We start from the raw sequence: 57671 nt of genomic DNA, 5'->3' as shown, positions 1-57671 counted from the left end.
AGATCCACTCCACGACGTGGGAGTGGGACATGGCCAGCCCGGCCGAGCAGTGGAAGCACTCGCACAACGAGCTGCACCACACGTACACGAACGTCGTCGGCAAGGACAACGACCTCGGCTACGGCATCATGCGCGTCGACGAGGACCAGCCCTGGACGCCGATGTACCTCGGCCAGCCGCTGTGGAGCTTCGTCAACGCGTGCTTCTTCGAGTACGGCATCGCGGCCTACGACCTCGAGCTCGGCGCGGTCATCGCCAAGAAGCAGACCGGCGACCCCGAGTTCCGCGCGCGGGCGAAGCAGGTGTTGGTCAAGATCGGCCGCCAGGTGCGCAAGGACTACCTGGTCCACCCGCTGCTGTCGGGCCCGAACTTCCTGGCCACGCTGGCCGCGAACTTCACCGCCAACACCGTGCGCAACCTGTGGACCAACTCCGTCATCCTGTGCGGCCACTTCCCCGAGGGCGTCGAGACCTTCGAGAAGAAGTCGATCGACGGCGAGACCCGCGGCGAGTGGTACCTGCGCCAGATGCTCGGCTCGGCCAACATCTCCGGCTCGAAGGCCATGCACGTCATGACCGGCAACCTGTCGCACCAGATCGAGCACCACCTGTTCCCCGACCTGCCGAGCAACCGGTACGCCGAGATCGCGCCGAAGATCCGCGACCTGTTCGACCGGTACGGCCTGAACTACCACACCGCGCCGCTGCCGAAGCAGGTCGGCTCGGCCTGGCACAAGATCATCCGGCTGTCGCTGCCCAACGGCTGGCTGCAGAACACGACGGCCCGCAACCTGCCCTCGCAGCTGGTCAAGCTGTGGAAGATGACCACCGGCAAGCCCAAGGTCCGCCGCCGGCTGCTCCGCGAGCAGGCCGCCCTGGCCGCCGCCTGAGCGGACCGACCGCCGAGGAGGGGGTCCCGGCCGTCGAGGCGTCGCTGGAGGCGCTGGTCGCCGCCGTGGGCACCGCGGAGGCCGCCGGGCACACCGTCCAGACGGTGGTCGTCGACAGCTCCGGCCGCCACGAGGTCGCCGCCTTCCTGCGCCTGGTCGAGGGCGCCGAGGTCGTGCGGGCGCCGGCCGCGCCACCGCCCTGCTGCTGGGACTCGACCGGGCCGACGGCGACGTCGTCTGGGCCGGCGGTACCGAGGGGTGTGCCGTCCCGACGGCGGTCACCGCCCTCGCCGAGGCCGCCGCCCGCGACGGCGGGGTCGCCGTCGCCGCACCCGGTGACCCGGCGCCGCACGTCGCCGCGCCCACCGGCCTGCTCCGGGAGCGGTGGGGCGGCCCGGAGGACGCCGAGGGGACCGACCCGGTGCCGGACCTCGTGCGCCGCGCGGTGGCCGACGGCGTGCCGGTCACCGGGTGCGCGGGCGCCGGCAGCCTCCGCGAGCGGGTGCGCCGGCCCTTCGGCGGCAGCCCCGTCGTCGTCGCCGGTCCGGGCACCTACGCCGGCCAGCGGACGCTGGTGCAGACCTTCACGCCGCTGGACCGGGTGGAGCTCGGCGGCTACTGCTCGATCGCCGACGACGTCCGCATCGTGCTGCCCGGCGGCCGGGTGTACGACGCGGCGGGGGAGCAGGTCCCGCTCGACCAGCGCGGCCTGCACCGTCCCGAGACCGCCTCCACCTTCCCGATCGGGATCCTCGTGCCCGACGAGCCCTACGAGGAGCCCCCGGCCGGCGTCACGGGCGAGCGTCTCGTGGTCGGCGATGACGTCTGGATCGGCTACGGCGCCACGCTGCTCGGCGACGTCACCGTGGGCACCGGCTCGATCGTGGGGGCCGGGCGCTGGTCAACGCCGACGTCCCGCCCTACTCCGTCGTCGGCGGGGTGCCCGCCCGGGTCATCCGCCGGCGCTTCCCCGACGACGTCGTCGACCGCCTCCTGCGGGTCGCCTGGTGGGACTGGCCGCAGGTGGCGGTGCAGGGCGCGCACCGCTGGTTCGGCCGCCCGGTCGCCGAGTTCCTCGACCACTTCGACCCCGGCTCGCTGGCCCCGTCGCAGGCCTGAGCGCCGCCCTGGCCTGGACGCACGAGGGGCCCGGGACGACGGATCGCGTCCCGGGCCCCTCTGCCGTCAGCGGCCGGTCAGGGCCGCAGCGCCGGCTGCGGGAAGTTCAGCCCGAGCAGCACCGATGGGTCCTCGACCGGCACCTCCCACACGGTGCCACCCCCGTCGGGGTCGACGACCTCGCCCCGGCCGAGGAAGGCGGCCACCTGCGCCTGCCCCTGCGGCGCCGACGGATGCGGCAGCACCAGCAGGAACGAGTGCGGGTTGGGCAGCGGCGGCGTCGCCCGGTCGTTGCGGTAGACGCTGGTCCGCGACCACAGGTCCCCGGCGTCGACGATCGTGTACGACGTCGGGTTGGGCACCGTCTGGTCCCCGAACGCCACCTGCACCAGCACCCGCTCCGGCTCGATGAGCGGGGCGAAGGTCTCCGGGCTGCCCGGGCGGGACAGCCAGGTCGACCGGGCCAGGTACTCCTGGATCTCCACCGCACCGGGCACGGTCACCGTGACCGGGCCCTCGCCGCGCAGCGGCATCTCCTCCTGGAAGAAGTTGCGGGTCGGGTCGGTGCTGTTGAGCAGCCCGGCCGCCTGCAGCGCCAGAGTGGTGAGCCCGCGGAAGGACGGCGAGAGCCGGGCGATCTCGGTGACCGGACCACCGGGCACGTTGAGCACCGAGCGGGTGACCGCCGGGTCGACACCGGTCAGCATCGTGCCGTAGATGCCGCCGAAGCTCTGGCCGAAGTAGGTCACGTCCTCGCCGGAGAGGTCCGGCGTCCCGTCGCCGTCGACGTCGGTGCCGCCCAGCGAGCGGATCAGCGTCATGTTGTCGGCGACGGTCTGCCGCAGCGCGTCGCGGGAGGACTGGGCCGCGGCCGCGCCGGTGGCCGAGGACCCCTCGGTGGACTCGATGGCACCGTTGCGGTCCTGGTCGATCCCGCGGCCGTACGCGTCGAACGTCCTCGTCGTGCCGCCGCTGGTCACGACCCAGTCGCTCTCGGGCCCGTAGCCGTGGCCGACCACGTTGGTGCCGATGGTGGCGATGCCGTTCTTCGCGTTCTCCACGGCCGCGAGGAAGACGGCGTTGGTCGAGCTGGTGAACCCGTGGCCGAACACCGCGACCGGCCAGCCGCCGGGCGGCGGGGTGCCCGGCGGCAGGACGGCGACGAAGGGCAGCTGCTCGGCCCCGACCGGGCGGGGACCGGCGTCCCCGGTCGGCGTCTGCGGGATCGTGACCTCGGGCGTGAGCCAGGACGGCGCCTGGAACGAGCCGAAGACGACGGTGCCGCCGAGGGCGGCCGTGGGGACCGGCGTGGGCGTCGGCGCGGGGTCGGTCGTGCCGCGGTCGGTGGCCCAGGCGACCGTGGTCCCCCGTGCCGGGAAGGCGCCCTGCACCTGCAGGGACGGGTCGTCGATCCCCGCGGCGGCGAACGCGCTGCCGTCGGCGATCTGCCGCTGGAGGTCGAGCAGGCCGTCGGTGGCGCTCATCGTCGTGAACGTCTCGTGCGTGGCCTTGTTGTCCGGACCGCCCTGGACGCGCAGCCGGTAGGTCGTCGACGGCGCCAGCTGCTCGGCCGGGTGGGCGTAGAGCGTGTTGGTCGCCGGGTCCCACACCACGCGGTCGACGCCGATGCGGGTGTCGGTGCCGGCCGGCTGCAGGGTGATGCGCGCGGCGGTCGCGGCCGGGTCCACCGGCCCGCTGAACCGCACGGCGATCCGCGGGTCGAGGTCGAACCCGTCGAGCCGGTTGAGCTGCTGCACCAGACCGCAGGCGATCGGGGCGCCGCACCCCTCCGCCGGCAGCGCGACCCGGCGTCCGGTGAGCTGCGCGGGGTCGCGGACGGTGAGGGAGTCGGAGGGGAAGACCGAGAGCGGCTCGGGCTTGTCCGGGGCGGCCAGGGCCGGGGTGGCCGTGACCGACAGGGCGGCCGTCAGGGTCAGTGCACCGAGGAGCGACGAGGTCGCCCGGTGCCAGCGTCGTTGCTGCACAGGCATCTCCAGGTGGGAGGGGAGGACGCCTCTTCCTAGTCGACGGAGACTCGGATCACAATCTCGCAGCCGTTCAGTCACACGAGGTGATGGCCGTCGGCCCGTCCCGCGCGTCCCGGCGGTGATCCACGTGGAACACGGCGCGGCGCCGGAATGCAGCGGGCGGCGCCGGGGACCAGCGGCCCGCCGGCCGGACACAGCAGGGCCGGGGACCGAGGCGGTCCCGGGCCCTGCTGTGTCGTGTGCGGGGCGGTCAGTTCGCCATGTCGACGAAGCGGCTGTAGTGCCCCTGGAACGCCACGGTGACGTTCGCCGTCGGGCCGTTGCGGTGCTTGACCAGCATGATGTCGGCCTCGCCGGCCCGCGGGCTCTCCTTCTCGTACATGTCCTCGCGGTGGATCATCATGACCATGTCGGCGTCCTGCTCGATGCTGTTGTGGACGGCGATCCCCTCGGCCACGAAGTTGTGGCCGCCCAGCACCGTGGCGTCGTAGACCTCCTCCTCGACACCCTGCTCGATGGAGACGATCTCGTCCCAGAGCAGGTCGTTGACCGCCTGGATCTCGAGCTCCGCGTCGTCGAGGACGGCCGCGATCCGCCCCAGGCGCTCCCGGCTGGGGGCGTGCTTCCACATGGCGCTGCCGCAGAACGCCGAGTCCATGGCGGCGGCGAAGGCGCGGTGGCTCATCCCCTTCTCCTCCAGGACCGCGCGCACGCGCTCCCAGACCTGCACCGGCACCGTGTCGACGTTGGGGTTGCCGGACAGCTCCCGGACGATGCCCAGCAGGCGCTCAGCGGCGACGCCGCGGGCTCCGTGGACGCCGATCTCCCCGAGGAAGCGCCGCTGGTCGTCGCAGCCGCTGATGTCCAGCGTCCAGCCGTCCCGGTAGCCGGCCTTGCGGACCCGGCGGATCCGGCTGGAGATGCCGAAGCGCAGGAGCAGGCGGGAGACGTCGTCGACGAGCCGGCGGCTGGTCGAGGCGTAGTACACGCGCCCGCCTCGGCCGTTCCTGTTCACCGTGACGGAACCGTCGGTCGCCCACAGGTGCCGCAGGAACGCGGCGATCTGCTTCTTCGGCAGCGAGAAGACCGGCTCGGGCAGGAACTTCTCGTGGCTGCGCAGGCCGAACAGGCCCAGCTCGTCCAGCCACTCGGCGATCGGGTTGCGCCGGCCGTGGGTGAGCGGGAAGGGGGACCGCAGCCGCAGCGTGGTGCAGCGGGCGGCGGCGTAGTCGTCCCGCACTGCCACGACGCCGAAGTGCAGCGCCGCCGTGGTGACCGCCCGCAGGTTCTCCTCGTCGATCGAGGCGTACCGGAGGGGCTGGCGCCGGACGAAGCTGCCGTCGCCGATGAGGTGGGCGAGCAGGACGACCTTCTCGTCCTCCCACACCGTCATCCGGTCGGGCGCGGGCACGTGCCGAGGGACGGCGATGCGGTCGCCCGGCGCGAGCTCACCGAGCGGGCGGAACCCGTCGTAGGTCAGGAAGGGGTGGTTGGCCGTGGCCCGCACCGTCTTGCCCGACGAGGTGGTGAGCTGCAGCACCGGCTTGCGACCGGTGGAGAACACGTGGGTGAGGTGCCGGCGGACGTAGCGGAGGTTGTCGTCGAGAGCCCACACCGGGACGTCGGTGGCACCGCTCGCGAAGAGCTCGCCCATCGTCGTCTCGGCGCCCGTGTCGGCCCGGAGGATCCGGGTCTCCGCGGGGAGGCACCCCGACTCGCGGAGGTCGGAGAGCATCGGCTTCTTGTCCTGGCGCTGCTCGGAACCGCGGTTGAGCTGCGACATCGCGATGACCGGGACCTCGAGCTCCTTCGCCAGCAGCTTGAGGGCACGGGAGAACTCCGACACCTCCTGCTGACGGCTCTCGACGCGCTTTCCCGACGTCATGAGCTGGAGGTAGTCGATGACGACGAGCTTGAGGTCGTTGCGCTGCTTGAGGCGCCGCGCCTTGGCCCGGATCTCCATCATCGTCATGTTCGGCGAGTCGTCGATGTAGAGCGGCGCGTCGGCCACCTCGCCCATGCGGCGGGCCAGCTTCGACCAGTCCTCGTCGGACAGCGTGCCGGCCCGCATGTGGTGCAGCGGCACCTTCGCCTCGGCCGAGAGCAGACGCATGGTGATCTCGTGCTTGCTCATCTCGAGCGAGAAGATGCAGGTGGCCAAGTGGTGCTTCACCGCCGCCGACCGGGCGATGTCGAGCCCGAGGGTCGAGTTGTGCGTCGGGATGAAGCTGCGGCCGGCGAGGAACAGCGAGTCGGCGGCGTCGACCTGGATGCACCGCACCGGCACACTGGCCACCGGCCGCACGTCGGTGACGAAACGGACGCCGCGGGCGGTGTAGGTGCGCGCACCGCGCTCCTTGTGCAGCAGCTTCTTGCGCTCGAGGCGGAACACCTCGTCGTCGGTGCTGAAGGTCAGCGTGTAGCAGGTGGACGACGCCTCGGTGCGACCGCGCACCCGCTTGGTGCTCAGCTTCACCCGGTGCCCGAGACCGGCGATCAGTTCGCGGGTGTCCTCGGCGAGCCGTCGGTCGGTGACGGCGAACTGCACCGCACCGCTCGGCGTGACGGTGCCGTCGGTGTCCAGCAGGCCCGCGAGCAGCGCGCGCCGCTGGGCCACCGACGCGCGGAGGTAGGCCGCCGGGATCTGTTTGCCGCCGAGCACGCCCAGGCCGCGCAGGAGGCCCTTCACGGTGCCGTGGTCGTCCCGGCAGGGCTGGCACTGCGCCATCCCGCTCGACGGGCCACCGCAGTCGGGGCAGGTGGCCTGACGTCCCACCCCGCCGCTGGCCCGCAGGGCGCCGCCGCAGGCCTTGCCGCACGTCTGCACCTGCGAGGTCCTCGGCACGAACGGCTCGCCGCACATCGGGCACGGCCGCTCGGCCGGCGCGGGACGGGCGGGCAGGCGGAGCGAGTAGCGCCGGTCGACCCCCGTGGGCGTGACGACCAGGCCCTCTGCCTCGATGTAGGCGGCGATCTCCGGGTCCGCGCTCGTGTACTGGGCGGCGGCGGAGGTGCCGTCGCCCAGCCAGACGCCGAGCGCGTACGGCGGGAGCGGCAGGTCGGCGGCGGGGAGGTCCAGCGGGGCGGCGTTCGCCACGGCGTGGTTGAGGCGCCGGTGGGCCGTGGCGCAGCGGAGAGTGCGCGCCAGCTCCTCCGTCGTGCGGACCCGGGCCTCGCCGCGCTCGCCGAGCCGCCGGGCGGCGCGGTCGGTGGTGACCCACTGGTGCTGGGCGTCGGCGACGACCACCGACCCGTCGGAGAAGTGCACCTCGTAGCAGGGCCGACCGGTCATGACGTCGGTGGCGGCCACGACCGTCGTCGGCCGCCCGTCGGCGCCCAGCACCCGGTCGCCGACGCAGACCTCACCCATCGTGGTCCAGCCGGTGGGGGTGGCGATGGGGGTGTCCAGGGCCAGCGCCTTACCCACACCCGGACGGGCGGCGATGACGACCATCTGGCCCGCCTGGAGACCGTTCGTCAGCTCGTCCAGGTCACGGATGCCGGTGGGGACTCCACGGGCGGTGCCGCCGCGGGAGGCGATGGCGTCGAGCTCGTCCATCGTCGGCTGCAGGATGTCCTCGAGGCGCGAGTAGTCCTCGCTCATGCGCTTCTCGGTGACGTCGTAGATCTCCTGCTGCGCGCGGTCGACGATGTCGTCGACGTCGCCGCGCCCGCCGGCCGCGCCGTAGCCCAGCTGCACCACCCGGGTGCCGGCCTCGACGAGCCGCCGCAGCACCGCCTGCTCGGCCACGATGGCGGCGTAGTAGCCCGCGTTGGCCGCGGTTGGCGTGGAGGCGATGAGCGTGTGCAGGTAGACCGCGCCGCCCATCTTCGACAGCTGGTCGGTGCGGTTGAGCTCCGCGGCGACGGTGATGGCGTCGGCCGGCTCGCCCCGCCCGTACAGGTCGAGGATGCAGTCGAAGATCACCTGGTGCGCCGGCCGGTAGAAGTCGTTGCCGTGCAGCACCTCGACGACGTCGGCGATCGCGTCCTTGCTCATCAGCATGCCGCCGAGGACGGACTGCTCGGCCGCGACGTCCTGCGGGGGCTGCCGGTCGTACTCCGGCGCCGTCGCCTGCGGCCGGCTGAACTCGTCGGCCACCGCCACCTGGGTACCTCCCTCTGCTCATGGGCACGCGCGGCAAGCCCCGGCCGACCGACCGGGGCCCGGTGGGGGAAGCACCAGGACGCGCGATGCCCGCACTCGAACGCGCGTTCGAGCCCTGTGCTACCGGGAGCCACCGACAGTTCTCGCAGTTCCCGGTGCCGCAGAGGACGGTAGGAAGCGACGGCGGACCCGTCCAACACCCCATGTGCACCGCGTTCTGCACAACTTGTGGACAAGTCGGTGGACAGCCCGAGTCGACATGTGGAGACGGGCGGGACACCGGCCGGACATGCCGTGGTCCTGCGCGCGTCACCTGCGCGGTGACCACCCACCGGCTGTGGACACGAGAAAGACCGGCGTGCCGGACGCCCGGGCGTGTCGTGTCGTCCCGCCCGGCGCAGCCGTCACAGCACCGGCCGTGACGGCACGGGCGGCGTGTCGACAGGACCGCACGTCGTCATCCCGCCGGCCGCCGTCCGGCCAGCCCGAGGGCGGCGAGCAGCGCCGGCCAGTCCAGCGCGCCGCCGCTGTCGGCGAGGACCGCGGCGAGCTCCCGGTCCACCGCCTCCACCACGGCCAGCCCGTCGGCCAGCAGCCGACGCCCCGGACCGGTGACCCGCAGCCCCGCTCGCCGGCCGCGGCCCGGGCCGGCGGACTCCACCGCGCCGAGCTCGACGAGCCGGCCGACGGTCGCGTGCATGCTCTGCGTGGTGACCCGCGCCCGGCGGGCCAGGTCGGAGTAGGACAGCCCCTCGTCGCGGGCCAGGTGGCCGAGCGCGCCGAGCAGCCGCAGCGAGAGCCCCAGCGGCGCGAGCCGGGCGGTGAGCAGGTCCTCCATGGCCCGACCGGTCACCACCAGGGCCATCGCGGTGCTGGTCGGTGGCGGGCCTCCCGTTCCCTCCGCTGCCGTCACGTCCGCATGATCGCAGGCCGGTTGTTTCAGTCTGGCTGATACTGTGGGTGGCACCGACCGAGGAGGTCCCGTGGCTGCAGTGCTGCTCAGCGTCCACGTCGTCGTGGCCGTCGTCTTCGTCGGCGCCGTGACGATCGCGGTGAGCCTGTTCCCCCGCTACGCCCGGCAGGCGCTGGAGGGGCGCGACCCGGCCGCGGTGCCCGCGCTGCGCCTGCTGCACCGGGTCACCCGCGTCTACGCCGTCCTGTCGCTGGCCGTGCCGGTGTTCGGGATCGCGACGGCGAGCTCGCTGGGGGTGCTCACCGACGCCTGGGTGCTGGCCTCGATGGCCTTGACGCTGCTCGCGGCGGGCGTGCTGGTCGGCGTCGTCCTGCCGGGCCAGCAGGAGGTCCTCGCGGCCGCCGCGGGGGAGGGGACGGACGGTGGCGAGGGAGGCCCGGGCGTCGGGACCGTCGCCGGCACCCTCACCGGCAGCACGACCCGCGTGCGGCGGCTGGCGATGGCCTCGGGGACGTTCAACCTGGTCTGGGTGGTCGTGGTGGTGCTCATGGTCGTCCGGCCGGGCTCGACGACCGGTGTCTGAGTCACCGACCCGCTGGCTGGCGCTGGCCACCGCGGCCGAGCTGGTCACCCTCACCGTGCTGCTGGTCAACCTGGTGACCGTGCACTGGGCGCCGCTGGCCTCGGCCGTCGGGCCGCTGCACGGCACCGCCTACCTGGTCACCGCGGTCCTCGCCTGGCAGCTCCCGCTGCCCCGGGCCGTGCGGCTGCGGGGCCTCGTGCCCGCCGTCGGCGGACTGCTGGTGCTGCACGCGGCCGGCCGCGCCGATCCCGACCCCGCACCGGGGAGCTGACGGGGCCGGAGACGGCAGGAGGGGCGCCGGACGACGTCCGGCGCCCCTCCTGGGCGGTGCTCCACGCCTCCCCGCAGGGAGGCGGCGTCAACCGGCGACGACCTCGATCGCCAGCTGGGTGGTGACCTCCGGGTGCACCCGCACGGTGACGGTGTGCTGACCGGTGGTCTTGATGCTGCTGGGCAGCTCGATGCGGCGGCGGTCGAGCTCCGGGCCACCGGCGGCCGTGACGGCCGCGGCGACGTCGGCGGTGGTGACGCGGCCGAAGAGGCGGCCACCGTCGCCGGCGCGGGCCGGCACCCGGACGGTCAGGCCGGAGAGGCGCCCGGCCACGGCCTGGGCCTCCTCGAGCGACCGCACGTCGCGGGCGGCACGCGCCCGGCGCAGCGACTCGACCTGCTTCTCGGCACCGCGGGTGGCGACGATGGCCAGGCCGCGGGGCAGGAGGTAGTTGCGGGCGTAGCCGCCCTTGACCTCCACGGTGTCACCGGAGGACCCGAGACCGGTGACCTCCTGCGTCAGGATCAGCTTCTGGGTGCTCATGGTCAGCGCGCCGTCGAGGTGTAGGGCAGCAGGGCCATCTCACGGCTGTTCTTCACGGCCGTGGCGACGTCCCGCTGGTGCTGGCTGCAGTTGCCGCTGACGCGGCGGGCACGGATCTTGCCGCGGTCGGAGATGAACTTCCGCAGCAGGGTCGTGTCCTTGTAGTCGATGTAGGTCGCCTTGTCCTTGCAGAACTGGCAGACCTTCTTCTTGGGCTTGCGCACGGGGGGCTTGGGCACTGGGTTCTCCAGGTACGACTAGTGGTGGGGAGATGGAACGGCCCTCTCGCAGGGGCCCCCGCCGCGCGGAGCGTGGCGCGGGGAGCGAGGGGGTCCTTTCTCAGAAGGGGGGCTCGTCGGACGGGCCGGCGGGCGTCGACCACGGGTCGCTCGCCCCGCCACCGCCACCGCCGCCGCCGCCACCGAAGCCGCCACCGCCGCCGCCGCCGAAGCCGCCGCCACCCTCACCGCGGGAGGCACGGGTGACCTTCGCGGTGGCGTAGCGCAGCGAGGGGCCGATCTCGTCGACCTCGAGCTCGACGACGGTGCGCTTCTCGCCCTCCTTGGTCTCGAACGAGCGCTGCTTGAGGCGCCCCGAGACGATGACCCGCGAGCCGCGGGTGAGGGACTCGGCCACGTTCTCGGCCGCCTGCCGCCAGACGTTGCAGCGGAGGAACAGCGCCTCGCCGTCCTTCCACTCCTGCGACTGCCGGTCGAAGGTGCGCGGCGTCGAGGCGACGGTGAAGTTGGCGACCGCGGCCCCCGACGGCGTGAAGCGCAGCTCCGGGTCGGAGGTCAGGTTGCCGATGACGGTGATGACGGTCTCGCCGGCCACGGTCAGTGGACCTCGGGCCGCATCAGCTTGGTCCGCAGGACCGACTCGTTGAGGTTGAGCTGGCGGTCGAGCTCGGCGACCGCGGCGGGCTCGGCCTGGATGTCGATGACCGCGTAGATGCCCTCGATGTTCTTCTTGATCTCGTAGGCCAGGCGGCGCCGGCCCCAGATGTCGGTCTTGACGGTGCCACCGGAGTTGGTGACGACGGTCAGGAACCGGTCGAGGGAGGGAGCGATGGTGCGCTCCTCCAGGTCGGGGTCGAGGATGACCATCAGTTCGTAGTGACGCACGGAGAACCCCACCTCCTCTGGTCTGTGGCGGCTGCAGGACGTCTGCAGCAGGAGGGTCGTACACGCGTCGCGCGCCCGGTCCCGCCGGGACGGCGGACGGACGCGCCCCTCCAGGCTACCAGCGCGGCCGGGAGCCCCGGTCACCGTCACCGGGCCTGACTACCGTCGCCGGGGTGAGCACGCAGCCGATCGGCGTCCACGTCGGACCCGGACTGACCGAGGACAACGAGCTCGACGCCGGCGGTCCGCTGGCCCGGGCGGCGGAGGTGGACGCCGACGCGGTGCAGGTGTTCCTCGGCGACCCGCAGGGCTGGAAGCCGCCGCCGCCGCGTCCCGACGCCGAGGCCCTGCTCGCCGGCGACGTCGCGGTGTTCGTGCACGCGCCCTACGTGCTCAACGTGGCCTCGACCAACAACCGGATCCGCATCCCCAGCCGCAAGAACCTCGCCGTGCACGCGCGGGCGTCGTCGGCGATCGGTGCCCGCGGGATGGTCGTGCACGGCGGGCACGTGCTGGCCAAGGACGACCCGGCCGCCGGCTTCGACAACTGGCGCAAGACGTTCGCCCGGCAGGCCGACGACGGCGGCTTCCCGCTGCCGCTGCTGATCGAGAACACCGCCGGCGGCGAGAACGCGATGGCCCGCGAGCTGGGCGCGGTGGCCCGGCTGTGGGACGCCGTCGGCGAGTTCGGCGCGGGGTTCGTCCTCGACACCTGCCACGCCTGGGCCGCCGGCTGGGACCTCGCCACCGCCGTCGAGGACGTCCGCGCGATCACCGGCCGGGTCGACCTGGTGCACCTCAACAACAGCCGCGACCCGCAGGGCTCCGGCCGCGACCGGCACGCGCCGCTGACGTCGGGCGAGATCCCGCTGGAGCTGCTGCTCGGCGTGGCCCGCGCCGCCGGCTGCCCCGTCGTCCTCGAGACCCCCGGCGACCCCGCCTCGCACGCGGAGGAGGTCGCGCTGGTCCGCGAGGCGCTCGGGTAGTCGCCCGCCCGGACCGCCGTCCTCCCTCACCCTGCGACGTCCTCCCTCGTGGCCGGACGTGAGGGAGGACGCCCGACGATCAGGTCACCTGATCCCGGTGCCGGCGGCGCAGCACCACCCGGTCGGCGGCGCCGTCGAGGGGGCCGCCGGCCGGGTCGTCGACGGCCGGCCACGAGGTCCGGACGACGTCGCCGTCGGGACGCCACACGTCCCGCACGACCAGGCCGACCAGGACGCAGACGGCGAGGTCGCGGACGCCGACCGCGAGGAAGAACCACTCGACGCCGACGCCGCGCTCGCCGGTGCCCAGGTACCAGAGCATCCGCACCACCCACAGCACCACCTCGGTGGCCTGCCAGAGCAGCAGCGAGCGCCAGCGCGGCCGGGCGAGCACCGCCAGGGGCAGCAGCCACAGCGAGTACTGCGGGCTCCACACCTTCGTGACCAGCAGGAAGCCGGCCACCAGCAGGAAGGCCACCTGCGCCACCCGCGGGCGCACCGGTGCGGCCAGCGTCAGCCAGCCGACGGCGGCGACCACCAGCAGCACGCAGACCGCCACCAGCGCGTTGAGCACCACCGGCGTCTCGCCCTGGGCGAGCGGCCCGTCGAACAGGTCGCCGCCGGCGGCGGTGATGGCCATGTTCCACAGCGTGTCCGGATCGGCCGGCCGGGAGCTGTTGAGCCGGAAGAACAGCGACCAGTTCTCCGGGGCCAGCAGCGCGACCGGGACGTTCACGGCCAGCCAGGCGGCCCCTGCCGCCAGCGCCGCGCGCAGCCACACCCGCAGCCGCCCCGCGCGCAGGCAGAGCAGGAACAGCGCGAGGAGCAGCAGCGCGGGGAACAGCTTCGCGGCCGCGCCCAGGCCGAACAGCACGCCGGCCGTCACCGGCCGGTCGCGCGCCCAGGCCCACAGCCCGCAGGCCGCCAGCGCGACGGCGAGCAGGTCCCAGTTGGTGAACGCGTGCACGAACAGCAGCGGCGAGAGCCCGATCAGCGCCGCGTCCCACGGGCGGTGACCGGAGGCGCCCAGCACGGCCCGGACGGTGACCAGCGCGCACAGGCTCAGCAGCAGGCAGGTGGCCACGTAGTAGGCCTGCACCGGCGGGACCTGGGGGAGCAGACCGGCCGCCGCTGCGAGGCTCTCGTAGCCGCGGCCGAGCACCGCGGCGAGCGCCATGAGCGCGCCGGTGAGCACCGGGTACTCCACGGCTGCGTCGAGGTAGGGGACGGCACCCTCGCCGAGGCCGTGGATGCCGAACAGCGGGACGGCGTCGGAGTAGCAGAGGTGCGTGTACTGCACCGACCCCGCCCAGTTGCCGTCCGAGCACGGGGACTGCTTGAGCCACGCGGCGGCGAGCACGACGGTGGCGTAGAGCAGGCAGACGCGCAGCGGCGTCCAGAACAGCGCCCGGCCGGTGACCGCGTGCCGCCCCCACGGGCCGCCGACGGCCTCGCTGGCCTGGGCGGCCACCGGGTCCGACCAGGTGGGCACCACCCGGTCGGGACGGCGGCCGGCGCCGGGCCCGGGCGTCCCCGCAGACGCCGCGGGCCCGTCCGCCGGCTGGGGTGCCGGAGCGGACGGGCCCGTGGGGGAGGAGCTCACCGGGTCAGTGTGCCCGGGGCGGTCAGCCGGTCGGTTGCGCCTGGGTCTCCGGCGCGGGAGCCGGCGACCCGCCCTGGTTGCCGCCGCCGGTGCCGCCCCCGTTGCCGTCCTGCCCGCCGCCCCCGTTCTCGAAGACGTCGGGGACCCCGTTGTTGTTCTCGTCCCCGGGCGGCCCCTGATCCGCCGGCGGCGGGGTGGTCGTCGTCGGTGCCGGCGGCGTGGTCGTCGTCGGCGGAGCCTCGGTCGTCGGCGGGGCCTGCGTGGTCGGCGGGGCCTGCGTGGTCGGCGGGGCCTCGGTGGTGGGCGCGGGGACGCCGTTGCCGGTGTCCCCGCGGATGACCGCCCGGTCGGGCAGGTCCTCCTCGGGCGTGCCGGCCAGGGCGGTGTCCATGAACTGCTGCCAGATCGCGCCCGGCAGGCCGGCGCCGTAGATGATCGCGCCGTCGGCGTTGCGGATCGGCTCGTAGCCGTCGGTGCCCATCCACACCGCGGTGGACAGGGAGGGCGTGTAGCCCACCATCCACGCGTCGGAGTTGTCGTCGGCGTCGATGCCCTGCGTACCGGTCTTGGACGCCGCCTCCCGGCCGCCCTCGAGGGCGCGGCGGGAGTGCTGCGCCACGCCCTTCAGGGCGAAGGTGGTGTCGGCGGCGACGTCGGGGTCGATGACCTGCTCACCCGGGCCGACGCCGCTGTCCAGCAGGACCGCACCCTCGGTGTCGGTGACCCGGGCGACGAAGTGCGTCGGCTGGCGGACGCCGCCGTTGGCGAGGGTGGCGAACCCGGCGGCCTGGTCGATCGGGCGCATCTCGTACTCGCCGATGCCGATCGAGGAGCCGGTGACGCCCGAGCCCGGCGCGGTCAGGGTCGGCTCGTCGTCGAGCAGGCCACCGTTGGCCGGCCAGGTCTCGGGCATGCCCGTGGCGGCCAGCGCCGTCTCGCGGACGTTGTCCGGGCCGACCTCGTAGGCCAGGCCGTAGAACGTCGTGTTGAGCGAGCGGGTCATGGCCTCGACCAGGGTGCAGGCCCCGCAGGAGACCCCGCCGGAGTTGCGCACCGGCGCCTCGCGGTCGGGGAAGGTCTGCGGCGAGCTGCCGTCGCGGCGGGAGTTCACGCCGATGCCCTGGTCGAGCGCGGTGGCCAGCACGTAGGGCTTCATCGACGAGCCGGGCTGGCGGCGCGCCTGGGCGTAGTCGACGGCGCCGTCACCGGCACCGACGCGGCCGCCGTAGTACGCCCGCACCGCGCCGGTCCTCGGGTCGACGGCGACCAGCGCCTGCCGGAGGTTGTCCGGCTGGCCGTCCATGACGTCGTCGACGGCGGCGATCGCGGCGTCCTGGGCCGCCTTGTCCACGGTCGTGGTGATGCGCAGGCCGCCGGCCCGGATCTGCTCGTCGGAGTAGCCGCGCGCCTCGAGCTCGTCGATCGCCTGCGAGACCACCAGGCCCTCGGGACCGGTGGGGATGCCCAGCGCCGAGGACTCCGGCCGCGGCAGCACCGGCGGGTAGACCGACGCGTCGCGCTCGCCCTGCGTCATCCACCCCTCCTCGACCATCGCGTCGAGGACCAGGCCCCAGCGGTCCTGGGCGCCCTCGGGGTTGCCCTCGGGGTCGTAGGAGCTCGGGCTGCGCACCAGGACGGCGAGCACCGCGCCCTGCTGGGGGGTCAGCTGCGCGGCGGGGACGCCGAAGAAGGTGTTCGCCGCGGCCTCGATGCCGTAGGCGCCGCGGCCGAAGTAGATGGTGTTCAGGTAGTTCTCGAGGATCTCGTCCTTCGAGTACTGGTTGTCCAGCTTGACCGCCAGGAAGAGCTCCTGGAACTTGCGGCTGAACGTCTGCTCGTGGCTGAGGAAGGCGTTCTTGACGTACTGCTGGGTGATCGTCGAGCCGCCCTGCGTCGAGCTGCCGGTGAGGTTGTTCCACGCGGCCCGGACGATGCCGGTGAAGGAGATGCCCGGGTCGGAGTAGAACTCCTTGTTCTCCGCGGCGAGGATGGCGTTGCGGGCGCCCTCGGAGACCTGGTCCAGGCCGACGTTGGTGCGGTTGGTGTCGCCGAGGCGGGCCATCTCGGTGGTGCCGTCGGCGTAGTAGACGACCGTCGTCTGCGCGTTCTGCACCGAGTTGGGGTCGGGGACCTCGGTGGTGGCGTAGACGACGCCGACGAAGACGCCGAGCAGCACGAACAGCCCGCCGAGGGTGGCCAGCGCGACCTTGAGCCGGCGACGGCGGCGCTGCTTCGTGGTGCGCGCCTTCTTGCCGGCCGCGGGGCGGGCGCCGGGGGGCCGGGACCCGCCGGGGCGGGCGCCGCCGGTCCGTCCCGCCGTCGTGCGGCCGCGGTCACCCCCGGACGGCCGGCGGGCACCTCCGCCCGCGGCGGTCGTCCGGGCGGACGGCCGCCGCGGCGGGCCGCCGGACGGCCCGACCGGCGAGGTCTCGTCGTGGGGAGGCACCAGGGAGCCCCTCCTCGGTAGTCGGTGGGCAGGACGGGATCCGGCCCAGCGTGGCGTTCTCGGCTGTGTGCACCGGGGAGGACGCGCGGAACGCGCCGCGTCCCCGGGACGCGTGTGACGGACGGGTCCGCCGGTGGTGCAACCGCCGGAGCGGCGGTGCTAGTCCGTGGCAGCGCGGCGGCGCCGGCGCGGCTGCCGTCCGGGCTCGGGCTCCGCCCCCAGGACGTAGGAGCAGTCCAGGTGGTTCCACCCGCACCCGCGGCACACCTCGACGGTGTACACGGAGAACTCCTCCTGCGCGGCGTCCATCCGGGCGAGCTCCGCCTCGGTCTTCGCCTGCCCGGACACGTGGCCCAGCCCTTCACCGTAGACGTAGTTCACCAGTGCGAGGCGCTCGCGGCGGCAGACCGGGCAGGGGAGGTCGGTCTGCTGACCGTGGTACCTCGCCGCCCGGGTCAGGTAGGGGCTGGCGTCACAGACCTCGAAGAGCCCGGTGCGCCCGGCCTGGACGTCCGCGAGGACCGCTCGCCGGTGCAGCGAGTAGTCGACGACGGAGCGACGTCCGGGCACGGCCGCCAATGTACGCAGGTGCGCCGGCCGCCGGGAGCCTCACGAGGACCCGCGCCGGCCCGCACCGACCGGCGGCGGACCGGCGCGGCTGCCGGGTCCCCCGGTCGGGCGACGCACCTCGACCGGTCGGGCGACGCACCTCGAGTTGCCCACGCGTTCACCCCCCGATGTATCGTCTCGATACATCGACCGGCAGGGACCGATGGGGGGCGAGGTGCTCGAGTTCGCCATCCTCGGGTTGCTGCAGCAGTCCCCGATGCACGGCTACGAGCTGCGGAAGCGGCTCGCGGAGGTCCTCGGCGGGCTGCGCAGCATCTCCTACGGCTCGCTGTATCCCGCGCTCAAGCGGTTGCACGCCGCCGGGCTGGTCACCACCGACGAGCCCGACCGGCGCACGCCGCTGCCGGCCGACGCACCGCCGTTGACCGGCCGGCGCGGGAAGGTGGTCTACACGATCACCGCGGAGGGCAAGGAGCGCTTCGCGGAGCTGGTCAGCCAGGCCGGTCCCGAGGCGTACGACGACGACAGGCTGTTCGGCGTCCACCTCGCCTTCTTCCGGCACACCGCCGCCGACGTGCGGCTGCGCATCCTCGAGGGGCGCCGCCGCACGGTCGAACGGCAGCGCGACGGCCTGCGGTCCTCACTGGCGCGGACCCGCGAACGGCTCGACCGCTACACGCTGGAGCTGCAGCGGCACGGCCTGGACTCGGTCGACCGGGAGGTGCGCTGGCTGTCGGAGCTGATCGACAGCGAGCGCCGCCGGCCCGACCCGGACCCGGACCCGGCGAGCCGGACCGGGGAGGACTGACCACGGCACGACTGCAGGCACCACCGGCTGCGCCGCCACCGCAGCCACCGCCAGGACCGGAACGGTCCCGCGACACGGACCACCGGGTCCAGGGAGAAGGGAAGACCATGGGAGCTGTCAAGGTCGCCATCGTGGGCGTGGGCAACTGCGCCGCCTCGCTGGTGCAGGGCGTGCACTACTACCGGGACGCCGACGAGACCAGCTCGGTGCCCGGCCTCATGCACGTCCGCTTCGGCGAGTACCACGTGTCCGACGTGCAGTTCGTCGCCGCCTTCGACGTCGACGCCAAGAAGGTCGGCCGCGACCTCTCCGAGGCGATCGTCGCCAGCGAGAACAACACGATCAAGATCTGCGACGTCCCCCCGCTGGGTGTGACCGTGCAGCGCGGTACCACCCTCGACGGCCTGGGCAAGTACTACCGGGCGACGATCGAGGAGTCCGACGAGCAGCCGGTCGACGTCGTCGCCGCCCTGCGCGAGTCCGGCGCCGACGTCCTGGTCTGCTACCTGCCGGTCGGGTCGCAGCAGGCCGCCGAGTTCTACGCCCAGGCCGCCCTCGACGCCGGTGTCGCCTTCGTCAACGCCCTGCCGGTCTTCATCGCCGGGACCAAGGAGTGGGCGGACAAGTTCACCGCCGCCGGCGTCCCGATCGTCGGCGACGACATCAAGAGCCAGGTCGGCGCCACCATCACCCACCGGGTGCTCGCCAAGCTCTTCGAGGACCGCGGCGTGCAGCTCGACCGCACGATGCAGCTCAACGTCGGCGGCAACATGGACTTCAAGAACATGCTCGAGCGCGAACGGCTGGAGTCGAAGAAGATCTCCAAGACCCAGGCCGTCACCAGCCAGGTCGACCGCGACATGGGCACCGACAACGTGCACATCGGCCCGTCGGACCACGTGCCGTGGCTGTCGGACCGCAAGTGGGCCTACGTCCGGCTCGAGGGCCGCGCGTTCGGCGACGTCCCGCTGAACCTGGAGTACAAGCTCGAGGTCTGGGACTCCCCGAACTCGGCCGGCATCATCATCGACGCCGTCCGCGCCGCCAAGATCGCCAAGGACCGCGGGATCGGGGGCCCGATCCTCTCCGCGTCGTCCTACTTCATGAAGTCCCCGCCGGTGCAGTACAGCGACAGCGAGGCCCGCGACGCCGTCGAGGCCTTCATCCGCGGCGACGTCGTGTAAGGACCCCCGTCCAGCACCTCACGCAGGCCCGTCCCCCGCACCGGGGGGCGGGCCTGCGGCCTGTCGGGAGCCGCGGGCCGCCGCCGCGCTGCATACGCTGGCCGCCATGCCGCGCCGCCTGCTCGCGACCGCGCTGGTCCTGCTCGGCGTCGGGCTGACCGGCTGCTCGGGCGACCAGACCGACCGGCAGCCCGGCGACCCGGTGACCGCCGAGGAGGCCGAGGTGCTGGCCGGGCTGCTCGCCCGCGGTGTCGAGGAGGAGGGCGGCGCCGACGTCGTGGTCACCGCCCCGTTCGGCGAGGACGGCCTGCTCACGCTCACCGGCGAGGTCGACCTGGCCGGTGGAGCCGGCCGGGCCCGGGCGGTGACCTCCTACGGGGACGAGCGGCCCGACGACGTCCGCACGCTGTTCTTCACCCGCGACCAGGTCTGGTTCGGCGACGTGCCGGGCCTGCCCGAGGCGCTGGCCGCCGCGGGCCTGCCCGACGTCCCGTTCGTCCGCCGCCCGCTCGCCGCCGGGCCGGACGCGGTGCCGCTGACCGACGTCCTCGTGCAGGTGGTGCTCAACCTGGGCGCGGAGGAGGCCGACGAGGCGGCCGCGTTCCTCGACGGCGCGGCGACGTGGGAGGGGCAGCGCTCGATCGACAGCCGGCTGGCGTCGGTCTACGCCTCGGAGGCGGGCTGGTCGGTGGCCGTCGACGACACCAGCGACCTGCTGCTGCAGTACGAGGCCGCACTGCCCGGTCCGGAGACCGAGGTGACGGTGACGCTCGCCGACCACGGGCCGCGGACGATCGCGCTGCCGGAGGAGGGGCAGACCCTCGACGCGGTCGCGCACCCGGAGGTCGCCGCCGCCCTGGGCCTGTGAGCGGGTCCGGACATGGGGGGAGGGGGCGGCCTCTTCCCCAGACCGCCCCCTCCGGGGATGTTCCTACCAGAACCGGTCGGCAGGCGCAGCACGACGGCGTGTCCCGGGGAGTCGGACCACCCGGGAGGGTCAGTTCGCCGACGGGTCGGCCGGCGCCGTCGACAGCACCGCCAGCCGGCCGGTCTGGCGGCCCAGCACCGCGCGCCACAGCTCCGGGCCGGAGAGCTCGCTGAGGACGTCGCCGGGCGTCCCCGGCACGCACGCCCACGCGCCCTCGGCGATCTCGGCGGCGAGCTGACCGGGCGACCAGCCGGCGTAACCGGCGAACACCCGCAGGCCCGCGACGCCGCCCTCGAGGGCGTCGGGGTCGGCGTCGAGGTCGACGAGGTAGACGTCACCGGCCACCCGGCGCAGGCCCTCCGGCTCGGTGCCGTGCCCGGGGCAGGCGGCCAGGCACAGCGCGGTGTCGGTCTCGCACGGGCCGCCGACGTGGAACACGCCCGGCTCCACGGCGAGGTCGCACCAGCCGGGCAGCACGTCGCGGATCTCGACCTGGCTCGGCCGGCCCAGGACGACGCCGAGGGTGCCGCTGTCGTTGTGGTCGAGCACGTAGACGACGGTGCCGGCGAAGTTGGGGTCGCTCAGCGCCGGCATGGCGACCAGCAGGGATCCCGGGGCGACGTCGTCGAGCGTGCCGGTCGACAGCGTGGGGACCGCCGCGCGACGCCGGCCCCGGGCCGCCCGGGCGGGCCGGCCGGAGTCGGGGTCGGGTGACGAGGGCACCGAGGACATCGGAACCAGTGTGCATCAGTCCGGCGCCCGGGGGAGGGTGGGGCCGCCCCGTACGGTGATCGGGTGCAGCAGGCCGACACCACCGTGCGGCACCTGTTGGCCCGCGGGGACTTCCGCCGCCTGCTGGCCACCCGGCTGCTCGCCCAGTCCGGCGACGGCGTGCTGCAGGCGGCGCTCGCCGGGACGGTGCTGTTCAACCCCCAGCGGGCGGCCGACCCGGTCGACGTCGCCGCGGCCTTCGCCGTGCTGCTGCTGCCGTACTCGGTGGTCGGGCCGTTCGCCGGTGTCTGGCTGGACCGGTGGAGCCGGCGCCAGGTGCTGGTGCGGGCCAACGTGCTGCGCGCCGGGCTGGTCGCCGTGGTCGCCGCGCTGGTGCTGGCCGGGGACGCGGGACCGCTCTTCTACGTCGCCGGGCTCGCCGTCTTCGCCGTCACCCGGTTCCTGCTGGCGGCGCTGTCCGCGGCGCTGCCGCACACCATCGACCCGGCCTCCCTCGTGCCGGCCAACGCGCTGTCGACGACGTCCGGGGCGGTGGCCACCGTCGTCGGCGGCATCACCGCCCTGGGGCTGCTGCAGCTCGGGACGGCCGGGGACGTCGCCTACGCCGCCGTGGCGGCCTCGGCGGCCCTGCCGTACCTGGCGTCGGCCGCCGTCGCCACGGGGTTCGGCCGGCAGTACCTCGGCCCCGACTCGGGTGCCCGGTCCGCCCACCTGCCGGCCCGGGCGGTGCTGCGCGGGATGGTGGCCGGCGCCTGGCACGTGGCCGAGCACCCGCCGGCCGCCGCGGCGCTGGCGGCCATCGGGGCGCACCGCGTCTGCTACGGCCTGCTCACGCTCATGACCCTGCTGCTGTACCGGAACACGCTCACGGAGGGGACCGGCCCGCTCCCGGGCGGGCTGGCCGGCCTCGGCGTGGTCCTGGCGGCCGGGTCGGCCGGCACCCTGCTGGCGGCGGTGACGACGCCCGCGGCGGTGCGCCGGCTGGGGACCCGCGGGTGGGTGGTGCTGCTGCTGGCCGGCGGCGGGGCGCTCCAGCTCGCGCTCGGGCTGACGTTCGCACCGCCCGGGTGGGTGGCCGCCGGTCTCGTCCTCGGCTTCGTCGCGCAGGGCGTGAAGATCTGCGTCGACGCCACGCTGCAGCAGTCGGTCGACGACGACTTCCGGGGCCGGGTGTTCTCCGTCTACGACACCCTGGTCAACGTCGCCTACGTGGCGGCCCTGGTGGCCGGCGCCCTGCTGCTGCCCGCGTCGGGACGGTCGGTGACCGGCCTGGCCGTCGTCGCCGCGGTGTACGCCGTCACGGCCGCCGGCTACGCCCGGATCACCCGCGCGCACGCGCCCTGACCGGTCCCTACAGCGTCGGCTCGCAGGCGCCCCGGCCGAGCCGCGCCAGGCCGGCACGGTCCCCGGGGCCCAGGTCGAGCTGCCCGTCGTTGGCCCCATGCATGAGCTCGCCGGGGTCGTCGACGTGGGCCAGGCCCAGCACGTGCGCGAGCTCATGCACCAGGACCGCCCGCAGCGCGGCACGGCCCGCCGGTGTGGCCGCCGCGCCGGCCGCCCAGTCGGCGTCGACGACGACGCTGCCGGTCACGTAGACCGCCGGCCCGCCCGCGGAGACGGCCTCGCTGCCGCCGCGGGCGGCGACGCCGCCGCCGACGTCGGGGTTGCCGGCCGGCAGCTCGAAGGAGACCAGCACCGGCGCCCAGCGGTCCCCGTAGCGGGCGGGCTGGTACGCCGGGCGGTCGCGGCCGACCCGCTCGTCGGTGCGACCCTCGGACACGAACCGCAGGCCGGTGGCCGCGGCGACCTCCGCGACGGCGTCGGCGACGAGGACCTCCGCGTCCGGTGGGGCATCGCCGACGCGGACGACGTAGTGGACGGCGCGGCAGGGGTCGTAGGCGACCGGCGTGACGCCGTCGGCCTGGTGGTCGAGGAACGCCCAGCTGCCGCCCGGGGCCGGAGCCGGCGGCGGGACGCCCAGCGGCGACGGCGCGGCACCGACCCCCGGGGTGGGCCGCTGGCCCGGGACCGCGGCCGGCGCCGTCTCCGGCGAGGCGCCGGCGGGGTCCTGGACCGACCACGCGGTCAGCGCGAGGACCAGGCAACCGACGGCGACGGCGGTCGGGCCGGGGCGGCGCGCTGCCCGGAGGAGCCCCCGGCCGTGCACTCGCCCGTGCACACATCGCCCGTGCACCCGTCCCCCGTCCCTGCGGCCCGGCCGTCGGTCCTACCGGCGTCCGGCGCGGCGGGGGAGACCGCGCGGGGTGGTGTCACCCGGGCGGAGGAGGGATCAGGAGCGGGCGGCCCACCAGGCGCGCAGCTCGGCCTCGGCCTCGTCGGGGTCGAGCGGGCCGCGCTCGAGGCGGAGGTCCTTGAGGAAGCGCCACGCCTCGCCGACCTCGCGGCCCGGGCCGATGCCGAGGATCTCCATGATCGCGTTGCCGTCGAGGTCGGGGCGCACGCGGGCGAGGTCCTCGGCCGCCGACAGCTCGGCGATCCGCCGCTCCAGCGAGTCGTAGGTCGCCGACAGCGCCGCCGCCCGCCGCTTGTTGCGCGTCGTGCAGTCCGACCGCACCAGCTTGTGCAGCCGGGGCAGCAGGTCGCCGGCGTCGGTGACGTAGCGGCGCACCGCCGAGTCGGTCCACTCGCCGCGGCCGTAGCCGTGGAACCGCAGGTGCAGGAAGGTCAGGCGGGCGACCGCCTCGACGACCTCCTTGGGGTAGCGCAGCGCGGTCAGCCGCTTGCGCACCAGCTTGGCGCCGACCACCTCGTGGTGGTGGAAGGACACCCGGCCGCGCGGCTCGTGCCGGCGGGTGGCGGGCTTGCCGACGTCGTGCAGCAGCGCGGCCAGCCGCAGCACCAGGTCCGGCGACGGGGCGTCGGGATCGGCCCGCTCCAGCGCGATGGCCCGGTCCAGCACGGTCAGCGAGTGGGAGTAGACGTCCTTGTGCTGGTGGTGCTCGTCGATCTCCATCCGCAGCGCCGGCAGCTCCGGCAGGACGACGTCGGCGAGGCCGGTGGACACGAACAGCTCCAGCGCCGCGCGCGGGGCGTCCTGCAGCAGGGTCCGGGACAGCTCGGCCTGCACCCGCTCCGGCGTGATCCGGGCCAGCTCCCCGGACATCGCGGTGAGCGCCTCGACCACCTCGTCGACGGGCGTGACGCCGAGCTGGGCGACGAAGCGGACCGCGCGCAGCATCCGCAGCGGGTCGTCGGCGAAGGAGTCCGTGGCCGCGCCGGGGGTGCGCAGCCTCCGGGCCAGCAGGTCGCCGAGGCCGCCGAAGGGATCGGTCACCGTCCGGTCGGGGCCCAGCGAGACGGCCATGGCGTTGACCGTGAAGTCGCGGCGGGCGAGGTCGTCGCGCAGCGACGTCCCCCAGGCCACCTCCGGATTCCGCGACTCCCGGTCGTAGCGGTCGGCGCGGAACGTGGTGATCTCGACCCGGGTGCCGCGGATCTCGGCGCCCACGGTGCCGAAGGCGATGCCCTGGTTCCACGTGGAACCCGCCCAGCCGCGCAGCAGCCGCAGCACCTGCTCGGGCCGGGCGTCGGTGGTGACGTCGAGGTCGCCGGCGGGGGTCGCGGCGCCGCTCCCGGCGGCCAGCAGCGCGTCGCGCACCGAGCCGCCCACCAGGTGCGCCTCGAAGCCGGCCGCGGTGAACCGCTCGCCGAGCTCGACGAGCACGGGCGAGACGTCGACGAGGTCGCGCACGGTCTGCTGGACCGCCGGGGGCACACCGGACACGACGAGCCAGGGTAGTGCGGCGTCTCGCGCTACCCTCCTGGCATGGGAGGGACCGGTGGACGAGGGCGCCCCGGCCGCCGACTGCGCCGGGTCGACGAGACCTCCGCCGGGGGCCTGGTGGTCGCCGACGACGGCATCTCCGGCCCCCGCGCCGCGCTCATCGGCCGCACCGACCGCCGGGGCCGGCTGCTGTGGTCGCTGCCGAAGGGGCACATCGAGGAGGGCGAGACCCCGGAGGACACCGCGGTCCGCGAGGTCGCCGAGGAGACCGGGATCATCGGTGAGGTCCTCGCCCCGCTCGGGATCATCGACTTCTGGTTCGTCGCCGAGGGCCGGCGGGTCCACAAGACCGTGCACCACTTCCTGCTGCGCGCCATCGGCGGTGCCCTCTCCGACGCCGACGTCGAGGTGACCGAGGTCGCCTGGGTGCCCCTCGACGAGCTGAGCGACCGGCTGGCCTACGCCGACGAGCGTGCGCTGGTCGAGCGGGCGCCGGCGCTGCTCGCCGACAGTGCGTGACCGCTCGCGCGAGGTCCGTCCCAGGCACAGCACCCCCGCCGCCGGGGCCGGCCGGCGCGGGAGGGCCGGGACGCGCCGCGGTGACCGCGTCCGCCGCGTCCTGACCACCGCGCTGCTGGCCCTCCCGCTGCTCGCGGGGCCGGCGGCGGCGCCGGCCGCCGCCGCCCCCACGACGCCGCCCACGCCGACCGCGCCGTCGCGGCCCGCACCCCCCGTCGACCCCGAGCGCCCGGTGACCGTCGAGCTGACCCGCCTCGACCCGCGCACGGTCGCGCCCGGTGGCACGGTCACGCTGGCCGGCACGCTCACCAACGCCGGCGACGAGACGCTCACCGACCTCGGCATCCGCCTGCAGCGCGGCGAGGTGGTCACCACCCGGGCCGAACTCCTCGCCGCCGACGTCGACCCCGACCCGGTGTCGGCGGCCGTCACGCCCTTCGTGCCGCTGCCCGCCCCGCTGGAGCCCGGCGCCTCGCTGCCGTTCACCTACACGGCCTCCACCGCCGACCTGGCCATGGACCGCGACGGCGTCTACCCGGTGCTGCTCAACGTCAACGGGACCGGGGCCGACGGCGACCCGCGGCGGGTCGGGGAGGTGACCACCTCCGTGGTGCAGCAGACCGCTGCCCCCGCCGCCGCGACCGCGGTGGCCTGGCTGTGGCCGCTGGTCGAGCGCACCCACCGCGACGCCTCGGGCGGGTTCGTCGACGACGACCTCACCGGCCTGGTGTCCGAGGGCGGCCGGCTCGACCGGGCGCTGGAGGTGCTCGAGCGGCTGCCCACCGCGCTCGGGCCGGGCGCGCCCACGACCACCCCCGTCGCCCCGGTCAGCGTGGCCGTCGACCCGGCGCTGGTCGAGGAGCTCGCGCTCATGGCCGAGGGGCCCTACGACGTCGCGGGCGAGGAGGGCGCGGGCACCGGCACCGAGGCGGCCGCGGCCTGGCTCGAGCGGCTGCGCGCCGTGGCCGCCGAGCACCCCGTCGTCGCGCTGTCCTACGGCGACGTCGACGCCGACGCGCTGCAGTCGGCCGGCCTGCCCGCGGCGCTCACCCGCAGCCTGCCCGCGGCCGCTCCGGCGCCGGCCACGGGGGAGGGCGGGGACCCCACCGACGGCAGGCCCGAGGGCACCGTCTCCGCCGACTCCCCGGGACCGGCCGGTGCCGCCCTGGTCGAGGAGGTGCTCGGCGTCGCGCCGCGCACCGACCTCGCCTGGGCCGCCGGCGGCTCGCTGCGGCCCGAGACCCTCGACACGCTCCGCGGCGGCGGCGTCGAGCAGGTCGTCGTCGCCTCCGGCGCCCTGACCACGGGTGAGGCCGCGCTCGGCCTCGCCGGCGGCGGCGCGGCGGCCCGCACCACCCTGCCCGGCGCCGAGGGCCCGGTCGAGGCGCTGGTGGCCGACAGCGGCCTGTCCGGCCTGGCCGGCGCCACCCGGAGCACCGCCGGCGGGCCCCGGGTGGCCGAGCAGCGCTACCTCGCCGAGCTGGTCCTGCTCTCCCAGCAGCCGGTCGCCGACCCGGCCGGCCAGTCGGTGCTCGTCGCCGCGCCGCGCGACGTCGACCCCGACCCCGAGACCGTCGCCGCGATGATCGCCGACACCGCGCTGCCGGGCCTGCGCCCCGCCTCGCTCACCGACCTCGCGGCCGGGCCGGTCACCGACGCCGGCACGCCGCTCGAGCCCGCGGACGCCGCCCTGCTCGACCCCCAGGGCCTGGCCGACGTCGTCGCCGCCGCGAGCCTGCGCGACGACCTCGCCGGAGCGGTGACCAGCGACCCCGCCACGGAGCTGGCCCCGTACGACGCCGCGCTGGCCCGCACCGCGTCGTCGGCCTGGCGCGACGAGCCGGCCGCCTTCCGGACGGCGGCGGCCGACCTGCGCGACACCGTCGAGGACCTGCGCCGGCAGGTCACCCTGCTCGCTCCGGCCGACGGCACCTACAGCCTGGCCTCCAGCGACGCCCCGCTGGTGCTCACCGTGCAGAACGACCTGCCCTTCCCCGTGCGGGTGCTGTTCGACGTCCGCACCCGCGACAACGTCGGCCTGACCATCGGCGACCCGGGCCCGCAGGAGGTGGCGCCCGGGCAGCGGACGACGGTGGAGATCCCCATCGAGGTCCGCCAGTCCGGGCGGTTCGCCGTCACCGCGGGTCTGACCACGCCCGGCGGCCGGCCGCTGGGCGAGGACGTCGCCATCCAGGTGCGCAGCACCGCCTACGGCACCATCTCGCTGTCGATCACCATCGGCGCCGCCGCGCTGCTCGGCCTGCTGTTCCTGCGCCGCGGCGTGCGGTACCTGCGCCGGCGCGGCCGCGAGCAGGACGCGGCCGAGCCGGCCGGCGCGTCGTTCCCGCCCAGCCGGAGCCCGGTGTGAGCGGCGGGCCCCGCAGCGAGGAGGACGCCCCCGCGCAGCGGCCGCTGCCGCCGGTCCCGCCCACCTCCGGTGCGCGGGACCACACCGAGCGTCCGGACCGCACCGAGCGCTCGAGCCGGCCGCCGCTCCCCCCGCCGCCCTACCCGGTCGCGCCGCCGCCGGACTCGCGGCTGCCCGCCCCGCCGGCCCGCCGTCCGGTACCCCCGGTCCCGCCGCCGGCCCGGCCGCGCCCGGACGCGGCGCCCGGGCGCTCCCCGGCCGGCCGGCCGCCCTCCCCACCGCCGCGGACCGGCGCCCGGCCGCCCGCCGCACCGCCCGCGGAGGTCCGGCGCACCCCCCGGCCGCTGCCGCCGGTGCCGCCGCCGGTGCGCCACCGCTTCCTGCCGGCCGAGGAGACCCAGGTCCTCCCGATGCTGGTGCTGCCGCCGGTGCCGCGGCCGCCGGAGGGGGAGACCGAGGAGGAGGCCCGCCGGCGGGAGGGCACCCCCGGCGCCAGCCGGGGCATCCTGCGCGCGGCGGGCACGATGGCGGTGGCCACGCTGGTGTCCCGCGTCACCGGACTGCTGCGCACCGTCGTGCTGGCCGCGGCGCTGGGCGTCGGCCTGGTCAACGACGCCTACAACACCGCCAACACGCTGCCCAACATCGTCTACGAGCTGCTGCTCGGCGGGGTCCTCACCTCGGTCATCGTGCCGCTGCTGGTGCACGCCCAGGAACGCGACCGGGACGGCGGGGTGTCCTACGCCCAGCGGCTGTCCACCGTGGCCATCGCCGGGCTGGTGGTGGTCACCGCCGTCGCCGTCGCGGTCGCGCCGCTGCTCACCGCGCTCTACGGCATCCAGGGCGACGAGGAACAGGTGCGGCTGGCCAACTGGCTGGCGCGGATCCTGCTGCTCGAGATCGTGTTCTACGGCATCGGCGCACTCGCCCAGGCGATCCTCAACTCCCGCGGCGTGTTCGGGCCGCCCGCCTGGGCGCCGGTGCTCAACAACCTCGTCGTCATCGCCACCGGCGTGCTCTTCCTGATGGCCGCCGGGCCCGGTGACCTCACCCCGGCGACCATCACGCCCGGCCAGGTCTGGCTGCTCGGCGGCGGCACGCTGCTCGGGATCGCCGTGCAGGCGCTGGTGCTCGTACCCCTGCTGCGCCGCGCCGGCGTGCCGCTGCGGCCCCGGTGGAACCTGCGGGGCATCGGCCTGCGCGAGGTGGGCGGCCTGGGGCTGTGGGTGGTCGGCTACGTCGCCGTCAGCCAGGTCGGCGTGGTGGTGGCCACCCGCATCGCCAACGCCGCCACCCGCGAGGGCGGCCTGGGGTCCAGTGCGCTGGCCATCGCCAGCCTGCTGTTCCAGATGCCCTACGGGATCATCGGCGTCGCGCTGCTGACCGCCCTGGTGCCGCGGATGAGCCGCGCCGCCGCCCGCTCCGACGTGCCCGGCGTCGTGCAGGACCTCGCCCTGGGCACCCGGCTGTCGGCGCTGGGGCTGCTGCCTGTGGCCGCGGCGCTGACCGTGCTGGGCCCGGAGCTGGCCACCGTCGCCTTCGCCCGCGGCAACACCTCGGTGGAGGAGGCCCAGGGCATCGGCGCGGCGCTCGCGGTCGGCGCGTTCGGCCTGCTGCCCATGGCGGTGACGCTGCTGCAGCTGCGGGTCTTCTACGCCATGAAGGACGCCCGCACGCCCACGCTCATCCAGGTCGGCATGGTGCTGGTCCGGGTGCCGCTGCTGCTTCTCGTCCCGGCGGTCGTCGGGCCCGAGCACGTCGTCGCCGGGCTGATGCTGGCCACCAGCGTCACCTACCTCGCCGGGTGGGTGTTCGGGCACGTGGCGCTGCAGCGCAGGCTCGGCGGGCTGCGCACCCGCGAGACCCTCGGCCCGGTGCTGTGGATGGTCCTGGCCTCGGTCGTCGCCGGCGTGCTGGGCTGGCTGGTGACCGGGGTGACCGAGGACGCCTTCGGCACGTCCGTGGCAGGCTCGCTCGGCACCCTCGTGATCGGTACCGTGGTCGTCGGTGTCACGGCCCTGGCCGGGTTCGTGCTCGCCCGCGTCCCGGAGCTCCGGGAGCCCCTCGCCGCCGTCCGCGCGCGGCTGGGCCGCGGATGAGCGCCGACCGGCCGGCGGGCGACGGCACCGGCCCCGGGGCAGCACGCCACCGGCCGGACAGCGACAGGGGGTCGGCAGCGTCCGTGACGTCCACGATCACCGGGCTCCCCGACCGCTACCGGCCGCTGGACCAGCTCGGCCCCGAGGAGCGGACCGGCACCGGCGTCATCCACTGCTGGCGGGCCCGCGACCGCGTCCTCAACCGCGACGTCGCCATCCGCGTGCACGTGCCCGGCGGGCCGGCGGCGCGGGCCTGGATCGCCCGTGCGCTGACCGCCGGCGGGCTGGCCACGCCCGCCCTGGCGATGGTCTACGACGCCTCCGAGGGCACCGGCGGTGCGGGCGGGGTCGCCTACGTCGTCAACGAGTGGATCGAGGGCCAGACCCTCGCCGACCGGCTCGCGGACGGCCCGATGGACGAGCGGCAGGCCCGCACGGTGCTGCGCCGGCTCGCCGAGGGCGTCGCCGAGGCACACCGGGTCGGCCTGGCCGTCGGCGGGCTGAGCCCCGAGACCGTCGTGCTGCGGCCCAACGGGCTGGTCGGGCTGCGCGCCGTCCCGGCCGCCACCGGCAGCGTCCAGGAGGACATCGCCGCGCTGGGCGCCCTGCTCGAGTACTGCCTGACCGGCCGCCGCGCCGGCCTCGCCGGTCCCGACGGCGTCACCGCGCCGCCCCCGGTCATCGCCCAGCCCGACCTGGCCGCCCTCGTACGGCGGGCGCGGTCCACCGAGCCGGGTGCGGGGCTGGCCAGCGCCGCCGCGATGGCCGCCCTGCTGGCCGAGCGGCCGCGCAGCGGGGGCCACGCCTCCGTGCCGGTCCGCGACCGGGACGAGAGCGACAGCGGCTGGCTGCGCCGGCTGCGCGAGTACCGGGACGCCGAGCAGGCGGACAGCGCGGGGGACGCGACGGTGGCGACCCCGGTCGTCGCACCGGAGCCCGACGACCGGCCGCAGCGGATGGGCCCCGGCGTCCTCCCACCGGTCCCGCCCCTGCGCTCTCCCGACGACGACCCGGTCCTGCTCGACGCGGCCGACGACGACGAGGGCGGCGGCCGGTCGCGGTCCTCCCGCCGGCTGCTGGTCGCCGGGCTGCTGCTGGCCGCGCTCGCCGTCGTCGTGCTGCTGGCCTGGTGGGTGGGCACGAACCTGCTGTCGGTGGCCGACGACGTGGACCGCCGGCCGGTCACGCCGTCGCCGTCGTCGAGCAGCGCCGCGGCCTCGGCGAGCGCCGCGCCCCCCGCGACCCCCGGCGCACCCCTGGCCGTCGCCTCCGGCGCGGTCTTCGACCCCTTCGGTGACGGGGCGTCCGAGAACGACGACGACGTGCCGCTGGCCGTCGACGGGGACCCGGCCACCGCGTGGTCGACGCTGAGCTACCGGGGCTCGCCCGCCTTCGGCAACCTCAAGCCCGGCGTCGGGCTCGTCCTCGACCTCGGCGCGGCCCAGCCGGTCGGCGGGGTGACCCTGACGACGACCACCCCGGGCATCGCCGTGGAGGTCCGCACCGGCGAGGCCCCCGACGGCGACCTGGAGTCCTTCCCCGTCGCCGCCGCCGGCACCGTCGACGGCACCGCCGAGCTCTCCTTCGACGAGCCGGTGACCACGCGGTACGTGCTGGTGTGGGTGACCGGTCTGGTGCCCGCCGAGGACGGCTTCGCCGGGGCCCTCGCCGAGGTCGCCGTCACCCCCGCCGAGTGAGCCACACCGCCCTCCACCGGCCCTGATGGGGGAATGCGGCACTAGGATGGGGCGTTGTGCCGCGCGTGACCCACCCCCAGCCGACCCCTGGCCCCGCCACGACCACCGAGATCACCGCGCCGGTGATCCCGCCGGCGGAGCACGACGGCGTCCGTGACCTGATCATCATCGGGTCGGGCCCCGCCGGGTACACGGCGGCGGTCTACGCCGCGCGGGCCAACCTGCACCCGCTGGTCTTCGAGGGCTCCCAGTTCGGTGGCGCCCTGATGACCACGACCGAGGTCGAGAACTTCCCCGGGTTCCCCGAGGGCATCCAGGGCCCGCAGCTGATGGACGACATGCGCACCCAGGCCGAGCGCTTCGGCGCCGAGCTGGTCGCCCGCGACGTCACCGAGGTCGACCTCACCGCCACGCCGAAGGTGGTCAAGGTCGGCGACGAGGTGCACCGGGCGCACGCGGTCATCGTGGCCACCGGCTCGAAGTACCGGTACCTGGGCCTGGAGAACGAGCAGCGCCTGCTCGGCCGCGGCGTGTCCGCCTGTGCCACCTGTGACGGCTTCTTCTTCCGCGACCAGGACATCGTCGTGGTCGGTGGTGGTGACTCCGCGATGGAGGAGGCCACCTTCCTCACCCGCTTCGCCCGGAGCGTGACGGTCGTCCACCGCCGCGAGGAGCTGCGCGCCTCGAAGATCATGCAGAAGCGCGCCCAGGACAACGAGAAGATCCGCTGGCAGCTCGGCAAGCAGGTCACCGACGTCCTCGGCGACCAGACCGTCTCCGGCGTCCAGCTCACCGACGTCGTCAGCGGCGCCACCGAGGAGATGCCGACCTCCGGCGTGTTCGTGGCCATCGGCCACGACCCGCGCAGCGAGCTCTTCGTCGGCCAGCTCAAGGTCGACGACGAGGGCTACATCCAGGTCGAGCACCCCACCACCCGGACCAACATCGACGGCGTCTTCGCCTGCGGTGACGTGGTCGACCACGTGTACCGCCAGGCGATCACCTCGGCCGGCACCGGTGCCGCCGCGGCCATCGACGCCGAGCGCTGGCTGGCCGAGACCTTCGACGAGCGCTGATCCGGGCATACCCCACGGCACTCCGGGGTTCTCACCCCCGGAGGCCCACCCCAGACCTCGACAGACCGAGAGGGAGAACGACCATGGCAGGCAACACCGTGACGGTCACCGACGCGACCTTCGCCAACGAGGTGCTGGGCAGCGACAAGCCCGTCCTCGTCGACTTCTGGGCGGAGTGGTGCGGGCCGTGCAAGATGGTCGCCCCCGTGCTGGAGGAGATCGCCAAGGAGCACGGCGAGAAGCTCACCATCGCCAAGCTCAACATCGACGAGAACCCGCAGATCGCCCGGGACTACCAGGTCATGTCGATCCCGACGATGACCGTCTTCCAGGGCGGCAAGCCGGTGAAGAGCATCATCGGCGCCAAGCCCAAGGGCGCGATCCTCTCCGACCTCGCCGACTACATCCGGTAGGACCCCTCTGCCAGGGCCCGTTCCTCCACCCGGGGGAGCGGGCCCTCGCCGTCTCCGGGGACGCGCAGGGGAGACCCCGCTGGGCCGGTCGGGGTCGCGCACGGGACAATCGTCGGCACGATGGGTAACGACAGCAGCATGGAACCGCTGCGTCCGGGAGACCACGGACCGGCGGTGGCCGACGTCCAGTCCGCGCTGCGCAGCCTCGGCCTGCTGCAGCCCGCCGCCGGGGCGGCGACCGAGGTGTACGACCAGGCCACCGAGCTCGCCGTCCGCCACTTCCAGCAGGTGCGCGGGCTGTCGGTCGACGGCCGGGTCGGCGAGGAGACCTACCGGGCGCTGTCGGAAGCGCGCTGGTCGCTCGGCGACCGGCTGCTGCACCACGACCCCGAGCGGCCCGTGCGCGGCGACGACGTCACCGGCCTGCAGGAGCGCCTGCTCGAGCTCGGCTACGACGCCGGCCGCGCCGACGGCATCTTCGGCCGGGAGACCGAGACCGGGCTGCGGGCCTTCCAGCGCGACTACGGGCTGACCCCCGACGGCACGTGCGGGCCGGCCACCCTGCGGGCGCTGCGCCAGCTCGGCCGCAAGGTCACCGGCGGCCGCCCGCAGCTGCTCCGGCAGAGCGCGAGCCTCGTCGACAGCGGGCCGCACCTGATCGGCCGGCGGATCGTCGTCGACCCCGGGCACGGCGGCGAGGACACCGGGTTCACCGCCGGCGAGACCACCGAGGCCGACCTGGTGCTCGACGTGGCCCGCCGGATCGAGGGCCGGCTGGCCGCCGCCGGCGCCACGGTCTACCTCACCCGCGGCCGGGACCAGGACCCCACGCCCGAGCAGCGGACCGCCTTCGCCAACGACGCCCGCGCCGACCTGTTCATCTCGCTGCACATGGACGCGCACGGCTCACCGCACGCCCGCGGGGTGGCCAGCTACTACTACGGCACCGGCTCGGGGACGTCGTCGACGGTGGGGGAGCGGTTCGCCGACCTCGCCCGCCGCGAGGTCGTGGCCCGCACCGGCATGCTCGACCTGGGCGGGCACCCCAAGACCTGGGACCTGCTGCGGTGGACCCGCATGCCCGCCGTCCGGCTCGACTGCGGGTACCTGTCCCACCCGGTCGACCGGCTGCTGCTGCTCGACGCCCGGCTGCGCGGCACGGTCGCCTCCGCCGTCCTGGCCGCCGTCCAGCGGCTCTTCCTGCCCGCCGAGGCCGACCCGCCCACCGGCACCTTCGTCCTGCCCCAGCGGGCGTAGCGCACCGCGCACTCCTGGGGCGCGTGGGACGACGGGACCGGACGGGTCCGTCTCACCCGCCGTGTCGGAGGAGGCGCACCCCGCCCGTCCCTACACTCGGTCCGTGGCCTCCCTCCCGCCGTCGCACGGCCAGCCGCACCGCACGCCGCCGCAGCAGCACGGGCACGTGGTGCCCCGCCACCCGCGGCTGGACCCGCTGGCCGACCGGTACGCAGCCCGCACGCACGGCATGAAGAGCTCGGAGATCCGCGCCCTCTTCTCGGTCGTCAGCCGGCCCGAGGTGGTCTCGCTGGCCGGCGGCATGCCCGCGGTCACCGCGCTCCCGCTCGACGCCGTGGGCTCGATGATCGGCGAACTCGTCAGCGGGATGGGCGCACAGACCCTGCAGTACGGGTCCGGCCAGGGCGACCCCCGGCTGCGCGAGCGCATCTGCGACGTCATGGCGCTGGAGGGCATCACCGACGCCTCGCCCAGCGAGGTCGTGGTGACCGTCGGCTCCCAGCAGGCCCTGGACCTGGTCACCCGCGTGTTCGTCGACCCCGGCGACGTCATCCTCGCCGAGGGCCCGTCCTACGTTGGCGCGCTCGGCGTCTTCCAGGCCGCCGAGGCCCGGGTGCGGCACGTGACCATGGACGACGACGGGCTGGTCCCCGAGGCGCTGGAGCAGGCGCTGCTCGAGTGCCGCGCCAACGGCGACCGGGTCAAGTTCCTCTACACGGTGCCCAACTTCCACAACCCGGCCGGCGTGACGCTCTCCGAGCCGCGCCGCCAGGCCGTCATGGACATCGCCGACCGCTACGACCTGCTGGTCATCGAGGACAACCCCTACGGCCTGCTCGGCTTCGACCACGAGCCGATGCGCGCACTGCGGGCCCGCAACGCCCAGCGGGTGGTCTACCTCGGCTCGTTCTCCAAGACCTTCTCCCCCGGGCTGCGGGTCGGCTGGGTGCTCGCGCCGCTCGCCGTCCGCGAGAAGCTGGTGCTCGCCACCGAGGCCCAGGTGCTCTGCCCGCCCTCCCTCACCCAGTACGCGGTCGCCCGGTACCTGGACACCCAGCCCTGGCGCGAGCAGATCAAGCTGTTCACCGAGCTCTACCGCGACCGCCGCGACGCCACGCTGGAGTCGCTCGACGCGCTCATGCCCCCGGGCACCACCTGGACCCGCCCCGACGGCGGCTTCTACGTGTGGCTCCGGCTGCCGGACGGCCTGGACTCCAAGCTCATGCAGCCGCGGGCGGTGGGCGCGCACGTCGCCTACGTCCCCGGCATCGGCTTCTACGCCGACGGGTCGGGCCGCGAGTACATGCGGCTGTCCTACTGCTACCCCGAGCCCGACCAGATCCGCGAGGGCGTGCGCCGGCTGGCCCGCGTCATCGAGGCCGAGCTGGACCTGCACTCCACCTTCGACACCGTCGACACCGGCACGTTCCGCGCCGTCGGCCGGTCCGGTGCCGGCCCGGCGACGATGGTCGGCCCCGCCAGCAGCGACCGGATCGAGGACCCCCACCCGTGAGCGAGCCAGCCGCACCGCCCGCCCCCACCCCAGCCGCCGAGGAGACCCCCCTGCGCGCCGTCGTCCTGGCCGGTGGCCTGACCTTCGAGCGCGAGGTCAGCCTGTCCTCGGGCACCCAGGTGGTCGAGGAGCTGTTCCGCGTCGGGGTCGAGGCCGAGCTCCGCGACGCCGACGCCGACCTGCTGCCCGGCCTGGCCGCCGCGCCCGCCGACGCGGTGTTCATCGCCCTGCACGGCGCCACCGGAGAGGACGGCGCCCTGCGCGCGGTCCTGGACCTCGCCGGCGTCCCCTACGTCGGCTCCCCGGCCGCGGCCTGCCGCCTGGCCTGGGACAAGCCGGCCGCCAAGTCGGTCGTGCGCACCGCGGGCCTGGCGACCCCGGACTGGGTCGCGCTGCCGCACAGCACCTTCCGTGAGCTGGGCGCCGGCGCCGTGCTCGACCTCATCGTGGCCCGCCTCGGGCTGCCGCTGATGGTCAAGCCCGCCTCCGGTGGCTCCGCGCTCGGCGCGCAGAAGGTCACCCGGGTCGAGGACCTGCCCGCCGCGATGGTCAGCTGCTTCGCCTACGGCGACACGGTGCTGGTGGAGCGCTTCGTCGACGGCGTCGAGGTGGCGCTGTCGGTGGTCGACCTGGGGGAGGGCCCCGAGGCGCTGCCCGCGGTGGAGATCGCGCCCGAGTCCGGCGTCTTCGACTACACCGCCCGGTACACCCCCGGCCTCACCGAGTACCACGCTCCCGCGCGGCTGGCCGACGACGTCGCCGCCCGCGCGGCCGACCTGGCGGTGCGGGTGCACCGGGCGCTGGGGCTGGCCGACCTCTCGCGCACCGACGCGATCGTGGCTCCCGACGGCGAGGTGCACTTCCTCGAGGTGAACGTCTCCCCGGGGCTGACCGAGACGTCGATGTTCCCCATGGCGGTCGAGGCTGCCGGCCGCGACCTCGGCGAGGTCCTCTCCGAGCTGCTCACCCGGCGGGCCCGCACCTCCCGCTGAACGCAGCGAAGCGGCCCGCTTTCCATCCGTGACGGAAGGCGGGCCGCTTCGTGGTTCCCGGGGTCAGGACTCCTCGCGCCGCCCCGCGACGTCGGGGGCCATCTGGCCGATGATGCGCTGCAGGTCGTCGACCGAGCCGAACTCGACGACGATGCGTCCCTTGGCCCGGCCGATCTGGATCTTGACCTTGGTCTCGAACACGTCGGAGAGCCGGCCGGCGAGGTCCTCCACCCCCGGGGCGCTGATCCGGCGGGCGCGCCGGCGCGAGGCCGGCTGCTCGGCCGCGGCGAGCGCGACCGCCTCCTCCGTCGCGCGCACCGAGAGCCCCTCGGCCACGATCCGCGCGGCGAGCGCGTCCTGGGCCTCGGCGTCGTCGAGCCCGAGCAGCGCCCGGGCGTGACCGGCGGAGATGACGCCGGCGGCGACCCGGGTCTGCACCCGCACCGGCAGCTTGAGCAGCCGGATCGTGTTGGTGACCTGAGAGCGGCTGCGGCCGATGCGCTGCGCGAGCTCCTCGTGGGTGGCGCCGAACTCCTCGAGCAGCTGCTGGTAGGCCGCAGCCTCCTCCAGCGGGTTGAGCTGGACCCGGTGGATGTTCTCCAGCAGCGCGTCGCGCAGCAGGGCGTCGTCCTCGGTGTCGCGGACGATGGCCGGCACGGTCTCGAGGCCCGCGGCGCGGGCGGCCCGCAGCCGCCGCTCGCCCATGATGAGCTCGTAGCCACCCTCGGCCCGCTCGCGGACGACGATCGGCTGGAGCAGGCCGAACTCGCGCACCGAGTGGGTGAGCTCCTCGAGCGCCTCGTCGTCGAACACCTGGCGCGGCTGCCGCGGGTTGGGCACCACCTCGGTGACGGCCACCTCGCGCAGCTGTGCGCCGGGGACGCCGACGGCAGCCACACCGGACGACACGGCCTGCGCCGCGACGCTGGCGGCCGCCTGCGCGGCCGGCGGCAGCAGGGTGACCGGGGCGTGGGTCCCACCCACCTCACCGGTCTCGGCCGTCTCGGACGCGGCGGCCGGGCGGTCGGCCTCGGGCAGCGGCGGCTGCTCCACCGGCGGGGCGCTGGTGGGGATGAGCGCCGCCAGGCCCCGGCCCAGGCCGCCACGCTTGCTCATCGGGTCTCCTCGTCGACGGAGGTGGGAACGGGCACGACGGCGGCGTCGGACTCCGGGAAGGCACGCTGCAGCGGGCCGGACGGCGGGCCGGACTGGGGCCGGACCGCCGGCATCGGCGCGGTCGCCGGGGGCGGCGGGGGAGGTGGCGGCCCCATCGGCCGCGGATCGGACTCCGGCACCAGGTGGACGCCGCGCTCGGCGAGCTCGCGGGCGGCCTCGACGTAGCTGGTCGAGCCGCGCGAGCCCGGGTCGTAGGTGAGCACCGACTGGCCGTACCCCGGCGCCTCGGACACCCGCACGTTGCGCGGGATGACCGTCGTCAGCACCAGGTCCCCGAAGTGGCTGCGGACCTCCTCGGCGACCTGGTCGGCGAGCTTGGTCCGGGCGTCGTACATCGTCAGCAGGATGGTACGGACGGCGATGCCCGGGTTGAGGTGGGCCCGCACCAGCTCGATGTTGTTGAGCAGCTGACCCAGGCCCTCCAGCGCGTAGTACTCGCACTGGATGGGGATGAGCACCTCGTCGCCGGCCACGAGCGCGTTGAGGGTGAGCAGACCCAGCGACGGCGGGCAGTCGATGAGGACGTAGTGTGGCCGCTCCTCCTCGGGCAGCGCGCGGATGTAGCCCTCGATCGCCCGCCGCAGCCGGTACTCGCGGGCGACGACGGAGACCAGCTCGATCTCGGCGCCCGCCAGGTCGATCGTGGCCGGCACGCACCGCAGCAGGGAGCTCGCCGTCGTCGGGTGGACGACGTCGGCCAGGGAGCTGTCCCCGACGAGCGCGTCGTAGATCGACGGCGTGCCCACCGTGTGCTCGACGCCGAGCGCCGTGCTCGTGTTGCCCTGCGGGTCGAGGTCGATCACCAGCGCCCGCAGCCCGTACAGGGCGAGCGCGACGCCGAGGTTGACCGTCGAGGTGGTCTTCCCGACGCCGCCCTTCTGGTTGGCCACGGTGATGACGCGGATCCGGCCCGGCGCGGGGAAGGGCTCCTGGTCGGCGGCGTGCAGGACCCTGGTGGCCCGCAGCGCCTCCATGGCGATGGGGCTGTCGAACTCCACGGCGCTGGCCGCCGAGTCGGCCGCGAGGCTGCTGCGCAGCCGCTGGCCCGGGTCGGTCATCGCAGGTCCTCCCTGCCGCCCCGTTTCACGTGGAACGGGTCGGGTGTCGGTGCTGGTTCCACGTGGAACGGGTTGCCGTGGAACGCGGTGCGCCGGCTCCGCGGCCTCACCGCGGGCCACGCGTCATGACCACCACGGTAGTGGCAGCCTCGCCCAGCCCCGTGCCGACAGCCCGGGCGTGCACGTCCCGCATCCCCGCCGCGTGCAGCCGCGGGAGCATCCCCGGCAGCTCCGCGACCGCGCGGGCCCCGACGAGGGCCACCAGCCGGGCGCCGGGCCGCAGCAGGCCGCGGCACCAGCCGACCAGGCGGGGGAGGGCGGCCACCGCCCGGGCGGTGACGACGTCGACGGGTCCCACCGCGGTGACCACCGAGCGCTCCTCGGCGCGGCCGCGGACCACCCGCCAGTCGGTCCCCAGCTCGGCGACGACCTCCTCCAGGAACTCCACGCGGCGGGCCATCGGCTCGACCAGCGTCAGCCGCAGATCGGGCCGGGCCAGCGCCAGCGGGACGCCGGGCAGCCCGGCGCCGCTGCCGACGTCCACCACCCGGGCGTCGGGCGGCACGGCCTCGGCGACCGCGGCGCTGTTGAGGACGTGCCGCTCCCACAGCCGCGGCACCTCGCGCGGGCCGATCAGCCCGCGGGTGACGCCGTCGGAGGCCAGCCGCGCGACGTAGCGCTCGGCCTCGGGCAGCGCCGTCCCGAAGACGGCGGCCGCGACCTCCGGGGCGGGTGGGGCGGACGGGACGGGGGTGTCGCTCACCGCTCCGGCAGGACCACGACGCGCCGCTGCGGCTCCTCGCCCTCCGACTCGCTGCGGACGCCGGCGACCCCGGCGACGACGTCGTGGACGACCTTGCGCTCGAACGGGTTCATCGGCGCCAGGCGCTCGGGCTGCCCGCTCGCGGCGACCCGCTCGGCGGCGTCGGCGGCCATGGCCGTGAGGGCGGCCCGGCGGCGCGCGCGGTAGCCGCCGATGTCGAGCATGAGCCGGCTGCGCACGCCGGTGGACTGGGCCACGGCGAGCCGGGTGAGCTCCTGCAGCGCCTCGAGCACCGCGCCGTCGCTGCCCACGAGGTCGTCCAGCTCGCCGCCGACGATGGCCACCGACGCCCGGTCGCCCTCCACGTCGAGGTCGATGTCGCCGTCGACGTCGAGGATGTCGAGCAGCCGCTCGAGGTAGTCACCGGCCACGTCGCCCTCGCGGACGAGCAGCTCGGTGCCGCCGGCGCGGGCGGGGGCGGGAGCCACCTCGTCGGCGGGCTCGAGCGAGGCGTCGGCGCCGGTCTCGTCGGTGTCGGGCAGGTCGGTGGGTCCGTCCGGGGTGCCGGTCGCGGGGCTGAGGACGGCGCCGGCGGTGACCTCGGCGGTGGCGGCGGTGGCGGCGGTGTCGGTGGATCGGTGCGGAACGCTCACGGAGGGACCTCCAGTCGGTGCGGGCAGCCGGGGCGGACCCGGGGGTCGGGGGCCCGGCCGGCGTCGTCGCGGGACGGCGGCCGGGCGGGGGGCGTCCGGGGACGCAGGTCCTCCGGACGCGGGGCTCAGCGGCGCTTGCGCTTCCCGCCGGTGCCGGCGGGGCGGCCGTGCGGGGCCCGGGCGGCCGGGCGGGTGCCCTTGCCACCGCCGGCGCGGCCGCCCTTGGGCGCGCCCGTGGAGCCCGCGGCGGTCGCACCGCCACCGGAGGGAGGCGGCGGGGAGCCGGTGGGGGTCTGCCCGCTCACGCCGTCACCGCTCGCCGCGCCGTCGGGCGCGGCCGTGTCGGGTGCGGGGGTGTCGGGTGCGGAGCCGTCGGCACCCTTGGTCAGGGCGACGCCGGGACCGGCCGGACGGCCGCCCTTGGTGGTGCGGACCGGCTTGGCGCCGGGCTTGGGGGCCAGCGTCTTCGGGTCGACGGCGGGCTTCTCGGCCGCGGCCTTGGCCTTGGCGGCCGGGGAGCCGGGCGGGGGCATCTTGCGCAGGAAGAAGAACTGCTGGCCCAGCGTCCACAGGTTGTTGGTCATCCAGTACAGCAGGACGCCGATCGGGAAGAAGAAGCCCGTGACGAAGAGGCTGATCGGCATGCCGTAGAGCAGCAGCTTCTGCACCATCGCGGCCTGGCCCTCGACCGGGCCGGAGCGCTTCATGATCTGCTTCTGCGTCACGTAGGTGGTGACGCACATGATGACCATGAGGATCAGCGCGACGGTGCGGATGCCGGCCTGGCTCACCCCGGGCAGCGCCAGGATGTCCTCGGCCTTCTGGCCGGACATGAAGAACGACGCCGAGATCGGCGCGCCGAACAGCTTGGCCGTGGCTGCCTGCTGGGTGAGCTCGTAGCTCCAGCTGTAGAGCCCCTCGGCACCCGGCCGCAGCCGGCGCAGCACGTGGAAGAGCGCGAGGAAGACCGGGATCTGCGGCAGGATGGGCAGGCAGCCGGCCAGCGGGTTGACCCCGCGCTCCTTCTGCAGCTGCATCATCGCCTGGCTGAAGCCCTGGCGGTCGGCGCCGTACTGCTTGCGGAGCTTCTGGATCTCCGGCTGGATCTCCTGCATCGCCCGCTGGCTCTTGATCTGCTTGACGAACAGCGGGAACAGGATCAGGCGCACGGTGACGACGAGGAAGGCGATCGACAGCGCCCAGGTGATGCCCGAGGCGGGGTCGAGGAACGTCGAGAACACCGAGTGCCACGTCTTCATGACGAAGGCGATCGCGGTGTACAGCCAGTCAAGCAACGCCAGCCTCCTGCTGCGGGGACCGGCGGTCAGCCGGCGGGGTCTCGGGGGCGGGTCGACGGGCACCGTCGGCGGCGGCTCCCGAGGAGGGTGCCGCTGTCATCGACGTGCGGCCGTCGCCGCCGGTTCCAGGGGTCGTCCGCCCGGCACGCCGCGCCGGGACCGGGTCGAACCCACCAGGGTGCCAGGGTGCGCACTTCAGCAGCCGCCGCAGCGCGAGCCAGGACCCGCGGGCGGCGCCGTGCACGGCGACCGCCTCGGCGGCGTAGGCGCTGCAGGTGGGCGCGAAGCGGCACCGCGGGGGCAGGGCCGGGCTGATCGCCCGCGAGTAGAAGCCGATGGCCGCCAGCAGGGCCCGGGCGAGGGGACCGCGGCGCGCGGACGCCGGCGACGCGGCGCTCACGAGGACCGGCTCCGCTCGGCGAGCAGGCGGTCGAGGCCCGCGGCGAGGTCGCGGCGCAGCGTCGCCGAGGACGCCGTGCCGGCCTCGGGCCGGGCCCGGACCACCAGGTCCGCGGTGGCGGGCAGCCGCGGCAGCTCCTCGCGGACGGCGGCGCGCAGCCGCCGGGTCACCCGGTGGCGGACCACGGAGTTGCCGACGGCCCGGCCGACGACGAAGCCCGCGCGGGCGCCCGGTGCGCCGTCCCCGGACACGTCGAGACCCCCGGTCGGGGGGACCGGGGGTCGGACGGGGAGGTAGTGGAGCACCATGGTCGGCCGACCGGCACGCCGACCCGACCGGACGACCGCGGTGAACTCCGGACGCCGGCGCAGGCGGGCCTGCGCGGGCAGCACCTCAGGCGGAGAGCTTCTCGCGACCCTTGCGGCGGCGGCCGGCGAGGATCGCGCGGCCCGCGCGGGTGCGCATCCGCAGCCGGAAGCCGTGGGTCTTGGCCCGGCGGCGGTTGTTCGGCTGGAAGGTGCGCTTGCTCACGGGGTACTCCTACGGCAGGACGTCGACGGTGCGGGCCGGCCGGGGGGCAGGCACGCGGGCGGGGCACGGACGATCGGCGCGAGCCGCGTGCCGGGCCCCGGAGGCGGGTCTCCGCGCACCTGCCCGCTCCGACGGCGGGCACGGGTGCACGGACTCCGCCCATCATAACCAGGGGCGGGGCGGTCGCCGCGGCCCGGCGCCGGACCGTTCTCTCCCGCCGGGTGGGCGGGGGGTCCCGCCGGAGCCGACCCGCCAGGCTGCACCCCCCGGGCGGACGGATGGTGTCGGCACGCCGACCGCCAGGGGACGACACGCCGAACGACACGCGCACCGGGCGTCCCAGACGTCCCCGGACGTCGTTGCCGGGCTGTGGACGGGGCTGTTAGCGTCGCCGTCGCTCCGGTCCGGGTGACAACCCGGCACGGGGGCCGACCACCCGGTCGACCTGACCGCCGTCCGCCTCGAGCCGTATCACGACCTCCCTCCCGACCAGCGACGACACCGGGTCCGTCCCGCAGCAGCGGGTCGACAAGGCGCCCTGTCGCCAGTCGTGCACAGCCTGTGGACACTCGTGTGGAACCCGTGTGTCCGGATGTCCACAGCCGGACCCCGGACACCGGGACGTCGGTCACGGGCACGAGACAGCTTGGGGAGGACACGGTCATGGCCGATGCCACGGTGGACCTGGCGGAGGTCTGGGACTCGGTCCGCGAACGGCTGGCGACCAGCCTGACCCGGCAGCAGAACGCGATGCTCAACCTCACCCGGCCGGTGGGCCTGGTGGGCGGGACCGCGGTGCTCGCCGCCCCCAACGAGTTCACCCAGACCGTGCTCGAGTCGCGCATGCGCCGGGTGCTGGCCGAGGCGCTGTCCGAGCAGCTCGGCCGCGACATCGGCGTCGCCATCCAGCTCGAGGACAGCCCGGCCGGTGCCGCGGCGCCCGAGCCGGAGGCCCCCGTCCGCCGGCCCTGGACGCCGCCGGCCGACGAGCCCACCGACGAGGACCGCGAGCGGGCCGACGACGGCCGCAGCGCCTTCGGGGTCCGCAGCGACGCCCGCCCGCTGGAGCGGTCCGCCTTCGAGGCGGCCGACGGCGGGCGCGGCCCCGCGGACGAGAGCCGCTACGGCGGCGATCCCCGTCCCGGTGCCGGCTACGGCGGTGACCCCTACGGCGGCCGCTACGAGCCGGTCCGCACCGACGGCCGGCCTCCGGCCGAGGCGCCGTACGAGACCTACCCGCCGGCCGGCGGGCCGGGCGCCGGGGAGCCGGCCGGCGAGGCCGCGGAGGAGTGGGGCGGCACCGACTGGAGTCCGGCGGTCCGCTCGCGCGGCACCGGCCGCCGCCGCGGCGTGCGCCCCGGCGAGGGCGCCGAGGTGCTGCCGTTCGACCTCGGCGACGACGGCGCCGACCAGGCACCCGACCCGGTCGCCGACCGCACCGACGCGTCCCCGCGGCGCCCGGGGAGCCGCACCGGCGGCGCGGTGCCGCTGTTCGGGGACCGCCGTCCGCCGGCCGGGCTGGACCCGGGGCTCAACCCCAAGTACGTCTTCGACAGCTTCGTCATCGGCAACAGCAACCGCTTCGCCCACGCCGCGGCCGTGGCCGTCGCCGAGGCCCCGGCGCGCGCCTACAACCCGCTGTTCGTCTACGGCGACTCCGGGCTGGGCAAGACGCACCTGCTGCACGCCATCGGGCACTACGCGGCGCGGATGTTCCCCAACGTGCGGGTGCGCTACGTCAGCACCGAGGAGTTCACCAACGAGTTCATCAACCTGGTGCACTCCGGACGGGCCGAGGACTTCCGCCGGCGCTACCGGGACATCGACTTCCTGCTCATCGACGACATCCAGTTCCTGGAGCGCGCCGAGCGGACGCAGGAGGAGTTCTTCCACACCTTCAACACGCTGCACAACGCCAGCAAGCAGATCGTCATCACCTCCGACCGGGCGCCGAAGAAGCTGACGACGCTGGAGGACCGGCTGCGGACGCGGTTCGAGTGGGGGCTGATCACCGACGTCCAGGCGCCGGACCTGGAGACCCGCATCGCGATCCTGCGGAAGAAGGCCTACGGCGAGCGGCTGCAGGTGCCCGACCCGGTGCTGGAGTTCATCGCGAGCAAGGTGCAGACCAACATCCGCGAGCTCGAGGGCGCGCTGATCCGGGTGACCGCCTTCGCCAGCCTGAACAAGCAGCAGGTCGACCTGCCGCTGGCCGAGCTGGTGCTCAAGGACCTGATCAGCGACGAGCAGGGCCCGCAGATCACCGCGGCGATCATCATGGCGGCGACCGCGGAGTACTTCTCCGTGACGATGGAGGAGCTGCAGGGCTCCAACCGCAGCCGCACGCTGGTCAACGCCCGCCAGATCGCGATGTACCTGTGTCGCGAGCTGACCGAGCTGTCCCTGCCGCGGATCGGCGCGTCCTTCGGCGGCAAGGACCACACCACGGTCATGCACGCCGTCAAGAAGATCACCAACCTGATGAGCGAGCGGCGCGCGACGTACACGCAGGTCACCGAGCTGACCGCGCGCATCAAGAGCCGCGCCCGCCAGTAGCGCCTGCCGGCAGCCCCGTCCCCGTCGCCGTCCCGCGCCGGTGGACGGCCGCCACCGGCTGTCCACAGCCGGGGACCGGCCCGGGATGGCCGTCCTGCCCCGTGCGGCCGCGGTTCCGCGGGCGGTCGACGGCCTGCGCGGTGTCGACTCGTCGAGGAGTTGTCCCCAGGGATGTGCACACCCTGGGGAGATCGTGATCGTGACGTGACCGGCGGTGCAGGTCGGCGGGCCCGACCGCGCGCCGTCCCCAGGTCACTCCCCAGCGTGTGCATCCCGGTGTCCTCCGCGCGCTGACCTGCACGTTCGTCCCGGCGGCGGGCCGTCGTCCCCGGCTCCGGACGGGACCGACGGACGGCCGGAGGTGGGCCCCGACGGGGACTGGGCACGGACTGGGGACATCCCGGGGGAGGACCGGGGACAGCGCGTGGACGGCGGGGGGTCGCTGTGCACGGCCGTCGAGATGTCCACGTGTCGACAACAACGAGACGCCGGTTCCCCACAGCGGGCCAACATGTCGACTCGGGCGCTGACCTGCACGAAGGGCCCCGATCCCCAGCTTCCACACCGGTGATGACGGAGATGAGGGATTGATCTCGAGGAGTTCTCGAACCCCAGTAGGGCTGGGGACGCTCCGGTCCGGGGCCCTGAGAGGCACAGCGAGGAGCAGGGAGAGGAGCGACCTGGAGGGACGGGAGTGGACACCTGATCGGGTCCCGGGTTCCCCCACCCACGCCCCGACGGGCACGATGAACTCCGCAACAGGCGAGAGAGCACCGCCCCCGGTCCTGCACGGACGCCGGGGACCACGGGTGCGCAGACGACAGCAGTGGACCGTGCAGAGCTGGGGTGGGTCGGTCATGGAGTTCCGGGTGACACGCGAGGTGCTCGCCGATGCCGTCGCGTGGACGGCGCGCAGCCTCCCGCCGCGCCCGTCGGTGCCGGTGCTGGCCGGCATCCTGCTCGAGGTCGACGGCAGCCAGTTGTCGGTGTCCGGCTTCGACTACGAGGTCTCCGCGCGCGCGGAGGTCGACGTGCAGGCCGCCGAGAGCGGGCGGGTCCTGGTCCCCGGCCGGCTGCTGGCCGAGATCACCCGCGCGCTGCCGCCGCACCCGGTCGACATCCGCGCCGAGGGGCCCCGGCTGTCGATCACCTGCGGCAACGCCCGGTTCAGCCTGCCGACCCTGCCGGTGGAGGACTACCCGTCGCTGCCGGCGATGCCGTCGTCGGCCGGTGTGGTCGACAGCGACGTCTTCGCCGAGGCGGTCGGCCAGGTCGCCGTCGCCGCCGGGCGCGACGACACCCTGCCCATGCTCACCGGCGTGCGCCTGGAGATCGAGGACGACCGGGTGACGCTCGCCGCCACCGACCGCTACCGGCTGGCCGTGCGCGAGTTCGCCTGGCGCCCGGAGACCCCGGGACTCTCCGCCGCGGTGCTGGTGCCGGCGCGCACGCTGGCCGACGCCGCCCGCACGCTGACCAGCGGCCCCGAGATCACCGTCTCGCTGTCCTCCGGGGGCTCCGGCGAGGGGATCCTGGGCCTGTCGGGCAAGGACCGGCAGACCACCACCCGGCTGCTCGACGCCGAGTTCGTCAAGTACCGGGCGATCATGCCCTCCGAGTCCAGCGCCAACGCGACACTGCCGGTCGTGCAGTTCACCGACGCCGCCAAGCGCGTGGCGCTGGTCGCCGAGCGGGGCACGCCGCTGCGCTGCGAGTTCACCCCCGGCCAGGTCACCCTGCGCGCCGGCGGCAGCGACGACGAGGGCCAGGCCGAGGAGCGCTGCGACGTCGAGTTCGACGGCGATCCGCTGACCATCGGCTTCAACCCGACGTTCCTGCTCGACGGGCTGGCCGCGGTGCACACCGGCCGCGCGCGGATGGACTTCACCAGCCCGCTCAAGCCGGCCGTGCTCTCCGGCGTCGAGGAGCCGGCCGCCGACGACGGCGACGGCGCCCGCCCGGCCGAGCGGCCCGGGAGCTACCGCTACCTGATCATGCCGGTGCGCCTCCCGGGCTGACGAAGGACCCTGCAGGAGGGCCGCCCGCCGGGCACGATGAGCACCGGTCGACACCGCGACGAGAGGACGAGGACGTGCAGCTGGGGCTGATCGGGCTGGGCAAGATGGGCGGCAACATGCGCGAGCGGCTGCGCCGCGCCGGTCACGAGGTGGTCGGCTTCGACCACCACCCCGAGCGGCGCGACGTCGGCAGCCTCGAGGAGCTGGTCGGCGCGCTCCCGGCGCCGCGGGTGGTCTGGGTGATGGTGCCCGCCGGGGAGCCGACGCGGGCCACGGTCAAGGAGCTGGCCGGACTGCTCGAGCCCGGTGACGTGATCGTGGACGGCGGGAACTCGAAGTACACCGACGACCAGGTGCACGACGTCATGTGCCGCGAGAAGGGCATCGGGTACGTCGACGCCGGGGTCTCCGGCGGGGTGTGGGGCCTGGAGAACGGCTACGCGCTGATGGTCGGCGGCACGAAGGAGGACGTCGCCAAGGTCCAGCCGGTGTTCGACGCGCTCAAGCCGCCGTCGCCGACCGACGAGACCGGCCAGGAGCTCCCCGGCGCGGGCTTCGTGCACGCCGGCCCGGTGGGTGCCGGGCACTTCAGCAAGATGGTGCACAACGGCATCGAGTACGCGCTCATGCAGGCCTACGGCGAGGGCTACGAGCTGCTGGCCGCCGTCGACCTGATCGAGGACGTGCCCGGCGTCGTCAAGTCCTGGACCCAGGGCACGGTCATCCGCTCCTGGCTGCTGGACCTGCTCGTGCGTGCCCTCGACGAGGACCCGTCCCTGGACCGGATCCGCGGCTACGCGGAGGACTCCGGCGAGGGTCGCTGGACGGTCGAGCAGGCCATCGAGAACGCCGTCCCGATGCCGACGATCGCCGCGTCGCTGTTCGCCCGGTTCGTCTCCCGCCAGGAGGACTCGCCGACCATGAAGGCCGTCGCCGCGCTGCGCCAGCAGTTCGGCGGGCACGCCGTCCACGCGGTGCAGGCGCAGGAGGTCGAGCGGCCCGCGTGAGCGCGCGCTCCGGACTCCAGGACTGCCTTTATCGCGATAAAGGCACCTCGCCCGGCTCGGGCTGAGGTGTACGTCCGGCACCTCCAGCTGGTCGAGTTCCGCAGCTGGGAGAAGGTCGACCTGGCGCTGCGGCCCGGTCCCACCGTGGTCGTCGGCCGCAACGGCGAGGGCAAGACCAACCTCGTCGAGGCGGTCGGCTACCTCGCGACGCTGGGCAGCCACCGGGTGTCCGGCGACGCGCCCCTGGTCCGCCACGGCGCGGGCCAGGCGGTGGTCCGGGCGGCGCTGCGCCGCGAGGACCGCGAGCTGCTGGTGGAGGTCGAGATCAACCCGGGCCGGGCCAACCGGGTCCGGGTCAACCGCTCCCCGCTGCCGCGGCCGCGGGAGCTGCTCGGCCTGGTCAAGAGCGTGCTGTTCGCCCCGGAGGACCTCGCGCTGGTCCGCGGCGACCCGGCCGAGCGGCGCCGCTTCCTCGACGACCTGCTGGTCAGCCGCACGCCCCGGCTGGCCGGGGTGCGCAGCGACTACGACCGGGTGCTCCGGCAGCGCAACGCCCTGCTCAAGACCGCGCGGCTGGCCCGCGGGGACGCGCTGGCCACCCTGGACGTCTGGGACACCCACCTGGTCGAGCTCGGCGGTCAGCTGCTGGCCGCCCGCCTCGGGCTGGTGGCCGACCTGGCCCCGCACGTGGCCCGGGCCTACGCCGCCGTCGCCGGGCCCGGTGCCGCCACCGCGGGGCTGGGCTACGCCAGCACCGTGCCGCTGGCCGGGGACGGCGCCGCGCTGCCGCCGGACGCGCCGGTGCCCCGGGCGGCCGAGCTGTCGGCGGCGCTGCGCGAGCGGGTCGCCGAGCGCCGCCGCGAGGAGGTCGACCGCGGCATGACGCTGGTCGGGCCGCACCGCGACGACCTCGTGCTGCACCTGGGGCCGGCGCCGGCCAAGGGCTTCGCCAGCCACGGGGAGTCGTGGTCACTGGCGCTGGCCCTCAAGCTCGGCTGCTTCGCGCTGCTGCGCGCCGACGGCGAGGAGCCGGTGCTGGTCCTCGACGACGTCTTCGCCACCCTCGACGCCGGGCGGCGCGCCGCGCTGGCCGAGGTCGCCCGCTCCGCCGAGCAGACCCTCATCACCGCCGCCGTCCTCGACGACGTGCCCGAGGAGCTGCGCGGCGCCCGGGTGGAGGTCGGCGAGGGGACGGCCATCCTGGTCGCCGACGAGGAGGGGACCCCGTGAGCGACGAGCGGCCCGCGCGGCCCAGCGACATCGCCCGCGCCGCGCTGGAGGCGGCCCGCGCGGCGTCGGCGGCGCGCCCGGCGCCCACCCGCCGCCGGGTGGCCGGCCCGCGGCGGAACTGGACCGGCCCGCGTCCCGGCGACGACGACCCGCAGCCGCTGGCCCGGCTGGTCGACTCGCTGGTCAGCGCGCAGGACTGGACCGAGCACACCCGGGTGGGGGCGGTGTTCGGGCGCTGGTCGGCGCTGGTCGGCCCGGACATCGCGGCGCACTGCCGGCCGGAGACGCTGACCGAGGGCGAGCTGCTCGTCGTCGCGGAGTCCACCGCGTGGGCCACCCAGCTGCGGCTGCTGGCCCCCACCATCCTGGCCCGGCTGCGCGCCTCGGTCGGCGGGGACGTGGTGACCCGGTTGCGCGTTGTCGGACCGACGGCCCCGAGCTGGAAGAAGGGCCCGCGGTCGGTCCGCGGGCGGGGGCCCCGCGACACGTACGGATGAGGGACGCCGGGCGCCGGCGTCCCGGGAGGACGGTGCAGCGATGAGCAGCCCGCGCGACGACGACCCCCGCGGCGACGACCCCCGCGGCGACGACCCCCGAGCCGGTGGACCCGGGCCCGACGGCTCCGGGCCCGACGGCTCCGGGCCCGACGGCTCTGGGCCCGACGGCGACCGGCGGCCCGGCGACGGCGGCTGGCAGGAGCCGGCCCACCTCGGCGACACCGACCGCGACGCCGACCGCGGGGGCGAGCGGGACGCCGAGCGGGACCGCGAGCCGGCCGGCGCCGCCCCGGGCGCCATCACCTGGGCCCCGCCGGCCCGGCGCCCGCGCACCCCCGGCGTCGTCGAGCAGGTGTTCCGCTACCAGGGCGACCCCGTCGGCGCGCAGGGCTGGGCGCTGCAGCACGGCTGGGAGATCTCCGACGGCACCGCCCCGCAGGACGCCGTCCTCGCCGAGCTGGTGGCCACCGCTCCCGTGCGGGCGACGAGGGAGCACCGCCCGGCGGGCGTGATGCGCGGCCGCGCCGGCAGCCTGGAGCTGGTCGCGTTCGACGTCGTCTTCGTCGACAAGCGGAGCGTGGTGCCGGAGTACGCGGTCACCGCGGCGCCGGTGCTGCTGCCGCTGCCGCCGCTGCGGCTCGCGCCGGCCCGCTTCTGGCGGCACCGCACCGGCGGCCTGCTGCACCTGCCCAGCGGCGACCCCGCGTTCGACGCCCGCTGGGTGCTCCTCGCCGCGGAGGACACGCCCGGGGTCCGGCGGCTGGTCGAGGACGCGACGGTGCGCGGCCTGCTCCTGGGCAGCGACGACGGCGACGAGTTCTGGACCGCGGCCGGTCACCTCGCCGCGGTGCGCCCCGACGGCCAGCGCCCCGAGCTGATCGAGCACCACGCCCGCCTGCTGGGCGCGATGGTGGCCGCGCTCGCCGGCGTCTTCTGACGCCTCGATGACCACTGCCGGGACCACTCCCGGAACCACCGCCGAGTCGGCGCCGGCCGCCGGCCTGCGCGAGCTGCTGCCGCTGGTCCGGCCGCACCGCCGGCCGCTGCTGCTGGCCGCCGGGCTCTCACTGGTGGGTGCGGCGGCCGCACTCGCGCAGCCGGCGCTGACCGGGCGGGTGATCGCCGCGGTCGGCGCCGGTGACCCGCTGCTGCCCGCCGTCGCCCTGCTCCTGCTGGTGCTCGTCGCCGGGGCGGTGCTCGACGCGGTGCAGTCCTACCTGCTGCAGCGGACCGGGGAGGGCGTGGTCCTCTCCACCCGCCGGACGGTCGCCGACCGGCTGCTGCGGCTGCCGGTCGCCGAGTACGACCGGCGTCGCACCGGGGACCTGATGTCCCGCGTCGGCGCGGACACCACCCTGCTGCGGGCCACGGTGACCTCCGGTGTGGTCGAGGTGGCCGGCTCCGCGGTGGTCGCCGTCGGGGCGCTGGCGGCGATGGCGCTGGTCGACGTCTGGCTGCTGCTGGTCACCGTCACCGCCGTCGCGGTCGGCATGACCGTGGTGGTGCTCAGCAGCCGGCGGGTGCGGAGGCTCTCCCGCCGGGCGCAGGACGAGGTCGGCGCGATGACGGCGGCCGTCGAGCGGGCGCTGTCGGCGGTGCGCACCATCCGGGCCAGCGGCGCCACCGCGCGCGAGGTCGACGCCGTCGGGACCAGCGCGGAGCGCGCCTACCGCGCCGGGGTGTCGGTGGCCCGGGTGCAGGCGCTCGTGGCGCCGGCCGGCTCGATCGCCGTCCAGGGTGCGTTCCTCGCCGTCCTGGGGCTGGGCGGCTACCGAGTGGCCACCGGCTCGATCGCCGTCGCCGACCTGGTCGCGTTCATCCTCTACCTGTTCCTGCTGGTCATGCCGCTGGGCCAGGCGGTGTCGGCGTGGACGCAGCTGCAGACCGGGCTGGGTGCGCTGGCCCGCATCCAGGAGGTCCTCGTCCTCGAGCCCGAGCGCGACGACGCCCCCGAGGTCGGCGGCGCCACGACGGCGCCCCGGGTGCCGGCGCCGGGCGTGCCGCTGCTCGAGCTCGACGACGTCTCCTTCGCCTACCCGGACGGGACCGCGGTCCTCGACGGGGTCTCGCTCACCGTGCCGGCCGGCAGCCGGGTGGCGCTGGTCGGGCCGTCGGGGGCGGGCAAGTCGACGGTGCTGGCGCTGGTCGAGGGCTTCTACCCGCTGACCGGCGGCACGATCCGGTGGGCCGGCACCGACGTCCGCCGGCTGCCGCGGTCCGCGCTGCGCGCCCAGCTGGGCTACGTCGAGCAGGAGGCGCCGGTGCTGGCCGGCACGGTGCGGGAGAACCTGCTGCTCGCCGCGCCGGCCGCCGCCGACGACGAGCTGTGGGCGGTGCTCGCCGACGTCGGCCTCACCGGCGTCGTGCAGCGCTCACCGCGCGGGCTCGACGTCCCGGTCGGTGACGAGGGCGTGCTGCTCTCCGGCGGCGAGCGGCAGCGGCTGGCCATCGCCCGGTCGCTGCTGTCCCGTCCGGCGCTGCTGCTGCTCGACGAGCCCACCGCCAGCCTCGACGCCCGCAACGAGGGGCTGCTGCGCGAGACGCTGGCCGCCGCGGCCGCCGACCGGGCGCTGCTGGTGGTCGCCCACCGCCTGTCGACCGTGCTCGACAGCGACCAGATCGTGGTGCTCGACGCCGGTCGCGTGGTCGCGCGCGGCACGCACGAGGAGCTGCTCGGGACCAGCCCGCTCTACCGCGAGCTCGCCTCCGCCCAGCTGCTGGTGTGAGCGCCGCCGTGGGGAGCACGGCGGGGGCTGGCGACGCCCGCCCCCGCCCCGCGGTGCCCGACCTCGCTCTGCAGCGTGAGGTCGGGCACCGCGGGGCGAGGGCCGCCGCGGGCGGTGAGGTCCACCGCCGTGGAGCCCGGCAGCCGACCAGGTGCACCGCTATGCGGCCTGCCCGGCCCGCATGTCCCCGGTCTCGTCGAGGGCCTCGGCGGCGCGGGTGATGTTGCGGACCATGCTGCCGAAGACGATCCCGTGGAACGGCGAGATGCTCCACCAGTAGAGGTGGCCGAGCAGGCCGTGCGGGTGGAACGTCGCCCTCTGCCGCAGCCGGGCGCGCCCATCCCCGCCCTGTTCCACGTGGAACTCCAGCCAGGCCAGGCCCGGTAGCCGCATCTCCGCGCGCAGCCGCAGCAGCCGGCCCTCCTCGCGCTCCTCGACCCGCCACCAGTCCAGGGCGTCGCCGACGTGGAGGTCGCGGGGGTGCCGCCGGCCACGGCGCAGGCCGACCCCGCCGACCGCCCGGTCCAGCCAGCCGCGCACCTCCCAGGCCAGCGGGAAGCTGTACCAGCCGGTCTCCCCGCCGATCCCCTCGACCACCCGCCACAGCGCCTCGGGCGCGGCGTCCGTCTCCCGCGTCCGCTCGTCGAGGTAGAGGCTGCCGCCGGCCCAGTCGGGGTCGCTGGGCAGCGGGTCCGACGGCGCGCCGGGCACCGAGGCCCCGGTCCACCGCGTGACGACGTCGTGGTCCCGGACCCGCTGTACGGCCAGCCGCACGGCGTCGTCGAAGCCGAGCAGACCCTCCGGCGGGTCGGGCACGTACCGCGCGATGTCGTGCTCGGAGCAGACGACGGTGTTGCGCAGCGACTCCACCAGCGGCCGGGCGATCGAGGCGGGCACGGGCGTGACGACGCCGACCCAGTGGCTCGACAGCGACGGCGTGAAGACCGGGACCGGCAGGATCCGCCGCCGGGTCAGGCCGGTCACCTCGGCGTAGCGCTGCATCATCTGCGCGTAGTCCATGACGTCGGGGCCGCCGATGTCGAAGCAGCGGTGCACGTCGGGCGGCAGCGTGGCGCAGCCGACCAGGTAGCGCAGCACGTCGCGGACGGCGATCGGCTGGATGCGGCTGTGCACCCACCGCGGGGTGACCATCACCGGCAACCGCTCGGTGAGGTAGCGCAGCATCTCGAACGACGCCGACCCCGACCCCAGGACCACCGCTGCGCGCAGCACGACCGTCGGCACGCCCGAGTCGAGCAGCACGCGGGCCACCTCGGCGCGCGAGCGCAGGTGCGGGGAGAGCTCCTCGTCCGCCGGCTCCAGGCCGCCGAGGTAGACCAGCCGGCCGACGCCGACCCCGCGCACGGCGCGGGCCATCACCTCGGCGGTCCGCCGGTCCCGCTCCTCGAACTCGCGACCCGCCGCGAGGGAGTGGACGAGGTAGTAGACGACGTCGACGCCGGCGCACGCCCGGGCCACCGCCTCCTCGTCGGTGGCGTCCCCCTCGGCGACCTCGACCTCTCCGACCCAGGGCCGGTCGCGCAGCTTGGCCGGCGAGCGGGCGAGCACCCGGACGCGGTGGCCGGCGGCGAGCAGCTCGGGCACGAGGCGGCCGCCGACGTAGCCGGTGGCACCGGTGACCAGACAGGTGAGTGCGCGGTCGGCGGACTCCATGTCGACGAGTCTGCGAGCGGTCGGCGGCCGGTGCCCGGCGGCCGGACCGGTTCCGGCCCGTGAGCGCTCCTGGGCGGGCGTGTCGGGCCCGGGGGCAGGACCGGTGGTGCGATCGGTACCGCGAGTGGCGCAGACGCGTCGTCAGGGCGTGCACGACGCCGTTCTTGTCGGTGGACCCGGTAACATGGACGGCAGGAATCCCCAGCATCCGGCTGAGTGGCGCTGTGCGCCCTCGGGACCCTCCCCGCGCGGGCCGTGCCCGCGTGCCGGCTGCGCGACAGAAGGGCCCCACGTGGTCGCTCGGACCCAGACCGACACCAGCTACTCCGGCAGCTCCATCACCGTCCTCGAGGGGCTCGAGGCGGTCCGCAAGCGGCCCGGCATGTACATCGGCTCCACCGGCGAGCGCGGCCTGCACCACATGGTGTGGGAGGTCGTCGACAACTCCGTCGACGAGGCGCTGGCCGGCTACTGCGACACCGTCCGCGTCACCCTGCTCGCCGACGGCGGCGTCCGGGTCGAGGACAACGGCCGCGGCATCCCGGTCGACCTGCACCCCCGCGAGAAGCGGCCGACCGTCGAGGTCGTCATGACCGTGCTGCACGCCGGCGGCAAGTTCGACGGCAAGAGCTACGCCGTCTCCGGCGGTCTGCACGGCGTCGGCGTCACCGTCGTCAACGCGCTGTCCACCGCGCTCGAGGTGCGCATCTGGCGGGACGGCAAGGAGTGGCACCAGTCCTACGCCATGGCCAAGCCCGGTCCGCTCGAGGAGGTCGGCCCGACCACCAAGCGCGGCACCCAGATCACCTTCTGGGCCGACGGCGGCATCTTCGAGACGACGACCTACTCGTTCGACACCATCAGCCGCCGGCTGCAGGAGATGGCCTTCCTCAACAAGGGCCTGACCATCGTCCTGCGCGACGAGCGCCCCGGGCACGGCAAGGCCGACACCGGGCTGGGCGACGAGAAGTCGGTCGCCCTGGAGGCCACCGCGCCGGGCGCCGAGGACGCCGCCTTCGAGCCCACCGAGATCACCTACCGCTACGACGGCGGCCTCGAGGACTACGTCCGTCACATCAACGCGAAGAAGACCCCGATCCACCGCTCGATCCTCGGCTTCGGCGACGAGGGCGTCGGCAAGAACGACATGCGGATGAGCGTCGAGGTCGCGATGCAGTGGTCCGACGCCTACTCCGAGTCGGTCTACTCCTTCGCCAACACGATCAACACACACGAGGGCGGCACCCACGAGGAGGGCTTCCGCACCGCGCTGACCTCGATCGTCAACCGCTACGCCGTCGAGAAGAAGCTGCTCAAGGAGAAGGACGAGAAGCTCACCGGCGAGGACATCCGCGAGGGCCTGGCGGCGATCGTCTCGGTCAAGATCGGCGACCCGCAGTTCGAGGGCCAGACGAAGACCAAGCTCGGCAACACCGAGGTCAAGGGCTTCGTGCAGCGCATCTGCAACGAGCAGATCGCGCACTGGTTCGAGGCCAACCCGGCCGAGGCCAAGACCATCATCACCAAGGCCGCCTCGGCCGCCCGGGCCCGGCGGGCCGCGCAGGACGCCCGCAAGCTCGCCCGCAAGAACCTGCTGAGCAACAACTCGCTGCCGGGCAAGCTGGCCGACTGCCGGTCGACCGACCCGCGCAACTCCGAGGTCTACATCGTCGAGGGCGACTCGGCCGGCGGCTCGGCCAAGTCCGGCCGCGACTCGATGTTCCAGGCGATCCTGCCCATCCGCGGCAAGATCATCAACGTCGAGAAGGCGCGCATCGACCGGGTGCTCAAGAACACCGAGGTCCAGTCGATGATCACCGCCTTCGGCACCGGCATCCACGACGAGTTCGACCTGTCGAAGCTGCGGTACCACAAGATCGTGCTGATGGCCGACGCCGACGTCGACGGCCAGCACATCCGCACGCTGCTGCTCACCCTGCTGTTCCGCTTCATGCGGCCGCTGGTCGAGGCCGGCCACGTCTACCTGGCCCAGCCGCCGCTGTACAAGATCAAGTGGGGCGGCAAGTGGGGCGACCAGTACGCCTACTCCGACCGGGAGCGCGACGCGCTGCTGGCGGCCGGCAAGCAGGAGGGCCGCAAGGTCCGCGACGAGATGATCCAGCGGTTCAAGGGGCTCGGTGAGATGAACGCCAGCGAGCTCTGGGACACCACGATGAACCCGGAGTCCCGCCTGCTCCTGCAGGTCACCCTCGACGACGCCGCCACCGCCGACGAGCTGTTCAGCATCCTCATGGGCGAGGACGTCGAGGCCCGCCGCAGCTTCATCACCCGCAACGCCAAGGACGTCCGCTTCCTCGACGTGTGAGGAAGGACCCCCTCGCACCCCCCCGCCTCGCTCCGCGCAGGCGGAGGGTCCCTGCGAGGGGGTCTTCCAGCACCGACCAGCGACATCGTCCTCCGATCGTGGAGATCTGAAACGTGACCGAGACACCCGCCCGCGACCGCGTCGAGCCGGTCGACCTTCAGCAGGAGATGCAGCGCAGCTACATCGACTACGCGATGAGCGTGATCGTCGGCCGCGCCCTGCCGGAGGTCCGCGACGGCCTCAAGCCGGTGCACCGCCGCGTGCTGTTCGCGATGTACGACCAGGGCTTCCGCCCCGACCGCGGCTACGTCAAGTGCGCCCGTCCGGTCGCGGAGGTCATGGGCAACTACCACCCGCACGGCGACTCGGCGATCTACGACGCCCTCGTGCGGCTGGCCCAGCCGTGGTCGATGCGCTACCCGCTCATCGACGGCCAGGGGAACTTCGGCTCGCCGGGCAACGACCCGCCGGCCGCCATGCGCTACACCGAGTGCCGGCTCACGCCGCTGGCCATGGAGATGCTGGCCGGCATCGACGAGGAGACCGTCGACTTCCAGGCCAACTACGACGGCCGCACCCAGGAGCCGCTGGTCCTGCCGGCGCGCGTGCCGAACCTGCTGATCAACGGGTCGGCCGGCATCGCGGTCGGCATGGCCACCAACATGCCGCCGCACAACCTGCGCGAGGTGGCCGAGGCGGTGTACTGGGTGCTCGAGCACCCCGACGCCGAGCCGGAGGAGGCGCTCACCGCGTGCATGGAGCGGGTCAAGGGCCCCGACTTCCCCACCTACGGCCTCATCGTCGGCCGCGAGGGCATCGAGGACGCCTACCGCACCGGCCGTGGCTCGGTGAAGATGCGCGCCGTCGTCACCGTCGAGGAGGACGCGCGGGGCCGCGTGCAGCTCGTCGTCACCGAGCTGCCCTACCAGGTCAACCCGGACAACCTGGCCGAGTCGATCGCCGAGGCGGTCAAGGACGGCCGGTTGCAGGGCATCAGCGAGATCGCCGACGAGTCCAGCGACCGCGTCGGCCGGCGGCTGGTCATCACGCTGCGCCGCGACGCCGTGGCCAAGGTCGTGCTGAACAACCTCTACAAGCACACCCAGCTGCAGACGTCGTTCGGCTGCAACATGCTCTCGATCGTCGACGGCGTCCCGCGGACCCTGCGGCTCGACGAGCTGGTGCGCAACTGGGTGCTCCACCAGATCGAGGTCATCCAGCGGCGCACCCGCTACCGGCTGCGCAAGGCCGAGGAGCGCGCGCACATCCTGCGCGGCTACGCC

At 74.9% G+C, this 57671-nt stretch carries 49 protein-coding genes and 1 pseudogene (2 of these 50 only partly in view); 28 read left to right on the top strand and 22 right to left on the bottom strand.

The genetic code is table 11. The annotated features are described in order from the left end of the window. From ACI79V_RS02765 to ACI79V_RS02755, 3 genes and pseudogenes are all read left to right on the top strand, one after another. Nucleotides 1-890 carry the 3' portion of a fatty acid desaturase family protein gene (locus ACI79V_RS02765; protein ID WP_456886608.1) on the top strand. It extends 319 nt beyond the left edge of the window, so 890 of the gene's 1209 nt are visible here — the last part of the coding sequence; its start codon lies off the left edge, out of view; the stop codon is at nt 888-890. A gap of 421 nt (nt 891-1311) precedes the next feature. Next, nucleotides 1312-1773, top strand: a pseudogene (locus ACI79V_RS02760) (hypothetical protein); the annotation flags it as partial. 56 nt (nt 1774-1829) lie between these two features. Continuing rightward, entirely contained in the window at nt 1830-2009 is a 180-nt protein-coding gene (locus ACI79V_RS02755; protein WP_456886607.1) for a hypothetical protein, read from the top strand. Nucleotides 2010-2086: 77 nt separating this feature from the next. Here ACI79V_RS02755 and ACI79V_RS02750 read toward each other — a convergent pair whose 3' ends face one another. The 3 genes from ACI79V_RS02750 to ACI79V_RS02740 form a co-directional block, all read right to left on the bottom strand. After that, nucleotides 2087-3994, bottom strand: a complete 1908-nt coding sequence (locus ACI79V_RS02750; RefSeq protein ID WP_456886605.1) for an Ig-like domain-containing protein — start codon at nt 3992-3994, stop codon at nt 2087-2089. A 253-nt stretch (nt 3995-4247) separates the two neighbouring features. Then, the gene (locus tag ACI79V_RS02745; RefSeq protein WP_456886603.1) at nt 4248-8105 is read right to left on the bottom strand and encodes a replicative DNA helicase; all 3858 of its coding nucleotides are present in this window, start codon (nt 8103-8105) and stop codon (nt 4248-4250) included. Nucleotides 8106-8562: 457 nt separating this feature from the next. Next, nucleotides 8563-9018, bottom strand: coding sequence for a MarR family winged helix-turn-helix transcriptional regulator (locus ACI79V_RS02740; protein WP_456886601.1), 456 nt, complete (start codon nt 9016-9018; stop codon nt 8563-8565). Nucleotides 9019-9088: 70 nt separating this feature from the next. On the opposite strand from ACI79V_RS02740, the gene ACI79V_RS02735 reads away from it, so the two are divergent. Together ACI79V_RS02735 and ACI79V_RS02730 are read left to right on the top strand one after the other, a co-directional pair. Beyond that, complete coding sequence (locus tag ACI79V_RS02735) at nt 9089-9601, top strand: hypothetical protein (protein ID WP_456886599.1); 513 nt, start codon at nt 9089-9091, stop codon at nt 9599-9601. Then, on the top strand, nt 9594-9872 hold the full coding sequence (locus tag ACI79V_RS02730) for a hypothetical protein (protein WP_456886598.1): 279 nt from the start codon (nt 9594-9596) through the stop codon (nt 9870-9872). Before ACI79V_RS02735 ends, ACI79V_RS02730 begins: the two co-directional genes overlap by 8 nt. Nucleotides 9873-9959: 87 nt before the next feature. Here ACI79V_RS02730 and rplI read toward each other — a convergent pair whose 3' ends face one another. The 4 genes from rplI to rpsF form a co-directional block, all read right to left on the bottom strand. Further along, a complete protein-coding gene (gene rplI / locus ACI79V_RS02725; RefSeq protein ID WP_456876982.1) occupies nt 9960-10415 on the bottom strand; it encodes a 50S ribosomal protein L9 in 456 nt (151 codons plus the stop codon). 2 nt (nt 10416-10417) lie between these two features. Next, on the bottom strand, nt 10418-10654 hold the full coding sequence (rpsR, locus tag ACI79V_RS02720) for a 30S ribosomal protein S18 (protein WP_073422051.1): 237 nt from the start codon (nt 10652-10654) through the stop codon (nt 10418-10420). 100 nt (nt 10655-10754) lie between these two features. Next, entirely contained in the window at nt 10755-11249 is a 495-nt protein-coding gene (locus ACI79V_RS02715; protein ID WP_456886596.1) for a single-stranded DNA-binding protein, read from the bottom strand. 2 nt (nt 11250-11251) lie between these two features. Then, the gene (gene rpsF / locus ACI79V_RS02710; RefSeq protein ID WP_456876984.1) at nt 11252-11539 is read right to left on the bottom strand and encodes a 30S ribosomal protein S6; all 288 of its coding nucleotides are present in this window, start codon (nt 11537-11539) and stop codon (nt 11252-11254) included. A 173-nt stretch (nt 11540-11712) separates the two neighbouring features. Between rpsF and ACI79V_RS02705 the strand changes: the two genes are divergently transcribed. Next, nucleotides 11713-12525, top strand: a complete 813-nt coding sequence (locus tag ACI79V_RS02705) for a deoxyribonuclease IV (RefSeq protein WP_456886594.1) — start codon at nt 11713-11715, stop codon at nt 12523-12525. Nucleotides 12526-12604: 79 nt separating this feature from the next. Here ACI79V_RS02705 and ACI79V_RS02700 read toward each other — a convergent pair whose 3' ends face one another. The 3 genes from ACI79V_RS02700 to ACI79V_RS02690 form a co-directional block, all read right to left on the bottom strand. After that, on the bottom strand, nt 12605-14128 hold the full coding sequence (locus ACI79V_RS02700; protein ID WP_456886592.1) for a glycosyltransferase family 87 protein: 1524 nt from the start codon (nt 14126-14128) through the stop codon (nt 12605-12607). 22 nt (nt 14129-14150) lie between these two features. Continuing rightward, on the bottom strand, nt 14151-16574 hold the full coding sequence (locus ACI79V_RS02695) for a transglycosylase domain-containing protein (RefSeq protein ID WP_456886590.1): 2424 nt from the start codon (nt 16572-16574) through the stop codon (nt 14151-14153). A gap of 159 nt (nt 16575-16733) precedes the next feature. Then, complete coding sequence (locus ACI79V_RS02690) at nt 16734-17144, bottom strand: DUF5318 family protein (protein WP_456876989.1); 411 nt, start codon at nt 17142-17144, stop codon at nt 16734-16736. A 202-nt stretch (nt 17145-17346) separates the two neighbouring features. Between ACI79V_RS02690 and ACI79V_RS02685 the strand changes: the two genes are divergently transcribed. From ACI79V_RS02685 to ACI79V_RS02675, 3 genes are all read left to right on the top strand, one after another. Continuing rightward, nucleotides 17347-17952, top strand: a complete 606-nt coding sequence (locus tag ACI79V_RS02685) for a PadR family transcriptional regulator (protein ID WP_456876990.1) — start codon at nt 17347-17349, stop codon at nt 17950-17952. Between the two features lie 107 nt (nt 17953-18059). After that, the gene (locus tag ACI79V_RS02680; protein ID WP_456886588.1) at nt 18060-19136 is read left to right on the top strand and encodes an inositol-3-phosphate synthase; all 1077 of its coding nucleotides are present in this window, start codon (nt 18060-18062) and stop codon (nt 19134-19136) included. Between the two features lie 106 nt (nt 19137-19242). Continuing rightward, the gene (locus ACI79V_RS02675) at nt 19243-20004 is read left to right on the top strand and encodes a hypothetical protein (protein ID WP_456886586.1); all 762 of its coding nucleotides are present in this window, start codon (nt 19243-19245) and stop codon (nt 20002-20004) included. A 129-nt stretch (nt 20005-20133) separates the two neighbouring features. Here the strand turns inward: ACI79V_RS02675 and ACI79V_RS02670 are convergent, their stop codons facing one another. Next, the gene (locus ACI79V_RS02670) at nt 20134-20796 is read right to left on the bottom strand and encodes a YqgE/AlgH family protein (RefSeq protein ID WP_456886584.1); all 663 of its coding nucleotides are present in this window, start codon (nt 20794-20796) and stop codon (nt 20134-20136) included. Nucleotides 20797-20859: 63 nt separating this feature from the next. Between ACI79V_RS02670 and ACI79V_RS02665 the strand changes: the two genes are divergently transcribed. Next, nucleotides 20860-22140: an MFS transporter gene (locus ACI79V_RS02665; RefSeq protein WP_456886582.1), complete on the top strand. Its 1281-nt coding sequence runs from the start codon at nt 20860-20862 to the stop codon at nt 22138-22140. A gap of 7 nt (nt 22141-22147) precedes the next feature. On the opposite strand, the gene ACI79V_RS02660 is transcribed toward ACI79V_RS02665, so the two are convergent. Together ACI79V_RS02660 and ACI79V_RS02655 are read right to left on the bottom strand one after the other, a co-directional pair. Further along, nucleotides 22148-22963, bottom strand: a complete 816-nt coding sequence (locus ACI79V_RS02660; RefSeq protein ID WP_456886580.1) for a matrixin family metalloprotease — start codon at nt 22961-22963, stop codon at nt 22148-22150. Nucleotides 22964-23086: 123 nt separating this feature from the next. Then, complete coding sequence (locus tag ACI79V_RS02655; protein WP_456886578.1) at nt 23087-24541, bottom strand: CCA tRNA nucleotidyltransferase; 1455 nt, start codon at nt 24539-24541, stop codon at nt 23087-23089. Nucleotides 24542-24583: 42 nt separating this feature from the next. Between ACI79V_RS02655 and ACI79V_RS02650 the strand changes: the two genes are divergently transcribed. The 9 genes from ACI79V_RS02650 to ACI79V_RS02610 all read left to right on the top strand — a co-directional run bounded on the left by ACI79V_RS02650 (nt 24584) and on the right by ACI79V_RS02610 (nt 36475). Continuing rightward, nucleotides 24584-25060, top strand: a complete 477-nt coding sequence (locus ACI79V_RS02650) for an NUDIX hydrolase (protein WP_456876998.1) — start codon at nt 24584-24586, stop codon at nt 25058-25060. Next, the gene (locus ACI79V_RS02645; protein WP_456886576.1) at nt 25053-27428 is read left to right on the top strand and encodes a DUF6049 family protein; all 2376 of its coding nucleotides are present in this window, start codon (nt 25053-25055) and stop codon (nt 27426-27428) included. The genes ACI79V_RS02650 and ACI79V_RS02645 overlap by 8 nt, the downstream gene beginning before the upstream one ends. Beyond that, nucleotides 27425-29527 carry a murein biosynthesis integral membrane protein MurJ gene (gene murJ / locus ACI79V_RS02640; protein ID WP_456886574.1) on the top strand — a complete coding sequence of 701 codons (2103 nt, stop codon included), beginning with the start codon at nt 27425-27427 and terminating at the stop codon, nt 29525-29527. Before ACI79V_RS02645 ends, murJ begins: the two co-directional genes overlap by 4 nt. An 83-nt stretch (nt 29528-29610) precedes the next feature. Next, the gene (locus ACI79V_RS02635; protein ID WP_456886572.1) at nt 29611-31224 is read left to right on the top strand and encodes a hypothetical protein; all 1614 of its coding nucleotides are present in this window, start codon (nt 29611-29613) and stop codon (nt 31222-31224) included. A 56-nt stretch (nt 31225-31280) separates the two neighbouring features. Continuing rightward, entirely contained in the window at nt 31281-32300 is a 1020-nt protein-coding gene (gene trxB, locus ACI79V_RS02630) for a thioredoxin-disulfide reductase (RefSeq protein ID WP_456886570.1), read from the top strand. Nucleotides 32301-32383: 83 nt separating this feature from the next. After that, a complete protein-coding gene (trxA, locus tag ACI79V_RS02625) occupies nt 32384-32713 on the top strand; it encodes a thioredoxin (RefSeq protein ID WP_089405465.1) in 330 nt (109 codons plus the stop codon). A 174-nt stretch (nt 32714-32887) separates the two neighbouring features. Further along, nucleotides 32888-33970 (top strand): N-acetylmuramoyl-L-alanine amidase, encoded by a 1083-nt coding sequence (locus tag ACI79V_RS02620; RefSeq protein ID WP_456886568.1) that lies wholly within the window; start codon nt 32888-32890, stop codon nt 33968-33970. 103 nt (nt 33971-34073) lie between these two features. Further along, nucleotides 34074-35483, top strand: a complete 1410-nt coding sequence (locus ACI79V_RS02615; protein WP_456886566.1) for an aminotransferase-like domain-containing protein — start codon at nt 34074-34076, stop codon at nt 35481-35483. Next, nucleotides 35480-36475: a D-alanine--D-alanine ligase family protein gene (locus tag ACI79V_RS02610; RefSeq protein ID WP_456886564.1), complete on the top strand. Its 996-nt coding sequence runs from the start codon at nt 35480-35482 to the stop codon at nt 36473-36475. The genes ACI79V_RS02615 and ACI79V_RS02610 overlap by 4 nt, the downstream gene beginning before the upstream one ends. Nucleotides 36476-36538: 63 nt before the next feature. Here the strand turns inward: ACI79V_RS02610 and ACI79V_RS02605 are convergent, their stop codons facing one another. The 8 genes from ACI79V_RS02605 to rpmH form a co-directional block, all read right to left on the bottom strand. After that, nucleotides 36539-37591, bottom strand: coding sequence for a ParB/RepB/Spo0J family partition protein (locus ACI79V_RS02605; RefSeq protein ID WP_456886562.1), 1053 nt, complete (start codon nt 37589-37591; stop codon nt 36539-36541). Beyond that, on the bottom strand, nt 37588-38709 hold the full coding sequence (locus tag ACI79V_RS02600) for a ParA family protein (RefSeq protein ID WP_456886560.1): 1122 nt from the start codon (nt 38707-38709) through the stop codon (nt 37588-37590). Before ACI79V_RS02600 ends, ACI79V_RS02605 begins: the two co-directional genes overlap by 4 nt. 106 nt (nt 38710-38815) lie before the next feature. Further along, entirely contained in the window at nt 38816-39472 is a 657-nt protein-coding gene (gene rsmG, locus ACI79V_RS02595) for a 16S rRNA (guanine(527)-N(7))-methyltransferase RsmG (RefSeq protein WP_456875761.1), read from the bottom strand. Then, on the bottom strand, nt 39469-40125 hold the full coding sequence (locus ACI79V_RS02590; RefSeq protein ID WP_456886558.1) for a Jag family protein: 657 nt from the start codon (nt 40123-40125) through the stop codon (nt 39469-39471). The genes rsmG and ACI79V_RS02590 overlap by 4 nt, the downstream gene beginning before the upstream one ends. Nucleotides 40126-40250: 125 nt before the next feature. Beyond that, nucleotides 40251-41420 carry a membrane protein insertase YidC gene (yidC, locus tag ACI79V_RS02585; protein ID WP_456886556.1) on the bottom strand — a complete coding sequence of 390 codons (1170 nt, stop codon included), beginning with the start codon at nt 41418-41420 and terminating at the stop codon, nt 40251-40253. Continuing rightward, nucleotides 41413-41823: a membrane protein insertion efficiency factor YidD gene (gene yidD, locus ACI79V_RS02580; RefSeq protein ID WP_456886554.1), complete on the bottom strand. Its 411-nt coding sequence runs from the start codon at nt 41821-41823 to the stop codon at nt 41413-41415. Before yidD ends, yidC begins: the two co-directional genes overlap by 8 nt. Next, nucleotides 41820-42215, bottom strand: a complete 396-nt coding sequence (rnpA, locus tag ACI79V_RS02575; RefSeq protein ID WP_456875765.1) for a ribonuclease P protein component — start codon at nt 42213-42215, stop codon at nt 41820-41822. The genes yidD and rnpA overlap by 4 nt, the downstream gene beginning before the upstream one ends. A 1-nt stretch (nt 42216) precedes the next feature. Continuing rightward, a complete protein-coding gene (gene rpmH / locus ACI79V_RS02570) occupies nt 42217-42354 on the bottom strand; it encodes a 50S ribosomal protein L34 (RefSeq protein ID WP_456875766.1) in 138 nt (45 codons plus the stop codon). 663 nt (nt 42355-43017) lie between these two features. Between rpmH and dnaA the strand changes: the two genes are divergently transcribed. From dnaA to ACI79V_RS02535, 7 genes are all read left to right on the top strand, one after another. Next, nucleotides 43018-44910, top strand: a complete 1893-nt coding sequence (gene dnaA / locus ACI79V_RS02565; protein WP_456886552.1) for a chromosomal replication initiator protein DnaA — start codon at nt 43018-43020, stop codon at nt 44908-44910. Nucleotides 44911-45719: 809 nt separating this feature from the next. Next, nucleotides 45720-46928, top strand: coding sequence for a DNA polymerase III subunit beta (dnaN, locus tag ACI79V_RS02560; protein ID WP_456875768.1), 1209 nt, complete (start codon nt 45720-45722; stop codon nt 46926-46928). A 74-nt stretch (nt 46929-47002) separates the two neighbouring features. Further along, nucleotides 47003-47935 (top strand): phosphogluconate dehydrogenase (NAD(+)-dependent, decarboxylating), encoded by a 933-nt coding sequence (gene gnd / locus ACI79V_RS02555; RefSeq protein WP_456875769.1) that lies wholly within the window; start codon nt 47003-47005, stop codon nt 47933-47935. Nucleotides 47936-48001: 66 nt separating this feature from the next. After that, nucleotides 48002-49165, top strand: coding sequence for a DNA replication/repair protein RecF (gene recF / locus ACI79V_RS02550; RefSeq protein ID WP_456886550.1), 1164 nt, complete (start codon nt 48002-48004; stop codon nt 49163-49165). Beyond that, nucleotides 49162-49662, top strand: coding sequence for a DUF721 domain-containing protein (locus tag ACI79V_RS02545; protein WP_456886548.1), 501 nt, complete (start codon nt 49162-49164; stop codon nt 49660-49662). The genes recF and ACI79V_RS02545 overlap by 4 nt, the downstream gene beginning before the upstream one ends. A 40-nt stretch (nt 49663-49702) precedes the next feature. Next, nucleotides 49703-50599: a hypothetical protein gene (locus ACI79V_RS02540; RefSeq protein ID WP_456886546.1), complete on the top strand. Its 897-nt coding sequence runs from the start codon at nt 49703-49705 to the stop codon at nt 50597-50599. A gap of 7 nt (nt 50600-50606) precedes the next feature. Then, the gene (locus ACI79V_RS02535) at nt 50607-52388 is read left to right on the top strand and encodes an ABC transporter ATP-binding protein (protein WP_456886545.1); all 1782 of its coding nucleotides are present in this window, start codon (nt 50607-50609) and stop codon (nt 52386-52388) included. 159 nt (nt 52389-52547) lie between these two features. Here ACI79V_RS02535 and ACI79V_RS02530 read toward each other — a convergent pair whose 3' ends face one another. Continuing rightward, nucleotides 52548-54062 (bottom strand): SDR family oxidoreductase, encoded by a 1515-nt coding sequence (locus ACI79V_RS02530; protein WP_456886543.1) that lies wholly within the window; start codon nt 54060-54062, stop codon nt 52548-52550. Nucleotides 54063-54354: 292 nt separating this feature from the next. Between ACI79V_RS02530 and gyrB the strand changes: the two genes are divergently transcribed. Beyond that, nucleotides 54355-56388 carry a DNA topoisomerase (ATP-hydrolyzing) subunit B gene (gyrB, locus tag ACI79V_RS02525; protein ID WP_456875775.1) on the top strand — a complete coding sequence of 678 codons (2034 nt, stop codon included), beginning with the start codon at nt 54355-54357 and terminating at the stop codon, nt 56386-56388. Nucleotides 56389-56501: 113 nt separating this feature from the next. Beyond that, on the top strand, nt 56502-57671 hold the 5' portion of the coding sequence (gene gyrA, locus ACI79V_RS02520; RefSeq protein ID WP_456875776.1) for a DNA gyrase subunit A. It continues 1299 nt past the right edge of the window; 1170 of the gene's 2469 nt are visible here — the first part of the coding sequence; it begins with the start codon at nt 56502-56504; its stop codon lies off the right edge, out of view.

Source organism: Geodermatophilus sp. SYSU D00700 (assembly GCF_054050255.1).
The sequence above is the reverse complement of the archived record's forward strand: the minus strand, read 5'-3'. Positions and strand labels throughout refer to the sequence as shown.

Bases quoted from the DNA above. Each gene is read 5' to 3' on its own strand.
- ACI79V_RS02530 (WP_456886543.1), bottom strand. From the start codon at position 54,062: ATGGAGTCCGCCGACCGCGCACTCACCTGTCTGGTCACCGGTGCCACC.
- dnaA (WP_456886552.1), top strand. From the start codon at position 43,018: ATGGCCGATGCCACGGTGGACCTGGCGGAGGTCTGGGACTCGGTCCGC.
- ACI79V_RS02680 (WP_456886588.1), top strand. From the start codon at position 18,060: ATGGGAGCTGTCAAGGTCGCCATCGTGGGCGTGGGCAACTGCGCCGCC.
- trxA (WP_089405465.1), top strand. From the start codon at position 32,384: ATGGCAGGCAACACCGTGACGGTCACCGACGCGACCTTCGCCAACGAG.
- rplI (WP_456876982.1), bottom strand. From the start codon at position 10,415: ATGAGCACCCAGAAGCTGATCCTGACGCAGGAGGTCACCGGTCTCGGG.
- ACI79V_RS02600 (WP_456886560.1), bottom strand. From the start codon at position 38,709: ATGACCGACCCGGGCCAGCGGCTGCGCAGCAGCCTCGCGGCCGACTCG.
- ACI79V_RS02540 (WP_456886546.1), top strand. From the start codon at position 49,703: ATGAGCAGCCCGCGCGACGACGACCCCCGCGGCGACGACCCCCGCGGC.
- ACI79V_RS02535 (WP_456886545.1), top strand. From the start codon at position 50,607: ATGACCACTGCCGGGACCACTCCCGGAACCACCGCCGAGTCGGCGCCG.
- ACI79V_RS02650 (WP_456876998.1), top strand. From the start codon at position 24,584: ATGGGAGGGACCGGTGGACGAGGGCGCCCCGGCCGCCGACTGCGCCGG.
- ACI79V_RS02670 (WP_456886584.1), bottom strand. From the start codon at position 20,796: ATGTCCTCGGTGCCCTCGTCACCCGACCCCGACTCCGGCCGGCCCGCC.
- ACI79V_RS02605 (WP_456886562.1), bottom strand. From the start codon at position 37,591: ATGAGCAAGCGTGGCGGCCTGGGCCGGGGCCTGGCGGCGCTCATCCCC.
- ACI79V_RS02675 (WP_456886586.1), top strand. From the start codon at position 19,243: ATGCCGCGCCGCCTGCTCGCGACCGCGCTGGTCCTGCTCGGCGTCGGG.
- ACI79V_RS02685 (WP_456876990.1), top strand. From the start codon at position 17,347: ATGGGGGGCGAGGTGCTCGAGTTCGCCATCCTCGGGTTGCTGCAGCAG.